The following is a 57,671-nucleotide window of genomic DNA, read 5'->3' on the forward strand; positions in this document are numbered from 1 at the left end:
TATCTATAATCAGAACCATCGAGAACGAAACACGAAAATTCAAATTAATCGAATGGGGTGCCTTGAGGATGATGGAAAAGTGGAATGTCATTCAATTTCCGGGAATGAAAGCAGGTAAAGGAGGTACGGAAGCTCGGGAGGAGCTGTCGGTACGTCTTAAACAATGGCTTGGCTCCCGCAAGGCTGTCCAGATGGTTGCTTCCCGCAAATGGGTACTGCTGCTTACGTTTATGGGGTTCCTGCTCGGAAAGGCAATGATCCTGAATGAGTTATCTCCCTTTGCCATTGCTTACTTCGCCGTAATTGCTTTCATGCGCAGGGATTACATCATTCCGGTAGGCGCCGCTTTACTCGCAGGTAGCCTCTTTGCACCATTTCCAGTACCACTCATTGTTGCATCGGAGATCGCCATCTTTTATCTGCTCTTCCGCGGTCTGGAGTCATATGATCGTGCTGAATTATCTTATGCACCAACGATGGTGTTTACGACTACATTTATGGTCAAATTATTCGCGGTTGTGATCGGACCATCCTTCAGCTGGTACGCGATGCTAATGCTCACGATGGATTCGGTATTAAGTTTCGTGCTCACCCTTGTTTTTATACAAGCCATACCGATCTTCACTTACCGCAAAAAAAAGTTCAGCCTAAAGAACGAGGAGATCCTCTGCCTGATCATATTGCTCGCTTCCGTTATGACGGGAGCGGTAGGGTGGACCATTCAGTCCTTATCCGTCGAGCATATGCTCTCCCGTTATCTCATATTAATCTTTGCGCTGGTGGGCGGAGCCCCCCTCGGAGCCTCAGTTGGGGTCATTACCGGCTTGATTCTGAGTCTGGCTGACATGTCAGCGGTGTATCAGATGAGTCTGCTTGCTTTTGCCGGGATGCTGGCGGGTATGCTTCGAGAAGGCAAACGTGCGGCGGTTGCACTGGGCATGCTGCTGGGTTCGTCCATTCTATCCATATATCTGGGGGGACCGGGCGATGTGATGAACTCATTATGGGAGACGTGTGCAGCTATCGTACTATTCATGTTAACACCTAAAAGCCTGATGACGGCGATATCCAAATATGTACCGGGTACACAGGATCATACGAAATCGCAGCATGAGTATGCCAAACGGATACGGGATATCACGGCAGAACGGGTAACCCGGTTCTCACAGGTATTCCGTCAATTGTCACGTAGCTTTGATCAGATGTCCGGGGCGGGGGAGCAGGTACAGAAAGAAGGTGGAATGGACCATTTCATGAATGCGGTTGCCGAGGGCACATGTGCAAGCTGCTTCAAGCGTACACAATGCTGGGATGCGAAGTTTATTCAAACCTACAAATATATGACGGACGTGATGAGTACAATTGAAGGAAACCCGGAGATCTCAGGCAAGCAGATTCCAGTGGACTGGAACAGGGTGTGTGCGAAACCGGAAGAGGTCCTTGAAGTCATGCGTGCCCAGTATGGACTGCATCAACATAACATGCAATGGAAGCGTCAAATTATCGATAGCCGGCAGCTGGTTGCAGAGCAATTGTCCGGTGTATCTCAGGTCATGGAGGACCTGGCCAAAGAAATTCAGCGGGAAAGTGATGAGATGGTACAGCAGGAGGAGCAGATTCGGGACGCACTGGAGTCATTGGGTTTGTCCATTCACTCCATTGAGATCATCAATCTGGAAGCGGGCAATGTAGAGATTGAGATTGTACATGCATATACACGTGGATTCGATGAGTGCCGGAAAATGATTGCTCCGCTGATCTCGGATGTACTGGACGAGCATATTGCCGTCTTGCATGAGACCATGACCGATCCTCGTCAGGGACTGGCAACCGTCACGTTTGGTTCAGCCAAAACGTTCGAGGTAACCACGGGTGTTGCTGCCGCCGCAAAAGGGGGAGATGTGATGTCAGGCGACAGCTTCAGTACGGTTGAGTTAGGTAATGGTACATTTGCAGTGGCGCTCAGTGATGGAATGGGCAATGGAGAACGGGCACGCATGGAGAGCAGCGCCGCGCTGAACATACTGGAACAGTTGTTACAGTCCGGCATGGATGAGAAACTGGCGATCAAATCCGTGAACTCCGTTCTGATGTTGCGCTCCCCTGAAGAGATGTATGCCACAGTGGATATGGCACTGATTGATGAATATACGGCAGAGACCACGTTTATGAAAATCGGATCGACGCCAAGTTTTATCAAACGAGGACAGGAGGTTATTCAGGTTTCGGCCAGTAATTTGCCGATCGGTATTATTAAGGATATTGAAGTGGATCTGGTGACGGTACAGCTACAACCAGGGGATATCCTCATTATGATGACAGATGGCATCTATGATGCACCGGGGTATGCGGTGAACAAAGAGTTATGGATGAAACGGCTTATTCAAGAGATTGATACGGATGATCCGCAAGATTTGGCCGATTGCCTGCTTGAAAGTGTCATAAGATATCAGCAGCATGAGATATTGGATGATATGACCGTCGTTGTTGGAAAAGTAGAGCATTTCCGCCCTGAATGGGCCACACTGCGTGTGCCTGGCATCAACCGGATGGAGCGTCCACGGACCGTCAGTTAATTGCATATTCTTCTGTTTGAAGTCTCTTCATTCTGGCAATGCTAGTCATAGAGTTGGAGAGTAACGAATAACGGAGGGATATCGGATGAAGCAAATCTTATTGATCACCGACGGTTGTTCCAATGTAGGACCAAGTCCGGTGCTGGCAGCGGCCGAAGCACAGGAAGAGGGGATTACGGTTAATGTGGTTGGCGTGATTGATTATGGAACCATTGGTGAGCTGGGTAGCCGGGAGATTGAGGATATTGCCAGAGCCGGAGGTGGAATCAGCCAAATTGTAGGTACACGTCAGCTTGCCCATACGATGCAGATGATGACAAGGAAAACGGTGGTTCAGACCATTCAGCAGGCGGTTAATAGAGAGTTAACACAAATTTTGGGAGAGAAGGAGCCCAAAACGGTAACCGATCTGGAGCCTGCACAACGCGCCCGGGTCGTGGAAGTGATGGATGATATGGCTGAAACTACAGCCTTACAGGTTATATTGCTAATCGACGTCAGTGCCAGCATGAAGCCCAAATTGGCTGCGGTAGAAGAAGGCATTCGCGATTTAATGTTGAGTTTGCAGGCGCGTATAGGTCAGAGCAAGCTTTCCGTATTTCATTTTCCGGGACGACACAGTGGAGAAGATGCGGTAATGGATATTGACTGGACAACGGATCTGGGCCGTGTCCGGTCCCTGTTTGGAAGGTTGCAGATGAAGGGTGCAACGCCGACAGGTCCTGCAATTCAGAAGGTGATTGATTTTTACCGTTATGGTACACTGGAGAAACAGCAGGAAATAGAAGGGAACTATCGCATTGAAAGAGAAGGGATGCTCGGTGACAACGTTGTCTGACGCCTCTTTCCCGCCAGGAACAGTGGTTACAGGGAAATGGAATCGCAGTCGTTACACGATTCGGAAGCTACTGGGCAAAGGAGCTAATGGCATCGTTTTTCTTGTCCAACGGGGTGAAAATGGCAAACACTACGCGTTAAAAATGGGATTTGATCCGGTTGATCTGCAATCGGAAGTTAATGTGCTCAAATCTTTTCAACTACAGCGTAATCATGAGGCCCTTCGGCAGAGCGGCATTCCTTCCTATCTTAAAGATGTGGATGATTATGCCGTTCGTGGCCGGGATATTCCCTTTTATGTGATGCGTTACGTTAGAGGTGAGGCACTTCATCACTTTATTCGGCGTCAGGGGACAGACTGGACACTTCTGGTAGGACTTAGACTCTTGCAGAAGCTGGCACAATTGCATCAGGCGGGATGGGTGTTTGGTGATCTCAAACCTCAGAATGTGTTGGTATCCGACTATGGGCAGGTGGAATTGATCGACTACGGCGGAGTTACGTCGATTGGTCGAAGCGTCAAACAGTTCACCGAATGGTATGATCGGGGCTTCTGGAATGCAGGCAGCCGTACGGCAGATGGTACCTATGATGTATTTGCATTTGCATTATTGTTGATTCATGTACTTGAAGCAGACGCGCTCAAGGCACTGGCAGCCGAGGGATTACCGCAACTGCGAAGTGTGAATCAGCTCGTAGTGCTGGTGGAGCGCAGTGAACGACTGGGTCCTTTTCGCAATTGGACGATTCAGGCATTACGAGGTCAGTTTCGTGATGCAGGTCATGCTGCACAAGGGTGGAAGGAAATGATGGCACGCCCCACGCCTCTCCGCCGTCGTTCCAAAAGTACAACACCGCGCTGGCTTAAAAACGCATTTGCTGTATCTGTGATATTACTTATTGGAGTGCTCATCTATGCACTACTTTTCTGATCTGTGAGAGTGCATATACATAACGCAAGGAATGAGGAACAGGTATGGAGGCTTTACGCTGGAACATGCTGGTGAAGAACGTGCTGGATGCAGCGGAAGAGCATCAGTTATGGGTTCCCGGGGATCGGATTGTCGTCGCAGTATCGGGCGGGCCGGACTCGGTAGCTTTTTTGCATATCATGCACGAGATCAGCAAGCGGCATGTGCCACTTGAATTGATCTGTGCCCACGTGCATCATGGCTTCCGGAGTGAATCTGATGATGAAGCGGAGAAAATGATGGAACTGGCACAGCAGCTTGGTATTACATTTGAATGGACCAAGGCCGATGTACCTTCATATATGGAGCTTACTGGTCAAGGACCACAGGAAGCAGCCCGCAACAAGCGATATGCCTTTTTGCACGAAGTGGCTTCCAAATATAATGCGGCAAGCATCGCTTTGGCACATCATGCGGATGATCAGGCGGAGACGGTCATGCTTCATTTGCTTCGTGGAACCGGCTTGTCGGGACTCTCAGGAATGAAGTTTAAAAGACGAGAAAAAAATGTGGAACTTATTCGTCCATGCCTTCGTATAAACAAGACAGACCTTGTAGAAGCTTGTAATACCCAGGGTTTTATGTATTTCAATGATGAGAGCAACGCCCTGCGTAAATATCGGCGTAATGCCATTCGCTTGGATGTGCTTCCTTTTTTGGGGCAGTATAATGGACAACTCACGCCGTCATTGAATCGGCTTGCCGAAATTGTGGGTGATGAAGACGATTTCATGGAGCAGAGTGCATATGACACATACAGGTGTCTAGTGCAGGTGAACGGCGGAAGGCAAACCTTTGAGGTGCCTTCCTTCTTGAAGTTACATGTCGCTTTACAACGAAGGTTGATTAAACTAATATTGAATTATCTGCCTTTGGACAGTGATTTTGTCGACTTTACCCGTATAGAAACCATTCGACGCAAGGTCATGGAGACCCATGTGACGACCTGGAGCCTGGATATAGGACAGACACTCGCCTGCACTCGGGAGTATAATCTGATTTCTTTTGGCATACGGACGGACGTACAGGATCAATCTTACGAGTATCGTCTTGCGCAATGGAGTGGAACTTATGAGCTTTCACTCACCCCAATTAACCGGTATATTCGGTTGATGACGGTGAGTCCCGAGGACTATCATGTACCGGAATCGGCGGATCAAGCCGCGTTTGATGCGGATCAACTGCTTATGCCGCTGGTTGTGCGTTCACGGTTACCTGGAGATACCATGAAAGTGATGGGATTAAACGGAAGCAAAAAGGTGAAAAATATTTTCATCGATGAGAAAATCCCCCCATCTGTCCGTCCACGTATTCCTGTGGTATGTGATGGAGCAGGTCATATCATCTGGTTACCGGGTGTTCGACGGTCCAATGTGGCTCCTGTCAGGGAGGGCACTTCCGCAATCCTGTACATGACTGTAGGCGATTCAGCGATTCAGGGGTAGTGGTTATGGTTCAGGTAAGGCTTTCATAGTATAACTTAGGAGGTTCGCACAGTTGCAGAACGACATTCAGGAAGTATTGATCAGTGAAGAAGAAATTCAGAGTAAAGTCAAGGAATTAGGCGCAACACTAAGTGCCGAATATGCAAATCGCAATCCTTTGGTCATTTGTGTGCTCAAGGGTGCGTTTATATTTATGGCTGATTTGGTTAAAAACATAACGGTACCTGTTGAAATGGATTTTATGGCGGTATCCAGTTATGGCGCTTCCACCAAGTCATCAGGTGTTGTCAAAATCATTAAGGATCTGGATGTATCCGTTGAAGGACGGGAAGTTCTGATTGTCGAAGATATTATCGACAGCGGACTTACACTCAGCTATCTGATTGAACTGCTAGAAAACCGCGGTGCCGAGTCGGTGCGAGTGGTTACGCTGTTCGACAAGCCTTCAGGCCGTAAAGTTGAGTTGGAAGCTCATTACACAGGCTTTGACATTCCTGACGCGTTCATCGTTGGTTACGGTTTGGATTTTGCGGAGAAGTACCGGAACCTGCCCTATATCGGGATTTTGAAGCCGGAAGTCTATAGTAGCTAATATCCTGCCCGACCCAAGCCTTGAGCTGTTCTTGGCTTCTGTTGAGAAGCCATGTCGGGCTATGTTAAAATAATTAAAGTGTCTCGAGAGGAGGTAGGGGATGAATCGGTTCATCCGGAATTCTGGTTTTTATTTGATTCTTTTTTTAGTTGTGGTGGGGATAGTCCAGTTCGTCAGCAATGGCGGCGAAGCCACCGATAATCCTAGATATGATCAGTTGCGTGCAGCGATCAAAGCCAACAATGTCTCTGAATTGACGGTTCAATTCAACGGTCAAACGTATCTCGTGACCGGTCAATACAAGAAGGCACCTGATGGCGCCAAATCAGAAAATTTCTCAACGTATATTCCTCCTACGGATGAGGCAATTAGTGAACTTGTAGCTGCAAGTGAAACTAACAATTTCCAATATCATCAGGAGCCAATGAAAGGTGACAGCATCTGGTTGACGTTGCTGACTTCCTTTATTCCTTTGATCATTATGTTCCTGCTGTTCTTCTTCCTGTTTAATCAGGCTCAAGGCGGCGGCGGTAAAGTAATGAACTTTGGTAAAAGCCGTGCTCGTCTCTACAACGAAGAGAAGAAGCGGGTTACATTTGAAGATGTTGCGGGTGCTGACGAAGAGAAACAGGAACTTGTTGAGGTTGTAGACTTCCTCAAGGACCCTCGTAAATTCGCAGCAGTAGGTGCACGGATTCCTAAGGGCGTATTGCTCGTAGGGCCTCCAGGTACCGGTAAAACATTGCTCGCTCGTGCCGTAGCCGGTGAAGCGGGTGTACCATTCTTCACTATTTCAGGTTCCGACTTCGTGGAAATGTTTGTCGGTGTCGGTGCATCACGTGTTCGTGATTTGTTTGAAAATGCGAAGAAAAATGCCCCATGTATCATCTTTATCGATGAGATTGATGCTGTAGGACGTCAGCGTGGTGCTGGTCTCGGTGGTGGTCACGATGAACGTGAACAGACACTCAACCAGTTGCTCGTTGAGATGGACGGATTCGGAGTTAATGAAGGTATTATCATCATAGCTGCAACGAACCGTGCAGATATTTTGGACCCTGCCTTGCTGCGTCCTGGACGTTTTGACCGTCAAATTACGGTTGACCGCCCTGATGTAAGAGGTCGTGAAGCTGTCCTGAAAGTACATTCCCGTAATAAACCACTGACCAAAGATGTGAAGATGGATATTATCGCGAAGCGTACAACAGGTTTCTCTGGTGCAGATCTGGAAAATCTCTTGAACGAAGCGGCATTGCTTGCAGCGCGTCGTAACCGTAAAGATATTTCCATGAAGGAAGTTGACGAAGCGATTGACCGTGTCATCGTTGGTACGGAGAAGAAAAGCCGTGTCATCAGTGATCGCGAGAAACGAATCGTTGCTTATCACGAAGCAGGTCATACCATTGTAGGATACTTCCTCGAACATGCTGATATGGTACATAAAGTGACCATTATTCCGCGCGGACGTGCGGGTGGATATGTAATCATGTTGCCAAAAGAAGACCGTATGCTGGTTACCAAGCAGGAATTGCTGGATAAAGTAACCGGACTTCTCGGGGGTCGTGTAGCTGAAGAATTGTTCATCGGAGAAATTGGTACTGGCGCATACAGTGACTTCCAGCAAGCGACAGGTATTGTTCGCAGCATGGTTATGGAATACGGTATGAGTGAGAAATTGGGACCTATGCAATTCGGAAGTTCACAAGGACAGGTATTCCTTGGTCGGGATATCGGTCATGAACAGAATTACTCGGATTCCATTGCTTACGAGATTGATCAGGAAATGCAACGCTTTATCAATGACTGTTATGAGAAGTGTAAGGACTTGCTTGTTAAACATTCAAAAGAGATGCACCTGATCGCTCAAACTTTGCTTGAGGTTGAGACTTTGGAAATGGATCAGATCAAGCAATTGATCGAAACAGGTTCTTTGACTCCAAAAGCAGAGAATGACAATGATGGTGAAGGCACACCAACTGAAGGCGGAGAGCCAATCATCGACACCATCGGTGATGTGCGTGTTCGTATTCAAGGTAAAGATGAAACGCCTGAGCCACCAGCCGGAGATATTCCAAACGAAGCTCCGAATCTGGAAAAGGGTAATAACAATAACCCGGATGATGGCGGAACGAAGCCAACGTCTTAATGCACAATACATCTGGCTATGATAGCAGGTGAAATCAAGAGAGCCCTCGGGGCTCTCTTTTTTTTATCCATTATTTTAAAAGAGGATAGATAAAGATAAACGGGAGTTAGATGGCGAACCAGTTAGCAAACAGGTGGTTACAGCGCTGTTCCGGGCCTTTTTCATTTATTGACAGAGTCGTGAACGTTGTGTAAATTAGTTGTTAAACCGCTTGTGATTCGTTTCTCAAGCGAAGATAACGACTTAGGTTAGCCCACGAAACAGCGCATGACGCTGTCCCGATAAAGGAGAGGATCACAGGTGGAAGCTCTGGCTTTAGAGCGCAAGGCTGAGATGAACCGCGAGCTGCGTGAGCGGCTTATGGTGTTGAAGAAGGAACGTAATGCCATTATTCTTGCCCATTATTATCAACGTGACGAAGTACAGGAGGTTGCCGACTTCCGTGGAGATTCGTTTCTGTTAGCCCAGAAGGCAGCACAGACAGATGCGGATGTGATCGTTTTCTGTGGTGTTCATTTTATGGGTGAAAGCGCTAAAATTCTTGCGCCAAATAAAACAGTTATTATCCCGGACGAACGTGCGGGCTGCCCAATGGCAGATATGGTGAATGTGGATGGACTACGTAAATTGAAAGCACAACATCCTAATGCCAAGGTGGTTACGTATATCAATTCCTCGGCTGAGATCAAAGCAGAGACTGACATCTGTTGTACATCAGCGAACGCAGTCCGGGTTATTCAATCGGTGGATTCCGACGAAATTATCTGGGTACCGGATAAAAACCTGGGACATTATGTGCAGCAGCATACAGACAAGAAAATGATTATCTGGGAAGGTTACTGCAACACTCACGATATGCTTACAGTCAAAGATGTGGTGGAGATGAGAGCTAAGCATCCAAATGCAGAGTTTGTTGTCCATCCAGAGTGTCGCCCTGAGGTTGTAGAAATGGGTGATTTTGTAGGCAGCACAACAGCTATCCTGGAGTATTGCAAAAATTCATCAGCGAAGGAATTTATCGTAGGTACCGAAGATGGTACAGGATATCAGCTTCGTCTGGATAGTCCGGATAAACAGTTCCATTTTGCTACCAAGTTCCTCGTATGTCCCAACATGAAGGTGAACAACTTGAAGAAACTGGTGAAATGCCTGGAAACGATGAAGCCGCAAATCTACGTGCCACCGGCCGTTGCCGACAAAGCCAGAGAATCACTAGAGCGTATGTTGTTGGTAAAATAGGATGCGCTACTCTTGCTCCAAGACAGGTGAATAACATGATACCGCAATATTTAGTTGATTTTGATCTGTCTGCGCTACCCATGGTAGAGACGGATGTACTGGTTATAGGCTCAGGGATTGCTGGTTTGTTTACTGCCATTAAGGCAAGTGAACAACAACGTGTATTAATGATCACGAAGAAGTCATTACTTGAAAGTAACACCAGATATGCGCAGGGAGGCATCGCTGCGGTTATTGCTGAGGATGATTCACCTGCTTACCACTTGCAGGACACACTTGTAGCAGGAGCGGGCTTATGCCGCTCCGAAGCGGTAGAGGTATTGGTGAATGAGGGTCCGGACGGAGTGAAGGAACTGATTCGTTTGGGTACTTTATTTGATCTGGAGAACGGCGAGTTGGCGTTGACGCAGGAAGGTGCGCATAGCCACCGCCGTATTTTGCATGCCAACGGAGATGCAACAGGATATGAGATTGTACGTGCGCTTGCGGTCGAAGTGAATGAACATCCCGGGATTGAAGTATGGGATGAGCATTTTGTTGTTGACCTGATTACAGATCGAGATCGAGGGGAATGCATTGGCGCTCTGGTTCAGAAGGATGACGGATCGCAAGTGTTCGTGAAGGCACAGGCCACTGTGCTCTGCTCTGGTGGGGCAGGACAACTGTACCGATACACGACGAATCCGGATGTAGCTACTGCCGATGGTGTAGCCATGGCCTACCGGGCTGGTGCTATCGTGCGTGATATGGAGTTTATCCAATTCCACCCCACCTCTCTATGTTACCCGGGAGCCCCGCGTTTCCTTGTGTCAGAAGCCGTACGCGGCGAAGGAGCATATTTGCGCAATGTGAAGGGCGAACGATTCATGGATCGTTATCATGCCCAGCTTGAACTGGCCCCACGCGATATCGTGGCACGAGCGATTGTTAGTGAGATGGAGTCCACCAACAGTACCTTTGTGTATTTGGACATTACGCATGAACAGCCAGAGATGATCAAGCATCGGTTCCCTACCATATATGAGACTTGTATGCGTTATGGATTAGACATGACAACGGATTGGATTCCCGTTGCACCTGCTGCCCATTACATGATGGGTGGAGTGAAAACGGATTTAAGTGGAGAGAGCAGTATCTCCCGATTATTTGCTTGTGGCGAGGTGTCTTCTACAGGAGTGCATGGAGCTAACCGCCTGGCAAGCAACTCATTATCAGAAGCTATTGTATTTGGGCGGAGAATTGTTGATCGTATTCAATCTCTCCCTCCGCTTGGTTTATTACAAGCAAGAGGGGCTACGCCTTCATCTGTGGACATGAATAAAAAGATCAACAAGATCACGGAAGAGCAAAAGCCGGTATCCGAAAGACGTTTACGACTACAGAAAATGATGGTTCGTCAGGTAGGCTTGCGCCGGAATGGTGAGGACCTGCAGAAGGCCATGGACAAGCTGCAACAGGAATTGCAATTTTTTGATCAGACACTCACTCATAAGGAAGAGCTGGAGTATGCCAACCTTCTGACCTGTGCCTGGTTAGTTACCAGCGGGGCATTACATCGCGAGGAGAGTCGGGGGGCTCACTATCGTGAGGATTTCCCGGCGCGTGATGATATCGTGTGGCAGAAGCATAGTCTGCAGCAGCGAGAACAAGCCATTGTGGAGGAATTGATGTCATGATACTGAATGGATATAATGAAGGGCTTATCGAATCAATCAAAAACTGGCTTCGTGAAGATGTTGGTGCAGGTGACGTTACAACAAGTGTGACGATTCCAGCAGGCAACCAATCCAAGGCCATTATACACGCCAAAGACAATGGTGTTATTGCAGGCATGACCGTAGCTGAACTTGTATTTCAGGTCGTTGATCCTGATCTTGTATTTACACCGAAGGTAACAGACGGAGACAAGGTTACCCATGGCACGATTTTGGCCGAGGTAGAGGGAAGTACACATTCACTGCTTACAGGGGAACGACTGGCACTTAACTTGCTGCAACGTATGTCCGGAATAGCTACGCGTACGCGTGCCTACGTGGATGTGCTGGATGGTCTTGAGACCAGGCTTGTGGATACACGTAAGACAACGCCGGGCCATCGATTACTTGAGAAATATGCAGTGCGCGTGGGTGGCGGAGCGAATCATCGATTTGGACTGTACGATGCCGTTATGATTAAGGATAACCACATCAAGGGTGCAGGCGGAATCACCGAGGCGGTACAGCGTGCGCGAACCGTTATCCCACATACGATGACGATTGAAGTGGAGACTGAAAATCTGGAGCAGGTGAGAGAAGCCTTGCAAGCCGGGGCAGATATCATTATGCTGGATAACATGCATCCAGAGCGGATGCGTGAAGCAGTTGAACTTATTCGTGAACAGGCTCCTCATGTGAAGGTTGAAGCATCCGGTAACGTATCTCTTCAGACCATTCGTAGTATTGCAGAGAGTGGTGTGGATGTAATTTCGGTTGGCAGGTTAACCTATTCCTTTGAGAGCCTGGATATTAGTCTGGATTTAAATGAAAAGAAAGAGGGGTGAACCTCTTTGATTCTAGTTGTAGACGTGGGGAACAGCAATATGGTGCTCGGCGTATATCAAGGCCGGGAATTGCTGCACCACTTTCGTCTGAGTACATCACGTCAGTCAACAGTGGATGAATACGGCGTATTGATTTATAATTTATTTCATATGTCCGGCATCAGGGCAAGTGACATCGAAGGTGTCATCATCTCATCTGTGGTACCGCCACTGGTGAATGTAATCGAAGCGATGTGTGAGAAGTATGTAGGCAAAAAAGCTTTGCTCGTTGGGCCTGGTATCAAAACTGGCTTGAACCTGCGATACGAGAACCCTCGTGAAGTGGGTGCAGATCGTATTGTTAATGCAGTGGCAGCCGTTGAGAAGTATGGCGGCCCTCTCGTCGTGGTCGATTTCGGTACTGCAACGACCTTTGACTGTATTGACGAGAAAGGTCACTACCTGGGGGGAGCTATTGTACCTGGCATTCAGATTGCCACTGAAGCGCTCTATGAGCGGGCATCCAAGTTGCCTCGTATAGAGCTGGAGAAACCTAAAAAGGTCATTGGCCGTAATACTATTCATGCTATGCAAGCGGGTATTATATTTGGCTATGCAGGGCAGGTAGATGGTATTGTAGAACGTATTCGCGAGGAGATGGGAGCGAAGCCCCGAGTTATCGCGACGGGTGGTCTCGCTACACTTATCGCAGAAGAAACCCGTAGTATAGAGGAAGTTGATCCGCTGCTTACGCTTGAAGGGCTGCGTATTATATATGAGCGGAACCGGGAAAGGTGAGCATAGTGACGGCATACAGCGGGCTGAGATTACAGCTTAAGTGTTGTGCCGTTTTTTCTGTGTTACGACTATTATGGCGATACGCCAAAGGAGGCTGAATGACTTGGAAAACAACAACAAGCATGACCGGTTAATTCGTGGTACAGCAATGAATGGAAAGGTAAGAGCCTTTGCTATCCAGACTACGGAACTGGTTGAGGAACTACGGAGAAGACACGATACGTTTCCCACGGCTACAGCTGCCATGGGGCGTACGGTTACAACAGCAGCCATTATGGGTGCAATGCTCAAAGGTGAAGAGAAGTTAACGGTACAAGTCAACGGTGATGGGCCCATTGGACAGATTGTAGCTGATGCCAATGCGAAAGGCGAAGTACGAGGATATGTTTCTAATCCGCATGTACATTTGCCAAGCAATAGTGTGGGAAAACTGGACGTTGCAGGCGCGGTTGGAACGGAAGGTTTCATCAACATAACGAAGGATTTGGGACTGAAAGAACCATATCGTGGCAGTGTGCCTATTATTTCAGGAGAACTGGGCGAAGACTTCACGTACTACTTTGCGCAATCGGAGCAAACACCTTCTGCAGTAGGCGTTGGTGTGCTCGTTGATACGGATAATTCCGTTATTGTCTCAGGTGGATTCATTATGCAGCTGTTGCCGGGATTGACAGATCCAGAGATCACGGCGATCGAAAACGCCATTAGTACGTTGCCGCCAGTGACGACGCTGCTGGAGCAGGGACTTGAATTGGAAGAGTTGCTTCGCCGATTGTTGCCAGATGTACAAGTGATGGAAGGATTGGATATTCATTTTAGCTGTGAGTGTTCACGTGAGCGAGTAGAGAAGACGCTGATCAGCCTGGGCCAAACGGAGATGGAGCAATTAATTGAAGAAGAGGGCCAGGCTGAAGTAGTCTGCCAATTCTGTAATGAAGCCTATGACTTTAACAAAGAACAACTTGAGACCATCCTAGAGCAAGCCAAGAACTGATCTATGCGGGGACGGGATGCGGAATGACAAGACAGGAAAAAGGGTTGTGGACGGCTGTAATTGTCTTGACGCTGGGCATGCTGGTTATGGGAACGGTGATGGCTATGCATGGTCTTAGACAGGGCAAAGACGGGGCAGATGCGTCTCATGATGCCAATACGGAAGAAGGAAGCACCGTAGCGACGATCAACGGAGAAGTCATCACGGACAAAGAGTGGACCGATGCGCTGAAAAGACGCTATGGCAGCGAGTTATTACTCCAGATGTTAAACCGTAAAGCAGTATTTGCCGAAGCAATTGAACGCAAGCTGATCGTCACTCCCCAAGAGATTGCAAGAGAACTTGCCGCCGCGATGGATGGGTACGATTCAGAGAAATCATATTTTGACGAAATGAAGTCTCAATTGGGCCTGTCGAAACAGGAACTTGAATTGGAAGCCGGCTACAGGCTGCTGCTTGAGAAAATCGCAACGATTAGCATACAGATCAAGGATGCAGATATTGAGCATTACTGGACTGAACACCGTGAGGATTACGTTTCTCCCGAGAAATATGACTTGTCCATTATCGTAGTGAAGGAAAAAGATGAAGCTGATTCCTTACTGGATGCGTTGGAGAAGGGGGAAGACTTTGAAGAAGCTGCTCGCAAGCAATCGACGGACAGCTTCTCTCGTGATGCTGGTGGCAGGCTGGGATGGATTGAGCGGAATGATCCATTCCAGTCAGAAGAAATCCTTCAACTTGCTGCCGGGCTGGATGTAGGCGATATTGCCGGACCGGTTCGAGTGGAAGAAGGCTATGTTATTATCAGACTTAATGATAAAGAAGAACGCCAGGTGCAATCTGCCGAAGAAGTTCGTGAGGAGATTCGAATGGAACTGGCTCTGAGTCAGGCTGATCCGTTGCCGCAGGTAGAGCAAATGCTGCGTAACAAGTATGAAGCCGTAATCCTGTCCGAGATTCCTGCCTCCTGAATGCAATGAAAAAGATTGTCTCGTACTGCTGCATCTTGATAAAAATACTCTGTCTGCGGTCTTAGGGCCAAAGGCAGAGTATTTTTTTTGAGTACTCATATTGACAATAAGGGTTAACGTTGATAAGATGAAAATAATAAATACCTACTCGTTTACTCGGATATAAAAGATTTACTTATGAACAAAGAAACTTTCGGAAACCTCCGCCCTGCTAGAAATCTTAGCAGTAAGGGATAGGATCAACAGGATTTCCGCAGTTCTTCTATAACAGCTAGAGGCTACCGGCCGCACAGTATAGGTTACAGGACTCAAGTTTTATTCATCCACTAAGGAGGGCATTCATATGGCTAAAGTAGTTAATAACGTAACAGAACTCATCGGAGGTACTCCGCTTGTTCGTCTGAACCGTATCGTACCTGAAGGCAGTGCTGAAGTATTCGTGAAGCTGGAGTACCAGAATCCAGGTTCAAGCGTGAAAGACCGTATCGCAATTAGCATTGTGGAAGAAGCGGAAAAAGAAGGCAAGCTAAAACCAGGTGATACCATTATTGAAGCAACAAGTGGTAACACGGGAATTGGACTCGCGATGGTGGCTGCAGCCAAAGGCTACAAGTCCGTTATTGTAATGCCTGAGACGATGAGCTTGGAGCGTCGCAACTTGCTTCGTGCGTATGGTGCTGAGCTTGTGCTTACACCTGGAGCTGAAGGTATGAATGGTGCTGTTAAAAAAGCCGAAGAACTGCTGAAAGAAAACCCTTCCTATTTCATGGCTGAGCAATTTAAAAATAAAGCCAACGTGAAGATTCACCGTGAAACGACTGGCCCTGAGATTGTTGAAGCAATTCAATCTGTAGGCGGTACGTTGGATGCTTTCGTTGCGGGAATCGGTACAGGTGGAACAATTACAGGTACAGGCGAAGTGCTGAAAGAAGCTTTCGCTGGTATTAAAATTGTTGCAGTTGAGCCAGCAGCTTCGCCAATTCTGGCGGGCGGCAAACCAGGACCACATAAGATCCAGGGGATTGGTGCCAACTTTATCCCTGAGATTCTGGATCAGGAAATCTATGATGAGATCATTCACATTGAGAATGATGATGCATTCGAGACGGCTCGTCAGGTAGCGAAGGAAGAGGGCATTCTGTCTGGGATTTCTTCCGGTGCGGCGATCCGTGCAGGTCTTCAGGTAGCGAAACAGTTGGGTGAAGGCAAGCGCGTTGTCGTAATCGTGCCAAGTAACGGCGAACGTTACCTCAGCACACCTCTTTACAACTTCGAAGGCTAAGTCTACAAATGACAAAACCAATCCTCCTTGCCCGTATGACGGGTATGGAGGATTTTTGGCGTAATGCTTTTAAAAGGGGCGGCGCTTTAGTATACTATCAGACAATAGAACTAGCGACAGATGGAGGGCGGTACACCGCAATGACACACCTGATGACAACATACGCCGACTGGATGGAGTGGGCTGAACAAGGCTGGACCATGATGCCCTATATCACGAAGTCGGATGAGGGACCGTATCATGGCGGTTTACCGTTATCGTGGGAGGCAGCCTGGGAGCAGGCGTCACCATACGCAATTGTGCTGGAGAATGGCAAAGGCGGGAGATATACATTTCTGGGGTTAGACCCCGTATCCGTTATTTCCGGCAAGGGTCAAGAAGCGGTTATTCATGATGTGACGCAAGGAACCGCCATGACGGACAGCGGCAAGCCGCTTGATGTATTGAAGAGATGGACTGCCCCGTATCGTGCACCCAAGGTTAATGGGGCTCCAGACTTTGGGGGTGGATACGCGGGTTATCTCAGCTACGATGTAGCAAGATCATTGGAGAAGCTCCCAGACTTGGCTGAGGATAACCCGGCTCTGCCGGATTATTGGTGGATGCGCTTTGAAGAAATATGGGCGTATGACCATGAGCAGCAGGCACTTTTTTGCATGGTTCATCTGGCTATAGAGCCTAACCGGAACGAAACTGATATCCGTAGCCTATATTCAGCGGCAGAAGCACGAGCGACAGCGATGCAGCAAAGATGGCTTCATATTATGGGGGCTGCACAGGCTGAGGAACAACAACAGCAGGCACTGGAAAGCCGCAACAAGCAGGTCAATCGTACACCGCAGCCTGAAGATGCGGAAAGGGAATCGGAAGGATGGGAGACCTCCTTTCCCCAGGAGGACTTTGAACAAGCTGTGCGTACGGTACAGGAATATATCAGGCAGGGTGATGTGTTCCAGGTGAATCTGTCCTTGAGACAGGAGAAGCGGCTTCATTCGAGCGCTGAGCATATTTATGAATGGCTGCGCCTTGTGAATCCATCACCATATATGGGTATGCTGCGTAGTCCAGACTTTCAACTGGTAAGCGGATCTCCCGAGCTTCTGGTCAAAGTGGAGAATGGCAAAGTCAGTGCACGTCCCATCGCAGGAACCCGAAGAAGGGGCCGGGATGAAGCAGAGGATAAAGCTATGGCGGATGAACTGCTCAGCAGTGAGAAGGAACGAGCGGAGCATATTATGCTCGTTGATCTGGAACGTAATGATATCGGACGGATTGCGGCCTACGGTTCGGTTCATGTGCCTGAATTGATGACCATCGAGAAGTATTCCCATGTCATGCATCTCGTTTCCCAGGTGGAAGGCAGGCTGGCAGAAGGGTTATCCGTATTTGATGTGATCGCTGCGACATTCCCGGGTGGAACGATTACCGGGGCGCCGAAAGTCCGCACCATGGAGATTATCGAGGAACTTGAGCCTGTACGGCGTGGGCCTTATACGGGTTCCATCGGGTGGATGGATTACAGTGGGAATATGGAATTGAACATCGTCATTCGTACGCTTGCCATTAAGGACGGTATTGGTTATGTACAGGCCGGGGCAGGGATTGTTATTGATTCCGATCCATATCGGGAATACAAGGAATGCCGCAACAAGGCAAGAGCTATGATGAGAGCTGTGAATTACAGCGAAGAGGCGGAAGCAAGCAGAGCTATTGAACAAGAACAAGCGGAGCGAACAGAAGCTGTGAAACTAAAATAAAACGAAGCAACCGTCACTTGCATTGACGGAAGATGAGGAGGAGCAGGCATATGATACTGGTTATCGATAATTACGATTCCTTCACGTACAACCTGGTTCAATATCTGGGTGAACTGGGCGAGACGGTGGAAGTTCGCCGCAACGACGAGATTGATCTGGCAGGCATAGAGGCACTGGCACCTGATCATATTCTGATCTCTCCGGGCCCGTGTACACCGAATGAAGCGGGTATTAGTCTGGCAGTCATCGATCATTTCAAGGGAAGCATTCCGATCTTTGGTGTTTGTCTGGGACATCAGTCCATTGGACAAGCGTTTGGTGGCAATGTCATTCGTGCGGAGCGCATGATGCACGGTAAAACATCCGAGATGCACCATAACGGGACATCGGTCTTTGCCGGATTGCCATCTCCATTCACAGCTACCCGTTATCACTCCCTCATTGTCGAGCGCAGCAGCTTGCCTGACTGCCTGGAGATTACAGCGGAGACAGCTGAAGGTGAGATTATGGGTCTGCGCCACAAAGAATATGCGATTGAAGGTGTTCAGTTCCACCCGGAATCCATTATTACAGACCATGGTCATCAGATGCTTCGTAACTTTTTGTCCCAACAAGTGAAGGTATAACATGCAATATGCCGCGATAAATGGAGAGTTGGTCAATATGGCGGCGGCCGTGGTTCCTGTAACGGATCACGGCTTTTTGTACGGACTGGGCCTGTTTGAGACGTTCCGGACGTATCAAGGTGTCCCATATCTTTTGGAACGGCATCTGGAGCGAATGGCTTCGGGGTGTAGGGAACTTGGTATTCCTTTTACAACGACCACAGCAGAGGTGACAGATTGGATTCAACGTTTGATGGATGCGAACGGACTTCGGGATGCGTATGTGCGTTATACGGTATCAGCCGGTGAAGCACCGCTAGGCTTACCTTCTGGTGATTATTCAAAGCCAAATCATATTTTGCTGGCAAAAGCATTACCTGAACCTTCTCCCTCTTTATATGAGAGCGGCAAAATGCTCCAACGGTTGTCTACACCTCGCAACACGCCCGAAGGAGAAGTTCGGTTCAAGTCGCTACATTACATGAATAGCATTCTGGCGAAACGGGAGCTTAATGGATACGGGCAGCATGTGCAGGGTGCGGAAGGGTTACAATTAAACCGGGATGGTCATGTAGCGGAAGGGATCGTCAGCAATGTATTTTGGGTACGGGAAAATGTGCTCTACACGCCAGCAATCTCAACCGGCATTCTGCCGGGCATCACTAGAGCTGTGGTAATGGAGATCGGCACGCAGCAAGGAATTCCCTGCATAGAAACGTTAGCTGCCTGGGAGGAACTCCTGCAAGCAGATGAAATATTTTTAACCGGCTCGGTGGCAGAACTGGTTCCGGTGACAATTCTGCGGGATCAGGAGGGAGCCGAAACAATAATCAGCAACGGACATATAGGCCCGGTTACAGCATTCCTTCTGGGTATGTACCGGGAGAAAGCGGGGTATACTTCATGACACTTACACCTGTCATCTATGAACGGAACTATGCATGGGGACCAGCTAAGTTGAAGCTGGGTGAAAGAACACAGATTATGGGCATTCTTAACGTCACGCCTGACTCGTTCTCGGATGGTGGACGTTATACCAACGTGGAGCGGGCGGTTGCCCATGCCAAGCAGATGATGGAGGACGGGGCGGACCTGATTGATATTGGCGGGGAGTCCACCCGGCCAGGTTCAGATGTCGTGGGCGCCGATGAAGAGCTTAGCCGGATTATTCCGGTTATTGAGGCATTGCATCAGCAAGCCCCACACATTCCGATATCGGTAGACACGTATAAGGCCGATGTTGCACGTCAGGCTATTCTAGCCGGTGCCCATATTATTAATGATGTGTGGGGTGCCAAGGCAGATGCAGATATGGCCCGCACGGCAGCAGAGCTGGGGTGTCCCATCATTCTGATGCATAATCGGCAGGAGAGAAACTATACCGATTATCTGAGTGATGTCGTGAGCGATTTGCAGGAGAGCATACAGATTGCGTTAACAGCCGGCGTGAAAGCAGAGCAAATTATCCTGGACCCGGGTATTGGTTTTGTGAAGGATCTCGAAGAAAATCTGAAGCTCATGTCATCGCTCGGTTTGCTCAATGAAATGGGATATCCGGTTCTGCTAGCCACCTCACGCAAAAGATTCATCCAGAACACCCTGGATGTCGGGGCGGATGATGCGCTGGAAGGAACGGCTGCGACCGTTGCATTTGGCATTGCCCAAGGGTGCCAGATGGTTCGCGTTCATGATGTGAAGCCGATTCGGCGGACGGCAGACATGTGTGATGCCATGTTGTATGCTTCTCCGGGTATACGGAGGAAATAATGCTGGCGGGTCCGAGTGACCCGTCCAGTGGAAGCGCAGCGTTTTTCAAAGGCGAAGCTAAGGGATAACTTTAAATAGATTAAAATTTCAATATATATAGAGGGCAGGCGGATCGTATGGATAGAATGGTATTGCATCGTATGGAGTATTACGGATATCATGGTGTTTTTGCAGAAGAACGGAAGCTTGGGCAGCGGTATTATATTGATCTGGAGATTGATATGGACCTGAGTGAGGCTGGACGTAACGATGATCTGACCAAAACGATCAACTATGCGGAGATTCATGAGCTGGTAAAACAGATTGTAGAGAATAAATCATTCCAGTTAATTGAAGCTTTGGGCGAACATATTGCATCTTCTTTACTAGACACTTATACTATTATCAATGCATTGACAGTCAAGGTGACGAAGCCACATCCGCCATTCGATATTCATTTTGAGGGCGTAACGGTAGAGCTTCGCCGCACAAGAAAGTGAGAACCGATCATGATTGCACATTCGACCTCTGAATCTTCAGAGGCTTATATTGCTTTAGGGGCCAATTTGGGTGACCGGGAACAGACGCTGTTTGAAGCATTGTCTTTGCTGGATGATCACCCTCATATATCCGTTCTGCGTTGTTCTGCACTATATGAGACGGAGCCTGTAGGATATGTAGATCAGCCTGCATTTCTGAATATGGCAGTCGCCGTACAGGCGATGCTGACACCAGAGCAGTTGCTCACGGAATTATTGGATATCGAGAACCGGCTCGGTCGTGTTCGTGATATTCGCTGGGGACCGCGCACTGTTGATCTGGATCTGCTCTGGATGCACGGTGAGACGCGAGATACCGAATTGCTTCAATTGCCTCATCCCCGCATGGGAGAACGGGCTTTTGTGCTGGTCCCACTGTCGGATATCGTACCGGAGGGCGAGATTTCAGGTTTGTTTACCTTTGTACACTCATCGTTGTCTGTACTGGATGGAAAGGATGGAATACAGCTTTGGAAAACATGCAATTGGCCAACCGAATCCGGGCATTCCGGAAGCTGAAAGGTTTAACACAACATGAACTTGCGGCCGAGACCGGCATCTCGCTGGCCATTCTGGGAACCATTGAACGAGGAAACCGTAAGGTATCACAGCAAGAGCTCGATCGAATTGCTTGTGTGCTGGCAATCAGTATCGAGGAGTTGCGGGGCAACTAGGACCGTTTCGGTTTCGTCATGTTACAACAACCAAGACACCGATCAAACTTTATATCGTGATATATACAGAATTAAAAAAGGAGTGGAACGACTACCGTGCTTAACATTGGTGGCATTGAAATGAAAAACCAGGTCGTACTTGCGCCGATGGCTGGCGTATGTAATCCGGCTTTTCGTTTGATCGCAAAAGAATTCGGAACAGGCCTCGTATGCGCGGAGATGGTGAGTGGCAAAGCCATTGTCCATGGCAACCAGCGTACACGTGAGATGTTGTTTGTAGATGAGCGTGAGAAACCGCTGAGCCTTCAGATTTTTGGGGGAGATCGTGATTCCCTTGTAGAAGCAGCCAAAATCGTGGACCAAGAAACCAATGCAGACATCATCGACATTAACATGGGATGCCCTGTGCCAAAGGTAACGAAATGTGATGCCGGTGCACGTTGGTTGCTTGATCCGAACAAAATCTATGAGATGGTATCCGCTGTCGTGGACGCGGTGGAGAAGCCGGTGACGGTCAAGATGCGTATCGGCTGGGATAACGAGCATATCTTCGCGGTGGAGAATGCGCTCGCGGTTGAACGTGCTGGTGGACAGGCGGTAAGTGTACACGGCCGTACGCGTGAGCAACTCTATACAGGCACAGCTGACTGGTCACACATCAAAGATGTAAAAGAAGCTGTCTCTATCCCAGTGATCGGCAATGGTGATGTCCATACACCAGAGGATGCACGCCGTATGCTGGATGAAACGGGTTGTGACGGAGTTATGATCGGTCGTGCTGCCCTGGGTAATCCATGGATGCTGTATCGTACCATTCAATACTTAAGCACGGGGGAATTGCTTCCTGACCCGAATGGCGAAGAGAAGATTCGTGTTGCCATCCTGCATATGGATCGCCTGATCGCATTGAAGAATGAGACAGTTGCCGTACGCGAGATGCGCAAACATCTGGCTTGGTATTTGAAAGGTTTGAAAGGATCTGCCCGCATCAAGGACGTTATTATGGAAGGAACCAAGCGGGACGAGATGGTACAGATTCTGGAGAACTTTGTGAGTCAGCTGAAAAGCGAAGGTAATTTGGAGTCAGAACCGGTAATCGCCGGAAATGCATCTTAATTATAAACGCATCTGTAAAACGTTTACACCTATAGGGGACTAACATTGACTTTTCGAGATCGTTCCCCTATAATTTCTCAGTATAAATTCGCCATGTGCGTTAATAAGGCTATAGCATCAGGAGGAATATTCTATTTCTCTGGAGAACTTCATATAGTTTTGAAGATGTATGCGAGCGGAGCTCTGTAACAAGCACTGATTCCGTTGCCGTACAATCAAATTTATTCCCATGACAGGAGAATCGGTTGAGATGAGCGACAAGGAAGTTATCCTTACACCAGAAGGACTCAAGAAGCTGGAAGAAGAATTGGAAACATTGAAATCAGTGAAGCGCCGCGAAGTGGCTGAACGGATTAAGGTAGCCATCGGGTATGGAGATATCAGTGAAAACTCTGAATACGAAGACGCGAAGAATGAGCAAGCTTTCATTGAAGGACGTGTAATCACGTTGGAGAAATTGCTTCGTAACGCGCGGATTATTAACAGCGACGAGATCGATACCGATGCCGTAAGCGTGGGTGCAACCGTCACTGTAGAAGATCTGGAGTTTGGCGACATCACGGAATATACGATTGTAGGTACTGCGGAGGCAGACCCGCTTCAGAACAAGATATCGAATGAGAGCCCTGTAGGTAAAGCGATTCTCGGCAAGAAAAAAGGTACAGTTGTTGATGTAAGTGTGCCTGCTGGCGTAATTCAATATAAAATTATGGACATTAAAAAGCTATAGCAACGAAGCAGTTGGGCGCGGTAAACAAAAGCTTCCTTAGGGAAGCTTTTTCAACATTAGAGGAAAAACGTCCTCTCGCGATGCCTGCAATGTAAATAAGGAGATGAATACAGATCATGACGGATGAAGTCTTGAATCAGGAAACCGAACTTAGCGAGCTTTTACAAATTCGCCGTGACAAATTGGACGAGCTCCGCAAATTGGGAATCGACCCTTTTGGCCAAAAATACGTACGTACCGAAGAAGCCGGCTCCATTCTGAAGAAGTATGAAGAACTGACCAAGGAAGAGCTGGAAGAGAAGCACATCGAAGTCAGTATTGCCGGACGGATTATGGCGAAGCGGGGAATGGGTAAAGCAAGCTTCGCACATATTCAGGACCTGAGCGGCAGAATCCAGATCTATGTTCGTCAGGATAGCGTGCCTGAAGACAAGTATGCGGCATTTAGCCTGCTGGACCTTGGCGATATCGTTGGGGTAACGGGTGTGATCTTTAAGACCAAAACAGGTGAAACTTCTGTCAAAGTGAAAGATCTTGAAGTGCTGTCCAAATCGCTCTATCCGCTTCCGGATAAATTCCATGGTCTCACCGATGTAGAGCTGCGTTACCGCCAGCGTTATGTTGACCTGATTATGAGTCCGGACGTACAACAGACCTTTATTGCACGTTCCAAAATCATTCAATCGATGCGTCGTTACCTGGATTCCCTTGGATATCTGGAAGTGGAAACACCTACGTTGCATACGATCGCAGGAGGAGCGGCAGCACGTCCGTTCATCACACATCACAATGCGCTGGATATGGAACTGTACATGCGGATTGCGATTGAACTTCACCTGAAACGTCTGATTGTTGGCGGACTGGAGAAGGTATATGAGATCGGCCGTGTATATCGGAACGAAGGTATGTCCACACGTCACAATCCAGAGTTCACAATGATTGAATTGTATGAGGCATATGCCGACTACAAGGATATTATGCAATTGACGGAGAACCTGGTTGCTCATATTGCACAGGAAGTACTGGGTACGCAAGTGATCCAGTATGGAGATTATGAAGTAGATCTTACGCCACAGTGGCGCCGTGTTACGATGGTGGATGCAGTTAAGGAAGTCGTGGGCGTAGACTTCTCCGTACACATGACGGATGAGGAAGCACATAACTTGGCGAAAGAACATAAGGTTCCGGTTGAAAAACATATGACATTTGGTCATATTCTGAACGCGTTCTTTGAAGAATTTGTAGAAGAGACGTTGATTCAACCGACATTCATTATGGGACATCCTCTTGAAATCTCACCACTAGCGAAGAAAAATGATGTAGATCCGCGCTTTACGGATCGCTTCGAATTGTTCATCGTTGGACGCGAGCATGCCAATGCCTTCACAGAGCTGAATGATCCAATCGATCAGCGTCAGCGCTTTGAAGCACAGATGCTGGAGAAAGAACATGGGAACGACGAAGCTCATGAGATGGATGACGACTTCATCCGTGCGCTCGAATATGGTATGCCACCAACAGGCGGATTGGGAATTGGGGTGGATCGTCTGATCATGTTGCTTACCAACTCCCCGTCGATTCGTGACGTACTGCTCTTCCCGCACATGCGTCCTCGTACACAAGATTAAATAAGGAACGTAGGATACGTTCATAATAGAAGAGGAACCTGCCGATCAGTATCATGCTGGGGCAAGTTCCTCTTTAGGTTTACATAGACGCTAAAAATAAAGTTTGTCAGAAGGCCCTTGCTCACAGCACACCATTAGGGTAGCACCGCGTCTTGAAATTGTTAGATTAATCTGTTCGTATTTTTGTTAAAAGAGGTGCCCTTCATGAAGTTCAGGCTTCACTTTGCCAAATTCTTATCTCCTCCGTTAATTCTGGTCGGTGGTTTTCTGCTTATCATTGCGATTGGAACGGTGCTTCTCATGTTGCCAATCTCCAACCAAAGCGGTATGCATTTGGCGTTTATTGACGCGCTCTTTACATCAACTTCTGCCGCATGTGTAACTGGACTTGTCGTTGTGGATGTAGGGACGACCTTTAATTTGTTTGGTCAGATCGTCATTATGGTATTGATGCAGCTTGGTGGACTCGGCTTCATGACCATGGCTACCCTCTTTGCGCTTGTATTGGGCAAGCGAATCTCCCTCAAGGACAGACTATTACTCAAAGAAGCCATTAATGCAGACAGTATGGAAGGGATAGTACGCATTATCCGCAAGGTATTGATTTTTTCCTTTACCATTGAAGGGGTGGCGGCTGTCATACTAGCGCTGCGCTGGGCAACGGAGATGCCATTGGGTCAGGCGGTATACTATGGAATATTTCATTCCGTTTCATTGTTTAATAACGGCGGATTTGATCTGTTTGGCAACAGCTTTCAATACTACACCGGAGATTGGATATTCAATGTGACCGCTTCTGTGCTCGTTGTCTCTGGTGGGTTGGGTTTTGTTGTATTAAATGATCTGTTTGAGTATCGCAAACGCCGCCGTTTATCTCTTCAGTCCAAGCTGGTGCTGTCTGTATCCGGAGCACTGATCGGTATAGGAGCGATTGTGTTGTTTGTTTTCGAATTCACCAATGGACATACACTGGCTTCACTCACTTGGAGCGAGAAGATCTATGCGTCCTTCTTCCAGTCTGTCTCTACACGTTCGTCGGGAACGAGCACAATCGATATCACGGAGATGAGGCAGGCTACCCAGTTTTTCTTCATCCTGCTGATGTTTATCGGAGCTTCCCCAGGATCGACCGGGGGCGGGATCAAGACGACTACATTCCTGATTATGATTGGTGCAGTGTATGCCATGATTCGGGGAAATAAGGATATTGTGTTTTTCCGCCAGCGTGTTCCGAAAGAACTGCTGATGAGGGCGCTGACCATTATTATGGTTTCTCTGATCATATTCATGATCGTGGTGATGCTTCTGCTTACGACAGAGGATGCGCCATTCCTTTCACTGATGTTTGAAGCTGCATCCGCAATCGGTACCGTGGGTCTTTCTGTGGGAGTGACTGATGAGTTGACCAATTGGGGAAAAATAATTATTACCTTTACCATGTTTGTAGGTCGGATTGGGCCATTAACCATCGCGTATGCCCTTCGTCCGCGCAAAGAGAAGAAACTGTATCGTCATCCGGAGGGCCGGATCATTATCGGATAAAAATAAAAACCGTCAGACATTCAGAACTAACTCCTGTTATCGTAACGGGCCTTAGTACAACGAATGTGCTGCGGTTTTTTTGGTTTAACGGCACAAGGAAGCAAGATGCAAAGTGAGAACATCGTCCATAAGTTTGGCATTCATCTGATCCGGTCTAAGCACGGTATGTATGCCTAAGCCATCCACGAGTGCATACAATCTTTCAATCTCCAGTTCTTTGTCCAGATCGGCTCTGGAGAGGTCGAGCTTTATCAGGTAGGTGATAACAGAGCCTACAGCTTGTCTGAGTTCATCATATACGGTATTAGCAAGTTCTTTGAGTGTAGGATCGGTTTTCGATCTGGCTGTAAAAGCGTACCACACCTCCATTTCGGCCAGTTTTTCTTCTGTGTTTGGTAAGAATTCGAGCAATAGGCATTTCATATTGTCCATGGGAGAGCCGGTGAAGGACATTTTTTGGACTCGATGAGACACCCGTTCAGATACCAAATTCATGGCATATCGTAGTAGTTCCGATTGAGTAGAAAAGTAGTGACGCATCGAACCGACCGAAACTCCAGCTTCTTCAGCGATATTCCGAACAGAGGCCTGTTCCATGCCATCTCTTCGTATAATACGCCAAGCTGCCTCGGCCACGAGCATGCGCTGTTTATCGTGATCAACAATTTTAGGCATAGGCATAGTATATCACTATTGATTATTATAATACATACGTGCTAAATTATATTTAATACAATTGTATCAAAAAAGGAGAGGCTGAAATGATCGGTTATTTCATTATAGGTTGTGAGATTGCCTTTTGGGTGTTTGTGTTCGCGGGTCTGAGTGTCAGGTATCTCTTTGGCATGAAGCGAATAGGCATCGGTTTGTTAATGGCGACGCCGGTTATCGATCTGTTATTGCTGGTAGCTACAGTTATGGATCTACAGCGAGGAGCTACAGCAAGTATGATTCATGGTATAGCTGCGGTGTATATAGGAGCAAGCATTGCCTATGGTCACCAGATGATCGCTTGGGCGGATCGATATTTCCTATATTGGTTCAAGGGTGGAGAAAACCCTCGTAGCAACAAGTTATATGGTAGAGAACATGCGAGTCGTGAGCGTAGTGGATGGTTTAGACATCTATTGGCTTGGGCTATAGGAAGTGCTTTTCTGTTCGCCATGATATGGTGGATTGGAGATGCTGAACGTACAGCTGTCTTCAATAATCTGATCAGAGTGTGGGGAATGATACTCGGAATCGATTTCCTGATAAGCTTTAGTTACAGTTTATGGCCAAGAAAGGTTCCTGCTAGGAATGTTAAACATTAAAAAGTTAGGTGGACGTGCGTATGAAGTTGCTAAGTTGGGAGAATAACATATGTACGTCCGTATTAGATCAAACCGATTGTTAAATATACTTTCAAAAAAAGACTTGCATTCAATATCTGTACATGGTATATTCTAATTCCGGCCAAGAAAACACGGTTTACACGGTGCGGCAAGCAAATGAAATAAGCTTCGAAAGAAACTTAAAAAAGAGCTTGCAAAGTTGGTTCGGATGTGATAAGATATAAAAGTTGCTGAAGAGAACGACATTCGGTAACGAAACAAGTTTGATCTTTGAAAACTGAACAACGAGTGAGTAAACATTCTGCTTGCAGAATGAACGCGAAAGTTTGAAACAAGCCTTGGCTTGAATCGACTGGAGCACAAATGAGATTTTTAATCTCGTCAGATTCAAAATGAGCTTATCGCTCTTTTCAATACTTTATTGGAGAGTTTGATCCTGGCTCAGGACGAACGCTGGCGGCATGCCTAATACATGCAAGTCGAGCGGACTTGAAGAGAAGCTTGCTTCTCTGATGGTTAGCGGCGGACGGGTGAGTAACACGTAGGCAACCTGCCCTCAAGTTTGGGACAACTACCGGAAACGGTAGCTAATACCGAATAGTTGTTTTCTTCGCCTGAAGGAAACTGGAAAGACGGAGCAATCTGTCACTTGGGGATGGGCCTGCGGCGCATTAGCTAGTTGGTGAGGTAACGGCTCACCAAGGCGACGATGCGTAGCCGACCTGAGAGGGTGATCGGCCACACTGGGACTGAGACACGGCCCAGACTCCTACGGGAGGCAGCAGTAGGGAATCTTCCGCAATGGGCGAAAGCCTGACGGAGCAATGCCGCGTGAGTGATGAAGGTTTTCGGATCGTAAAGCTCTGTTGCCAGGGAAGAACGCTTGGGAGAGTAACTGCTCTCAAGGTGACGGTACCTGAGAAGAAAGCCCCGGCTAACTACGTGCCAGCAGCCGCGGTAATACGTAGGGGGCAAGCGTTGTCCGGAATTATTGGGCGTAAAGCGCGCGCAGGCGGTCATTTAAGTCTGGTGTTTAATCCCGGGGCTCAACCCCGGATCGCACTGGAAACTGGGTGACTTGAGTGCAGAAGAGGAGAGTGGAATTCCACGTGTAGCGGTGAAATGCGTAGATATGTGGAGGAACACCAGTGGCGAAGGCGACTCTCTGGGCTGTAACTGACGCTGAGGCGCGAAAGCGTGGGGAGCAAACAGGATTAGATACCCTGGTAGTCCACGCCGTAAACGATGAGTGCTAGGTGTTAGGGGTTTCGATACCCTTGGTGCCGAAGTTAACACATTAAGCACTCCGCCTGGGGAGTACGGTCGCAAGACTGAAACTCAAAGGAATTGACGGGGACCCGCACAAGCAGTGGAGTATGTGGTTTAATTCGAAGCAACGCGAAGAACCTTACCAGGTCTTGACATCCCTCTGATCGATGCAGAGATGTATCTTTCCTTCGGGACAGAGGAGACAGGTGGTGCATGGTTGTCGTCAGCTCGTGTCGTGAGATGTTGGGTTAAGTCCCGCAACGAGCGCAACCCTTATATTTAGTTGCCAGCACTTCGGGTGGGCACTCTAGATAGACTGCCGGTGACAAACCGGAGGAAGGTGGGGATGACGTCAAATCATCATGCCCCTTATGACCTGGGCTACACACGTACTACAATGGCCGGTACAACGGGCTGCGAAATCGCGAGATGGAGCCAATCCCAACAAAGCCGGTCTCAGTTCGGATTGCAGGCTGCAACTCGCCTGCATGAAGTCGGAATTGCTAGTAATCGCGGATCAGCATGCCGCGGTGAATACGTTCCCGGGTCTTGTACACACCGCCCGTCACACCACGAGAGTTTATAACACCCGAAGTCGGTGGGGTAACCGCAAGGAGCCAGCCGCCGAAGGTGGGATAGATGATTGGGGTGAAGTCGTAACAAGGTAGCCGTATCGGAAGGTGCGGCTGGATCACCTCCTTTCTATGGAGAATCGTTTCCTGCAACGGAAACATTCAAATATGCAGCTTAGCTGCAAAACACTCACTCGTTGTTCGGTTTTGAGAGCTCAAACTCTCAAAACAGCTTGCTTTTGCATGGAGCTTGTTCTTTGAAAACTAGATATCGAAACGAAACAAACGCGAATTAGAACATTCCTTTTTAGCTGAACTTGTGTTAAACAAGTTTCAATAAAAACGGTAGTCAAATTGCTTTTGTGATGGTATCGGGTGAGAGTGACTTTTGGCTTTGCGCAAGCAAAACAAGGGAAGCGAGCGACCGAAACCGGAACAAAATGGTTAAGCTACTAAGAGCACACGGAGGATGCCTAGGCGCTAGGAGCCGATGAAGGACGTGGCGAACAACGAAACTGCCTCGGGGAGCTGTAAGCAAGCTTTGATCCGGGGGTGTCCGAATGGGGAAACCCAGCTGGGGTAATTTCCAGTTACTCACAACTGAATACATAGGTTGTGTAGAGGCATACCAGGGGAACTGAAACATCTAAGTACCCTGAGGAAGAGAAAACAATAGTGATTCCGTCAGTAGCGGCGAGCGAACGCGGAGAAGCCCAAACCAGAGAGCTTGCTCTTTGGGGTTGTGGGACGTCTCACATGGAGTTACAAAGGAACCGGTTAAGCGAAGAGGTCTGGAAAGGCCCGCCAAAGAAGGTAAAAGCCCTGTAGTTGAAAGTCTGTTCCCTCCGAGACGGATCCCGAGTAGTGCGGGGCACGTGAAACCCCGTATGAATCCGGCAGGACCATCTGCCAAGGCTAAATACTTCCTAGCGACCGATAGTGAAGCAGTACCGTGAGGGAAAGGTGAAAAGCACCCCGGAAGGGGAGTGAAATAGAACCTGAAACCGTGTGCTTACAAAAAGTCAGAGCCCGTTTTAGGGGTGATGGCGTGCCTTTTGTAGAATGAACCGGCGAGTTACGTTCCCGTGCAAGGTTAAGGTGAAGAGCCGGAGCCGCAGCGAAAGCGAGTCTGAATAGGGCGACTTAGTACGTGGACGTAGACCCGAAACCGGGTGATCTACCCCTGTCCAGGGTGAAGGTGCGGTAACACGCACTGGAGGCCCGAACCCACGCATGTTGAAAAATGCGGGGATGAGGTGGGGGTAGCGGAGAAATTCCAATCGAACTCGGAGATAGCTGGTTCTCCCCGAAATAGCTTTAGGGCTAGCCTCGGAAAACAGAGTCGTGGAGGTAGAGCACTGATTGGGTGCGGGGCCCGCAAGGGTTACCAAGCTCAGTCAAACTCCGAATGCCATAGACTTACTTCCGGGAGTCAGACAGTGAGTGCTAAGATCCATTGTCAAAAGGGAAACAGCCCAGACCATCAGCTAAGGTCCCCAAGTGTGTGTTAAGTGGGAAAGGATGTGGAGTTGCACAGACAACCAGGATGTTGGCTTAGAAGCAGCCACCATTGAAAGAGTGCGTAATAGCTCACTGGTCGAGTGACTCTGCGCCGAAAATGTAACGGGGCTAAACACACCACCGAAGCTATGGCTTGATGCTTTGCATCAGGGGTAGGGGAGCGTTGTATAAGGGTTGAAGGTGTACCGTAAGGAGCGCTGGACATTATACAAGTGAGAATGCCGGTATGAGTAACGAAAAGATCAGTGAGAATCTGATCCGCCGAAAGCCTAAGGGTTCCTGAGGAAGGCTCGTCCGCTCAGGGTAAGTCGGGACCTAAGGCGAGGCCGAAAGGCGTAGTCGAAGGACAACAGGTCGAAATTCCTGTACCACCGTAAGCCGTTATGAGCAATGGGGGGACGCAGTAGGGTAGTGACGCGGACTGATGGATGTCCGTCTAAGCAGTAAGGCTGATGTGTAGGCAAATCCGCACATTGTAAGGCTGAGCTGTGATGGGGAGCGAAAATTGTAGTAGCGAAGGTCATGATCTCACACTGCCAAGAAAAGCCTCTAGCCAGGTGATGGTGCCCGTACCGCAAACCGACACAGGTAGGCGAGAAGAGTATTCTAAGGCGCGCGGAAGAACTCTCGTTAAGGAACTCGGCAAAATGACCCCGTAACTTCGGGAGAAGGGGTGCCCCGGTAGTGTGAATAGCACGAGGGGGCCGCAGTGAAAAGGCCCAAGCGACTGTTTAGCAAAAACACAGGTCTGTGCGAAGCCGTAAGGCGAAGTATACGGGCTGACGCCTGCCCGGTGCTGGAAGGTTAAGGGGAGTGGTTAGGAGCAATCCGAAGCTGTGAACCGAAGCCCCAGTAAACGGCGGCCGTAACTATAACGGTCCTAAGGTAGCGAAATTCCTTGTCAGGTAAATTCTGACCCGCACGAATGGCGTAACGACTTGGGCGCTGTCTCAACGAGAGATCCGGTGAAATTTTAATACCTGTGAAGATGCAGGTTACCCGCGACAAGACGGAAAGACCCCATGGAGCTTTACTGCAGCTTGATATTGAATTTGGGTACGATCTGTACAGGATAGGTGGGAGCCTTTGAAACGTGAGCGCCAGCTTGCGTGGAGGCAACGTTGGGATACCACCCTGATCGTATCTAGGTTCTAACCTGGTACCGTAATCCGGTGCGGGGACAGTGTCAGGTGGGCAGTTTGACTGGGGCGGTCGCCTCCTAAAGAGTAACGGAGGCGCCCAAAGGTTCCCTCAGAATGGTTGGAAATCATTCGAAGAGTGCAAAGGCATAAGGGAGCTTGACTGCGAGACCTACAAGTCGAGCAGGGACGAAAGTCGGGCTTAGTGATCCGGTGGTACCGCATGGAAGGGCCATCGCTCAACGGATAAAAGCTACCCTGGGGATAACAGGCTTATCTCCCCCAAGAGTCCACATCGACGGGGAGGTTTGGCACCTCGATGTCGGCTCATCGCATCCTGGGGCTGAAGTAGGTCCCAAGGGTTGGGCTGTTCGCCCATTAAAGCGGTACGCGAGCTGGGTTCAGAACGTCGTGAGACAGTTCGGTCCCTATCTGTCGTGGGCGTAGGAAATTTGAGAGGAGCTGTCCTTAGTACGAGAGGACCGGGATGGACGTACCGCTGGTGTACCAGTTGTTCCGCCAGGAGCACCGCTGGGTAGCTATGTACGGACGGGATAAACGCTGAAAGCATCTAAGCGTGAAGCCCCCCTCAAGATGAGATTTCCCAGTATGTAAGACCCCTTGAAGACGACGAGGTAGATAGGCTGGGGGTGGAAGTGCAGCAATGCATGGAGCTGACCAGTACTAATCGGTCGAGGGCTTATCCAATAGCAAGTGATAATTCGCGTGTTTCGTTTCGAATCTAGTTTTCAGAGAACAACACTCTGAAATGTAAGCTACGCGTTTGGTGGCGATGGCGGAGGGGTTCCACACGTACCCATCCCGAACACGACCGTTAAGCCCTCTAGCGCCGATGGTACTTGGACCGCAGGGTCCTGGGAGAGTAGGACGCCGCCAAGCAAAGAACCACTGCCGATGTTATTCGGTGGTGGTTTTTATTATATAGTTTTATTATGCAGTATGGGATTAAAATACAGATTGAATTTATTGATTTATCAGCACAATAGGATGTATACAGGGTAACGTTATTCGATACGAATTGACGTTTTTTTGCGTAATACCTAGACTTGTCCGCTCTGGAAAAACAGTTGTGTTCATCAGGCAGTACACCTGATATAACCAAGTACTTTTCCTTGACAGTCTAAATATCGCTTTGCTAAGATGGCAATAATAAATTTTTCAGAAAACGTATTTTCGGCGTAAAATACAGCCTGGAATCTTCGGGTTTTGGACCGTAAAGCTGAGCAAACATAAGGAGGAACACTTGCGTGTGGGAAGATAAATTTGGTAAGGAAGGCCTCACCTTTGATGATGTATTGCTAGTGCCACGGAAATCCGAGACACTGCCTAAAGAAGTAGATGTATCTATTCGTTTGAGTGATACTGTAAAGCTAAATATTCCTTTGATCAGTGCGGGTATGGATACAGTAACTGAAGCGACATTGGCTATTGCCATTGCACGTGAAGGCGGTATCGGTATTATCCATAAAAATATGTCGGTTGAACAACAGGCAGAAGAAGTAGATCGTGTTAAGCGTTCGGAGAGTGGTGTTATTACAAACCCGTTCTCACTGACGGCAGATCATCTGGTATCTGATGCAGAAGCAGTAATGGCGAAATATCGGATTTCCGGTGTACCTATTATTGAAGGAGATCAGAAGCTGGTTGGTATTTTGACCAATCGCGATTTACGTTTTATTCATGATTACGGCATCAAAATTAGCGAAGTCATGACTCATGAGAATCTGGTTACCGCTCCTGTAGGTACTACACTACAAGAAGCTGAAGGTATCCTTCAGAAGCACAAGATTGAAAAACTTCCATTAGTTGATGAGACAAACACGTTGAAAGGTCTTATCACGATTAAAGATATTGAGAAAGCCATTCAATTCCCTCATGCAGCCAAAGATGCTCAAGGACGTTTGTTGGTTGGTGCAGCGATTGGTATTTCCAAAGATACATTTGAACGTGCAGATGCTTTGGTACAAGCTGGTGTTGACCTGATTACGGTAGACTCGGCTCACGGACACCACATCAATATCATTGAAGCTGTACGTCAGCTTCGTGAACGTTTCCCTAGCCTGACCATCGTTGCAGGTAACGTCGCTACTGGCGCTGCCACTCGTGACCTGATCGAAGCAGGGGCTTCGGTAGTCAAAGTAGGTATTGGTCCAGGTTCGATTTGTACAACACGTGTTATCGCTGGTATTGGTGTACCTCAAGTAACTGCAGTCTACGATTGTGCAACAGTGGCACGCGAATATGGAGTTCCGATTATCGCGGATGGCGGAATTAAATATTCTGGTGAAATTACGAAGGCACTGGCTGCAGGCGCACACGCGGTGATGCTGGGAAGTTTGTTTGCCGGCACAGCAGAAAGCCCGGGAGAAACTGAAATCTTCCAAGGACGTAGCTACAAAGTATACCGCGGTATGGGTTCAATGGCTGCAATGAAACAAGGTAGTAAAGATCGTTATTTCCAAGATGATGACAAGAAACTGGTTCCGGAAGGAATCGAAGGTCGTGTCGCTTACAAAGGACCATTGTCTGATACGATCCACCAACTGATTGGTGGTCTGCGTTCGGGTATGGGATACTGTGGTACAAGTAACTTGGAGCAACTTCGTAACGATACAGGCTTTATCCGAATTACAGGTGCAGGACTGCGCGAAAGTCATCCCCATGATGTACAGATTACCAAAGAAGCACCTAACTACTCGTTGTAATCTGAAGAGAGTTAATCATTTCCAGGACAGGCTCGGTGATTTTCACCGGGTCTGTCTTTTTTTGCAGATACCCCTGTGATAGAATAGAACAAGCGGTGACGATCCATGGGTGGATTAAGGCGTTGCGGCGGCTATTTGACGTGAATCTATGAATATGGTTTTGAAAAGCAAATTCAGTGCCAGTAAAGGCTGCCAGTTATACAGAAGCGCGGACGTCCTTTTACATAAGCATTTGAAAAATGCGGACTAAGTGACAATCGATAACGAACTTTAGGAGCTATAATATTGCTCGTTCGATACAGCGCATATAGCACACATCTCATACATCAAACACACAGGTTAGGGAACAAGAAAATCGCAGCATAAGCTGCACTGAAGCAATTAACAATGCTTTGGATCGAAGGGAGTATTCATCATTGAAAGCCAAACACATGAATAAAAAGAAACGCCAAATGCTCAAAAAGAGCGTAGCCTCGGTAATGCTAATTAACATGCTTTGTATGTCTGCAGTAATGCCGGTCATGGCTGCTGCGGACAACTCCGGTCAGGTTCTGACTGCTGCGGCAACAACAACAAAGACCGAGAAAGCTGTACAGGTTCCTGGGGTAGAGTCACTCGGGCTTGAAGTTAGATCTGCAGTGCTTATGGAAGCCTCAACGGGACAGATTCTACTAAATGTTGATGCGGATAAAGCGATGCCACCTGCAAGTATGACCAAGATGATGACAGAGTACATTGTCGCCGAACAGGTCAAACAAGGTAAATTCGGTTGGGACGATATTGTAACTGTTAAAAAGAATGCTGCACAAAGTATCGGGTCGCGAATTTTCCTCGCGGAAGGTGACCAGCACACAGTTAAGGATCTCTATATTGCTATGGCTGTTGGCTCTGCCAATGATGCTACGGTTGCTTTGGCTGAACATGTTGCGGGTTCGGAAGAAGCTTTCGTGAAAATGATGAATGATGAAGCAAAGCGTATGGGCATGAAGGATACCTTCTTCATCAACTCTTCCGGTCTCGATCGAGCAGATATGCCTGCCGACTTCCGTCCAGCTGAAGATAAAGAAACAGTAATGTCCGCTCTGGATGCTGCGATTCTGTGCAGATATATCATCATGGATCACCCGGACTACAAAGAATTCACAACGATTCAATCCTATAAGTTCCGTCCAAATGATAAAGCTCCAATTATCAATTACAACTGGATGCTGGAAGCGAATAAAAATATAACCAATTTCAAAAGCTATGCCTATGAAGGTCTGGATGGAATGAAAACAGGCCATACCACGAACGCAGGTAATAACTTTACAGGTACAGCAGAACGTAACGGTATGCGTCTAATTAGTGTTGTTATGGGCACAGATTCGGAATCCGCACGTTTCAGAGAAACTAAAAAGGTATTGGACTATGGATTTAACAACTTTGAAGTGAAACAGGCTGTTGCAGGCAAGACCAAAGTGACGGGCTGGGAAGCGGTACCTTTGAAAAAAGGGAAAGAAACAACCGTTCCTGTTGTAACAGATAATGCGGTAAGTTTTGTTGTACCCAAAGGTACTCAGAACCTGGATGTGACTTTCAAAGCTAACGTAACTGAGGCTGACAAGTTGGTAGCACCAATCAAGGCAGGTACCAAGGTTGGTACGGTAACGTACACGTATAAAGCAGATGGAATTGAGCCACAGGAAAAAACAGTGAACTTGATCACTGCTGAAGAGGCTGAAAAAGGTGGATGGTTCCGTTTGTTCTTCCGTGCCGTGAAGGATTTCTTCGTGGATCTTTTTGACGGAATCAAAAACCTGTTCTAACCCTTAGCAAACTTCATGGAAAGAGTATGATCATGATTTTAATGTTACATGATCATATCATTGACAAAATACAAGTTATTCCGACCGGATGGATTGTATATTTACAATTTTTCCGGTAAAATATCAAGTTAGAATTCACGTATGATGAAGTAAAAAAGTACAATGTTCGTTTACCGTATGCAAGATCGTGGCTGGTAAGAGAAGGGGAATGAGCGTATGAAGATCGGCGTTTTAGCACTTCAAGGAGCTGTCACAGAGCATATTCGAAGTATTGAACGTGCTGGAGCAGAAGGTATAGCTATCAAACAGGTTCAGCAATTGGAGGACTTGGATGGTCTTATCCTTCCTGGCGGGGAAAGCACGACGATCGGTAAACTGATGCGCAAGTATGGGTTTATGGATGCCATTCGGGCGTTTGCTGCTGAGGGCAAACCGGTATTTGGTACCTGTGCTGGCTTGATCGTTATGGCTAAACACATTGCAGGGCAAGAAGAAGCTCATTTGGAGCTAATGGATATGACTGTATCCCGAAATGCATTTGGACGGCAGAGAGAGAGTTTTGAGACGGATTTGCCAGTCAAAGGCATTGAGGAAACGGTAAGGGCTGTATTTATACGGGCGCCCTTGATCGAAAGTGTCGGAGATCAGGTGGAGGTTCTCTCCACATATAAGGATGAGATTGTTACGGCTCGTCAGGGACATTTGCTGGCTTGCTCCTACCATCCAGAATTGACGGATGACTATCGTCTGCATACTTATTTTGTAGACATGGCCAGATCCTACAAAAACACGGTAGACTCTAAATAATGCATGATGTACAACCTATGATCTCCCGGTCATCGGATGACTTCCCCAGAAGCCGTGTAAGGCCACTGGTTGGCAGTTGCATCTGAACGGATGCCTGATGTTGCCTGTATCTGCTTCATAGCGGGAATCGCAGCGGAGGGTGACAAGGGGGATATAGGTTGTTTTTTGGGTTACAGGTTCCGATAAGTATATAGTATGGTGTATACAGTAGAGTTTGGAGAATGGATTTAACATAAGGCTTCACGTTGTGAGGTTATTTAGGAGGGGTATAACGTGCTTGATGTGAAAATATTGCGGAATGAGTATGCACGTGTGGAAGAAGCATTGACTAAACGTGGCAAATCGCTGGATCTTATCGCTGGATTTACCGAGATGGATGCCAAGCGTCGGGAATTGCTTCAAGAGAGTGAAACACTGAAGAGCCGTCGGAATACAGTTTCCGCGGAAGTTGCTAGACTGAAGAAGAATCGTGAGAATGCTGATGATCTGATTGTGGAGATGCGCGAAGTCTCTGATCGAATCAAAGCCATGGACGAAGAAGTTCGGGAACTGGAAGTGAAGATCAATGATCTCACAATGGCAATTCCTAATATTCCTAACGAAAGCGTACCTATTGGAGCTTCTGAAGACGACAATGTTGAGATTCGTCGTTGGGAAGAGCCGAAGTCATTTACTTTTGCACCAAAAGCACACTGGGAAATTGCGCAGGATCTCGATATTCTTGATTTTGAGGCGGCTGCCAAAGTAACAGGTTCCCGTTTTACCTTTTATAAAGGATTAGGCGCACGTCTGGAACGTGCATTGATTAACTTCATGATGGATCTGCACAGCGATCAACATGGATATGAAGAGATTCTGCCTCCATACATCGTTAATCGGGATAGCTTGTTTGGAACAGGTCAACTGCCTAAGTTCGAAGAAGACCTGTTCAAGTTGAAAGATACCGAATATTATCTGATCCCTACTGCTGAAGTTCCGGTAACGAACTATCATCGCGAAGAGATTCTGAATGTAGATCAATTGCCTAAGCACTTTGTGGCATACAGCTCTTGTTTCCGCTCTGAAGCCGGTTCGGCTGGACGGGATACACGCGGATTGATTCGTCAGCATCAATTCAACAAAGTAGAGCTGCTCAAGCTCTCTACTCCGGAGACTTCGTATGAAGAGCTGGAGCAAATGACTCAAAATGCGGAGCGTGTGCTTCAATTGTTGGGCTTGCCGTATCGCGTCCTGACATTGTGCACGGCAGATATGGGCTTCACTTCAGCTAAAACGTATGATATTGAAGTATGGTTGCCTGAGAGCAATACCTATCGTGAGATTTCTTCGTGCTCCAACTGTGAGGATTTCCAGGCACGTCGTGCCAATATCCGTTTCCGCAGAGAACCAAAAGCGAAACCTGAATTTGTTCATACATTGAACGGGTCAGGATTGGCCGTTGGACGGACTGTAGCCGCTATCCTGGAGAACTATCAACAGGAAGATGGTACGGTTGTCATTCCTGAAGCATTGCGTCCTTATATGGGCGGTGCAAGTGTGATTGCACGTCGCTCTTAAGTAAGAGTTAGCTAACCATCCTCATCAAGGGGAATACAAATTCAATCCGTCATTTCGGAATGGCGGATTGGAGTGTTTTGTATAACTGAGGCAGTTGTCTGATACGGGATCATAATTCTAATATAAAAAGGTTGCATTATAATGTCGAGATGTGGTATGATACTTTTCGTGGCAAGTTTATAAAAGTTAATTTCCCTGGAGAGGTACCGAAGCGGTCATAACGGGGCGGTCTTGAAAACCGTTAGGGGGCAACTCCACGTGGGTTCGAATCCCACCCTCTCCGCCATACTACACTTATAACAAGGATTCGAGCGATCTCGCTCGGGTCCTTTTTTGCGTTTGAGTTTGTCCAGCATAGTGAGCATACAGGTTGGTGACCGATGTATATGTTGCTCAGTACAACGTTATATTTTGAATAAGTCTAATATGTATAAAAACATCTTCATCGCCGCACTTTATAGGAGTGGAGGTGGTAAGATGAACCGCGAGTTAAACATCGATCAGACAGAGCTTGTAGGGGCCTGGCAAGAACGTTTGCCTCAAGTCCTGAATGTTGGAGACCAGGCTCAGGTAATGGCCGATGAAGCCGATCAGCAGGCGATTCGGATACACATTGCTACAGCAGGGCACGAGATGTACTCTTTTGATTTCAAATGTGCATATGTCGATTCCCGTGAAGTCAGCGTACAGCTGATTGATGTGGAACGGGATGGACGAACGACGGATGAGCGTACAGAACCGATTCAGGAACTGGCTCACGATTATACACGGCACATTCATGAATGCGCCCAGTCGTTACAATCCCAGACGAGATAATAGCCTGAAATCTGAAGGAGTGAACTCAATTGACTAAAGCCAAAGCGGGAGTAGACAAAAACCTGCAAAATGTAGTCGATGATCTGGAGCAGCCTGCCGTAAACAGTCATCATGCCCAGCAACTTCAGCAAGATATTAATGATCGCCGTCATCAGGATGCACTGAATCATGATAAAACGGAAGATAGGGACCCATCCCATTCTTAACAATGATGAGGGGGAAATAATATGAGCAAACCAAAAACAATTCCCGTACCGGAAGCGCAAGCATCCGAACAGCATCGTCATTCATCCAAACGCTCTTCCATGCAGGAACCATTATCCGGTTCCAAAAAAGTGAAAAATCAAAATCATGTGGATCATTTGAATCCTCAAGGTTAATAGAAGAAACAGATTCACGCAAAAGTCCCTTGTTACCTAACAGGGGGCTTTTGCGTATTCATACATATATAAAGACAGGCACACGCATATTCCCAAAGCTGACATAGGTCTTTGTAGCCATTTTAAAGAGGAAAGATCACATTTTTCCCAAATTAGGTTTCGGTATCTGTTGATATGGTATATCATTGATATTGAATTACTTTTTTTGGGGTTATCACGAGAGGAGAGAAACAAATGACTAAACGTATGGGGGCGCTTCTTCTTACGTTGCTGTTGACCGTATCTATGGCATTGACAGCATGTAGCAGCAAGCAGGAACCAAAAGAGGCATTGAAGACGGCTGCGGCCAATGCTTCCAAATTGACATCGTATGAGATGAGTTCCAACTTTACAATTAATGAATTGAGCTATAAACCTGGGGATGCGTCACAAACTGATCCTACTATGACTCAGTTTATGAGCATGCTGAAGGATGCTCAGTTGAATGTAACAGGTGTATACCAAAGTGAGCCTATGCAGACAGAGATGACTCTTGGCATCGAGCTTAAAGGCGACATGGGTATGACCTTTAACATCCCAATGGTGATGACGGCAGAGAAACTCTATGTGAAAGTGCCGAATATTCCGTTCTTCCCGATTCCGGAGAACGTTGTAGGCAAATTCTTGGAACTTGACCTGAAAGAACTGGCTGAGCAAGAGGGTACAGAATGGAACCCGGATGCTATGGACGCAGCCAAAACGCAAAAGCTGAGCAACGAAGTCATGGACGCAGTGCTGAGCGAGTACGATCAAGCTAAATTCTTCAAAAATCTAGACACCAAAGATGCAAAACTTCCTGAGGGTGTAGATGCGAAGCAAGTTGTACAATTCTCGGTGAATAATGACAATGTTAAAGAAGCAGTTACTGTACTGGTAACAAAAGCTATGCCTAAAGTATTGGATATTCTGTCCAAAGAGGAATATCGTGAAATGCTGCAAATGGATCAGGCTGATATCGACAAAGCTAAAGAAGATCTGAAGATCACTGAAACAGATCAGGCTGAAATGGCTAAAGACTTGGATAAATTGAAAGATGTTCTGACAATCAACCAATTCAACATCGATTTCGCATTGGACAAAAACGACTTCCCTGTATATCAAAAGATGGTCGCTGATGTGCTGATCAAGCCAGAAGGTACAAAAGACGAAGTGAAATTGGCATTTACCGGTTCCAATACGTACACCAAGATTAACGAAAAAGCAGCATTCAAAATCAACATCCCTACTGGCGATGAGGTAATTACTATGCAAGAGTTCGAAGAATTGATGAACGCTTCATACGGATACTAATCTCGCTGAGTTCAAACCGTCTGTGATTCAAGTGAAGGATAATCTCCTTCCGCTTGGGTACAGGCGGTTTTTTTTGCTACACAGCGTAAGGGGGATATCCGCAACATAATTGATCTTTGAAGTTGAATCGTGGCTGGTGATATATACAAATAAAACCGCACTCTCTCCTACATAACTAGGGTAGTGCGGTTTGGAATATTAAATTTGTATATTGTTGAATTGGAAATACAGACAGCTTTGTGGTGAAAATTCTACATCAATTAATTCGTAAGTTCGTCCAAGTCTTCAGCAAGTACAGCATAGATCTGATGATCCTGATATTTGCCGTTGATCTTGAGGTATTTGCGCGCAGTACCTTCAAACTGGAATCCATTCTTCTCCAGTACGCGCTGTGAACCTTTGTTGGAGGGTAATACCGCAGCCTGAACCCGATTTAACTTCAGCGCACGGAAGCCATAAGCTACGGCCAGTTTAACCGCTGCTGTCATTCGTCCGCCACCCTGATAATCTGGATGGATAAAGTAACCCATATCCGCATAATTGGCAACGCCCAATACGACATTGTTGATACTTACTTGTCCAATCAACAGGCTGTCTTTAATGGTATAGATTCCAAATTGATATCCTGTACCTTCTTCTGCTGCCTTGACCCGATCCTCAATCCGCCGAGTCTGAGCATCCAGTGTATAGAATTCATCGTCTCGCACGGGTTCTACAGCCTGGTATGGGACGCGTGTGATCTGAATCAGGTCCAGATAGGACTGTGTATCCTGGGGTGTGAGCAACCGAAGGCTTATGCCATTGGCTGTATCATAGAGTGTTAGTGCCATTACAGCACACTTCCTTTCTAATTGGGATATTTGTAGTTGGTGACTACTTTAACTTTTGGCGCAGACTTCTGAAAAATTGAGTTAGCATCGTAGAGCATTCGGGCTGAAGGATATCCGGAATCACCTCGGTACGATGGTTAAAACGAGGCTCCTGTAGCAGGTTCATCAGTGTACCTGCACAGCCTGCCTTGGGATCAGCCGTACCATAGATGACGCGGGGGACCCTGGATTGTACAATTGCACCTGCACACATTGGACAAGGTTCCAATGTGACATACAGAGAACAATCCAACAAACGCCAAGCTCCGATGGTCTCGCTGGCCTGACGAATAGCCACCATCTCTGCATGGGCGGTGGAATCCAGTGTAGTTTCACGCAGATTGTATCCCCGACCAATAATTTGGTTATTTTGTACGATTACAGCTCCAATCGGCACTTCCCCAAGAGCCTCAGCTTTGTAGGCCTCAGCAATGGCCTCTCGCATCCAGTGCTCATGTTGAGCCTCTTCAGATAAATGCGCAAGATCAGTCTGAAGAAAATGGTCAGTCATTACTATATAACTCCTTCCAAAATCGTTTATTCAGCGAACAAATATTCGGGTTGTTAACATGTTGTGTATAGAATTGTGGATAACCGTGTAGTTGCTCACATAGTTATAAACAAACTATCCACAAGCCTGTGGGTATGTGGATAAATATAGTGATTAATTTCATTGTAGAGTTCGAAAATGCAAAAAACAACGAATTTCGAGCTTTTCAGTCATTCGGTAACTTTTGGACACAGGTCAATTATCCTTTTCAAAAAGACATACAAGCGTTATGATGGAGATAGGTTTTGCCATATATCGCCAGAGGGTACAAGCCGAGAGGTGAACAAAAAAACTTGTCTATTAAAACGAAATTATCCATGATTATGTCGTGCTCAGTGCTCGTTATTTTAGTGTTGAATATCGCACTGAGTTATTATACTACAGAAGAGAATCTGAGGCAGGACAGTGAAACCAAGATGGTGCTCACTGCAAAGCAGATTGCAATTGCTGTCGAACAGAATCAATACAGTTCGGATTATGTAAAACGGCAGATTGGAAACAATCTGTGGCTTGCTGCTGTCATGGCAGCGGAAGAATTGGACCCGGATATTAATAATATCACAAATGAAGAACTTGTACGCTTGAGCCAAAAGGTCGGCGTCTCACATATTTCGTTAATGGAGCAGACGGATGATGACATCGTTGTTAGCCGCTCCTCAGATCCGAGAGAAATCGGGCTGTCCACCAAATCCATGACTTATTGGTATCAGGCCTTTAAGCAATTGTTTGAAAAACAACAGGTGACGATTCCCCAAGGGCAGAAGTTGGAGCATTTCTGGTCAGATGGATTCGAATACTCGACATCCAGTCCTTCGGATATTGATATCTGGGGTTACTACCATGATGGAAAGAGAAACTACATAATCAATCCCTTCTATAATAATACGGAAGTTGATGACTATGTGAAAATCTCTAGTCCGGATGAGATTTTAAATAAAATTCGTGAGGTCAATCCCTCCATTCTGGAGATTACAGGCATCAATCCGTTAACTTTTGGCAGCCCGAACATGGGTGATGACGGAAGAGATTCGAACTTTAGCAAGTTGAATAACAGACCGATTCGTTTTGGTACATACCAGTATGGTTCTACGGATGAGGATCATCGTGCTGTGGTGCGCGCCATTCGAACAGGGCAAAATGTATCTTTTGTCAGTGAAACGCACGAACAGAAGGTACTGAAGAGTTTTATTCCCATTTTCACACCCAATCAGTCTTCCTATGTGATCAGTATTGTCATGGACTATAAGCAAATATCCTCCATGGTATCTGAGCAGTTGGTGAGCCATGCCTCCATATCGTTGGTTTTGCTGGAGATTGTGATCTTTGGCAGCTATCTGCTCGCAGGGTATATTACACGTCCGATCCAATCCATACTGGGCAAAGTGAATGATGTAGCGGATGGGCACTTTGATTTCCGTCTGAAAGTAAAGAGGAAGGATGAACTTGGCCAACTGGCCAATCGTATTAATGCCATGATTCGTAATCTGGGCCATTATACGAGTCGTCTGAAACAGATGTATGAAGAGAATCGGGCGGTGAAAGAACATCTGGAGTCCATTATCAATCAGACAGCGGATGCCATTCACATTACGGATCTTGAAGGAAAAGTGCTGCGGGTTAACCGCGCATTTGAACAATTATATGGCTTTCGAAGTCGTGAGGTGGAAGGTCGTAATCTGAAGATCATCCCGCCAGAGGCAGAAGAAGAAATGAAACGTCAGCATGCCCAACTCGTTGAGGGAATGTCCATTACGTCCAACGAAACCACCTGGATGAAGAAAGACGGGACCCGAGTAGAGGTCAGTGTCAGTACGGCTCCGGTACGAGACGAGGCTGGAGAGATTACCGCGCTCATTAGTGTCTCCAGGGACATTACAAGCCGTAATCGGATGGAAGAGCTGCTTAGACGTTCTGAGAAGCTAACAACCGTGGGCCAGCTTGCAGCAGGTGTGGCACATGAGATTCGTAATCCACTGACCACGCTGCGCGGATTTCTACAGTTACAGCAAGAGAGCAACAAGCTGAATCATCGTCATCTGGATCTGATGTTATCGGAGCTGGATCGCATCAACCTTATCGTTGGTGAATTTCTGATTCTGGCGAAACCGCAGGCGGTTCATTTTCAGAATCGGGATATTCGTTTTATTCTTGGTGATGTCATCTCGTTATTGGATAGTCAGGCGCATCTGCATGGTGTAGAATTTGTACTGCGTGCCTCATCCGATTCGGCTATGGTACACTGTGAAGAGAACCAATTGAAGCAGGTATTCATCAATTTGCTGAAAAATGGTATGGAGGCCATGCCAAATGGAGGAAACATCCATATCAAGCTCAAGCATGAAGAGCAGTCGAAACGCGTCAGAATTGAGATCAGGGATGAAGGCATCGGTATCCCGGAAGAGATGATGCCCAAGCTTGGGGAGCCTTTCTTTACGAATAAAGAGTCTGGAACAGGGCTTGGCCTGATGGTCAGTCAGCGCATTATTCAATCACATAAGGGCATGATGGATATTAAAAGCGTCATGAACAAGGGAACAACGGTTATTATTGAACTGCCTGCATCTGAGCAACAACCGGATGTTATTGAGGTAGATCAGGTAACGGATCAACCACTTACAGATGAAGAGAAATAGATGAGGTGAGATTACCTTTTGCGTATTAATAAATTTATTAGCGAAACAGGTTATTGCTCCCGGCGTGAAGCCGACAAGTTGGTGGATAGTGGTCAGGTAACCATTAATGGAGTTAAGGCTGAACTGGGCAGTCAGGCAGAAGAAGGCGACGATGTACGAATTAATGGCAAACCAATCAAGGAAAAGAGAAAACACGTATATATCGCGCTGAATAAACCGATCGGGATCACAAGTACAACTGAGCAGCATATTCAGGGCAATATTGTTGATTTTGTCGGGCACGATGAACGTATCTTTCCTATTGGACGTCTGGATAAGGACTCGGAAGGTTTGATCCTGATGACCAATGATGGTGATATCGTTAACCGGATTCTTAGATCAGAAGGGCGCCATGAGAAAGAGTATATCGTTACTGTTGATCGATCTGTAACCCCTAGTTTCCTTAGAGGTATGAGCACTGGGGTAAAGATCCTGGGTGAAATGACCCTGCCTTGTACAGTGACCCGGATGACGGATCGAGTATTCCGTATCATCCTGACTGAAGGAAAGAACCGCCAGATTCGGCGGATGTGTAGTGCCTTTGGTTACGAGGTTCGTAAGTTGAAGCGTATTCGGATCATGAACATCCATCTTGGAGAAATGGCGACAGGTTCATGGAGAGAGCTTACCCCTGCTGAAAAAGCGGAGCTGGGCGGTCTGTTGGACTATTCACTGGAATAGTTGATTCGAGTTCGAGTAATTTAACCGATTAAGCTCTGCTTTCCGTAAGGGAGTGCAGGGCTTTTTGGTATAGGGTCAATGATGACAGGTGAATCTTCCAAAATAGCGTGAAAAAATGTAGAGATAAACCAAGCATAAGCCTTATATAAACCCAAAAGACCGTTCTCCAGGTACAAGGAGAACGGTCTTTGGTTAATGAATCGCTGCAGGCCTCTAGTTTCCTCCGCCAACGGCTTTTACATTGGTATTGTTACTTTGATACTTCCGAATGATAGAAACCTCTACACGGCGATTCTGTGCCCGTCCGGTATTGGTGTCATTGCTGGCAACCGGGTGATACTCTCCATAACCACTTGGTGTGAATTTGGAAGGGTCCAATTGCGTGTTCAGCAACAGGATTTTCAGGAAGTTGAGCGCACGGTCTGCACTCAGATCCCAGTTATCCTTATATTGGTTGTTCGAAATGGGAATATTATCGGTATGCCCGGATACAACCACTTCATATTCAGGGAACTCCTGCAGCATGCTTGAGATTGCTTTGGCCAGGGATCGTGATTCTGGCTTCACATCTGCTCGGCCTGAGGAGAACAGGGCGTTATCACTGATGGTGATCTTCAATTCAGATTGATTCAGCTTGGTGTTCAGCTGGTCTGAAAGTCCGTTCTTCGAGATATACTGGTCAAGCCGTTTCTTGAGCTTCTCCAGATCTTCCTGCTCTTTTTGAGCCATCTGTGCATCCGTTATCTGAGCTGGTGTTTTCTTGGTGATTTCTGTAGGTTCCTGTTTGTTCTTACCCAGATCGGCACCTGGCGTATCCGGATTCATGGACGTATGATCCAGAACACCGGAGCCTCCATTCAATGCACTGCTTAGTGCGGAAGCCATCTGCTCGAACTTGGCTGCATCGAGTGAACTCATGGAGAACAACGTGATAAACAGGGCAAGCAATAAGGTCATCAAGTCAGAATAGGGAAGCAACCAGCTCTCGTCTATATGTTCTTCATGTGGTTCGTGCTTTTTAGCCTTTTTCACCTGATGATCCCTCCTTCTCTTCCAGTTGTTTACGTTCGGAAGGTGTCAGGAATACGGATAACTTTTGGTTGATGGCAATGGTGGATACACCAGACTGTATGGATAACAATCCTTCAACCATCATCAGCTTGATCTCCATTTCTTGCTTGGACATCCGCTTCAGCTTGTTAGACATCGGGTGCCATAACACGTAACCACTAAATATACCAAGGAGTGTTGCGATAAATGCTGCCGCAATCGCATGGGAGAGTTTCTCCATGTCACTGAGATCGGCAAGTGCTGCGATGAGACCTACAACGGCCCCGAGAACCCCGAGCGTTGGCGCGTACATCCCCGCTTGAGCGAAGATCAAGGCACCGCCACGGTGGCGCTCCTCTGTAGCATGAATATCTTCCATCAGTACATCACTTACAAATTCCTGATCGTTGCCGTCGATAATCATACGCATACCGCCACGAAGGAACTGATCGTCAATCTCTTCTACTTTTGATTCCAGTGCAAGCAAACCTTCACGACGGGTAGTGGAAGCCCAATCCATAAACGTGCCGATCAGAGACACTCGATCAATAAGTACTTGATTTTTGAAAATAATCCCGAAAAGCTTAGGGATTTTCTTAACTTCAGACATTGGAAATGCGATAAAGATAGTTCCTGCTGTACCAACAAAGATAATAACGTAGGCTGCCGGATTGTTAACCAGGTTGATTAAGGGCGCACCCTTCAGGAACATACCGAGTACAAGGGAGACCAGTCCAAAAACTAGTCCAATAATCGTTGAAATGTTCATCATACACCTCATCCATGAGATAAAATTGAATCCTTTCAAGCGGCTGTATTCGGGCTTCCGGACGAATTTTTGGCCGCAATCCGTTCAATGTTAGGCATTCCTTACGGTTGCTAAAACAGTTAAAACGGTCATATATGTATTTATCGACCAGAAGGCCTTTTTTTTTAAGGGCTATTTTCAGGTATAATAAGATCAAATCCGCTCCTTAGGGGCCGAATAGGAGTGAAAAGCCAATGGGCGTAAAGCATGGACGGGATTATGAAGGAATTTTGACAGATCTGACAACGGCAATCGGACGCATACCGGATCGGTATGTTTTCTTTGAAATGGACGCGGAAGAGTGGGAGAGACTGGCTGCATCTGACCAACTTGAAGTGGATGAGGCGTTGGCGGAGGATTTGTTCTATGCGCTGGGCGAGGAGTCCGTTATTCCGGTTGGAAGTGGCGTGGTCATCCATGATAAGGAACAGCACCGCATTCATATTTTGATCGGGGAAGAAGAGTTGACATTTGTACCTTTAATTTAGTGTGTTTACATGCATTTTTGGGGGTGTAAATGGAATTGGAATTCCCCTCAAAGCCTTATGGTTATTGGTTCTATGCCATGTAGTTGATTGGATTTTGAAGCTTGTCCGTGGTAAGATGTTAGTCGTGAAATGGGCCAACCGCATGGCGGTGAGCCTGGCCTTTGAGTTTGCTGTTGATAGCGCCGAAGGTGTCGGTGGTTATACGGACGCATGTCTGTAATGTACCATCCTATGGGGAGGAAGATAACGCATGGTTTTTTCGCAAGAGGAAGTCGAAGCTCATCTGGGAAGGCTGGAAGGCTGGGAACTGGAAGAGGGACGGTGGATTGTACGTAAATTCGTGTTCTCCAACTACATGAAAGGGATTGCATTTGTGGATGAGGTCGCTGCGATCTCGGAAGCATTCAATCATCATCCTTTTATTACGATTGATTATACAACGGTTACGCTGCGTCTCACATCATGGGATGCGGGTGGTATCACATCTGTAGATATCAAGGAAGCAGGGCAATATAACGAAGCTTATGACAAAATGAGGTCGCAATAACGAGGTCGGTTATTATCGCGCGGCCAGAAGTGAGTGAACCATACATGTCAGACTATAATCAGAAACAACCTCTTATTGCTGTCGCAGGCAGTCTCAATATGGATCTTGTGGTGAAGACAGACACGATTCCGGAAGAGGGAGAGACGGTGAGCGGTGAGGAGCTGCATTATCTCGCTGGTGGCAAAGGGGCCAACCAGGCTGTTGCCGCTGCGCGTCTGGGTGGACAGACTACGATGATTGGTGCGGTGGGATCGGACGGTTTTGGCGAACGTCTGCTGCACAGTCTGACGGAAAGTGGTGCAGATGCCTCGCAGGTTCGCATATTGGAAGACACGGTTACAGGGACGGCTTCCATCTGGCTTTCTCGGGGAGACAACCGGATTATTGTTATTCCTGGTGCGAATGGGCGAGTGGTGCCTGAGATGCTGGAAGAGGCGGATACGGTAAAAAGCCTGACTGCAGCCGCAGCGGTGCTGCTACAGCTGGAGATCCCGCTGCCAGCGGTTACCCGCGCCGCCCAACTGGCGGCTGAAGGCAGCGCACTGGTGGTGCTCAACCCGGCTCCCGCGGTGCCGGGTCTGCCCCAGGAGCTCCTGCGGTGCGTCGACGTTGTCACGCCGAACCGCAGCGAGCTTGCCGTGCTTACCGGCCGGGATCATCTCCGGCCGGAAGACCTGGATGCGGCGGTCGCAGAGCTCGCCGCATCCCTGGGGGCCGCTGTCGTCACGACGCTCGGCCCCGAGGGGGCTGTGTACGCGGCGGCGCCTGGTGGCCGCGTACAAGCAGGGCGTGCCGGCGCTTGCCGTGCGCCCGGCTACGCCGTAAGCGCCGTCGATACGACCGGCGCTGGCGATTGCTTCAACGGCGCGCTGGCGGTAGCCCTCGCGCGCGGTGAGACTTTGGACGCGGCCGTAGGCTTCGCCATGGGTGCGGCCGCGTTATCCGTGACAAAGCTCGGCGCCCAGTCCGGGATGCCGTCCGCACGTGAAGTTGAGGCCTTTCTGGCTGAGCATGCCGCAGAGGCTTAATAATTGATATAACAAAGAGGCTCTTATTCTCCCAAAAGGGGATTAAGCGCCTCTTTGTTATGCGTGTGCAGAGATTATTTCTTCTCTGACAGCCACATGGCGATATTTGCAATCTCTTCATCCTGCAGTTTGCCCTTGAAGGAAGGCATACCACCACCTTTACCTTTGACAATCGTAGAATAGATCTTCTCCAGATCATCCTGGCTGCCGATGTTGGCCAGAGCAGGTCCTACGCCACCTTGAAGCTGATCCCCGTGACAGGAGATACAATTGGCTTTGACCAGTGCTTCAGCTTGTCCGGCATCCAATGTTACTTCCGGCATGGTTGGCTTGGCTTCTTCAGCCACTTCTTCTTTCCCTGGAAGCGTAAACATTAAAACAATAGCTAAAGCGCATGCTGCAAAAAATACTCCGCTCATGATCCATTTGTGCATCCCTTATGTCCCCTCCAGAATGAAAGATCATCTAACCTGAAACTATCCATATCATTATAACGGAACCTGTACTGACATCATAGCATTTTGTGGGAATTTTTTGAACTAATCACATAACAAGGGGCAAATTTGGTTGTTTTGCAATGGATTCTAACCGCGAGGCCCTTCATAAACCATACAGTGAAAGGGCTTCAAGCCGCTTGGGGTCTGTCGTTCGTATGTATCCTGGGTGACAAATCCACTCTTCAGATAGACTTGAATGGCACGAGCATTCCAAGTGAGTACTTCCAGATCAATCTCATTCGTGGGATTTCGGCGAATAGCTTCCTGTACAATGGCAGTGACAAAAGCTGTCCCTTGACCCTGACCACATAGCTCTGGATGCATGCCAAGGCCAATCCGGGTTACCCTTTGAAGTGGGAAGTATTGAGCAAACCCACATATACGATCGTTCTGATCCAGGACGATTGCATATTGCTCCTGCCGCAGCTGTGCATCTCCGAATTCCACTTCCAGAGCTTTCATCTGCTCCCAGGGGAGCCAGCTGTAGATATTGTAAGGCGGATCATACTGCCAACTGCAGATAAGCTCCGCATGTTCTTCTCGCATGGGTACAACGTGAAACGTCACAGGGGTTTCCTTCATACACCTGCATGCTCCTTTCCTTGAAACAGAACTCTCTGTCCACTCTACAAAAGTGATGTTCATTTAGCAAGTCTTCCTTCTCAAGAAAAAAAATGAAACAAAAGTTCCGGTAATTTCGTTTATATTATAACGGGATGGGTAAAAACATCATAAGGGCACGGACGAACGAACGCAAAATGAACCTGTTGATGTCGCAGGATATACCCCGAGTATAACTTGCAACATGAATAAGGATTGAAGCACAAAAAAACCGCCGGATACATTCCTGCGGAGAATGTACCGGGCGGTTCTGTTATGCTTCTTGCTTCGTTCCAGTATGGTTAATGGTTACAGCATCATGTTGCTCAGCTTGTCCCTAGTCAAGGGCCAGTGATTCATATGCGTCCGTGCTCATAATCCGTTTTGCGCCAACATAACGATTGGCCCAATAGTTTTCACTCAATGCACTGATCGTAACGCCTTTGGAAGAAGAGGAGTGTGCGAACTTTCCATCCCCTACAAAGATACCTACATGAGATACGCCTTTACCTGTTGTATTAAAGAACACCAGATCGCCAGCTCTCATCTCCATGCGGGATACGGAATCGCCCATGTCGAATTGGGAACTGGATTGGCGTGCCAAATCAATACCCAACTTGTCGAATACATACCGTGTAAATCCGGAGCAGTCAAAGCCGTTAAGCGTTGTTCCCCCACTTTTGTATGTAGTTCCCATTGCTGAATCAATTACTGTGTCCATCTTTGAATCTGCGAATGCGCTACCTGCACCAAGTGATAAAGCAAATGTGATGCTAAGTACAGCTGCGGTTAATTTCTTCTTGAACAAGAGATATTCCCCTTCCAACGCCTGCGAGGTTAGCTTAAGGATTCGGTTGAAGGTCCCCTATGATCCCTCTGTAGCAAGATCAATTCACCCATAACTGGTTCCCCCGCTTCCCAGGTGCCAGGAATTTGGCTATGCTAGTTATGCACCTGCGAAATCAAGAAATGACGATTTAATTTTAAGTAGTTACAAATATGAATGTAAAGATTACAAAGTTGTTACTAAAAACTCACTGCGATTATTGTAACAGAGGAGTACGGCTTTGGCAACGTTTAGCAACAAATTTAGCAAAAAAAACCTCGACCTTTGACGGGGAAAGGTTGAGGTTTGCCTATTTATAAGTACATATTAGGCCATGAGTTTAACATGTGATGGTAACAATTTTTAAACTATCTGCTCTCACCTTTGGATATTTTGGACTGCCATAATCGGAAATGGCTGCATATTTTCCACAGACTCAATAGACATCTGGCAAGTGGATACGTCTGTTGTAGTATAAGTCCGGTCAGTCCCGTTAATAACCATGAGGCTGTAGTGAATGCCCCAAAGACGAGCAAGTGTACTCCACCCAGTAGGAGTGAAATGCCGATTACAGCGATGAGATGACGCAGTGCAATCCAGAGTGCTTTGAGGGTACCGTGAGCCCCGCCTTCTCCTTCTGGTGCCGAAACACCGAACTGCATGTAGAGTATGACATGGTGGATGATCCAACCATATACAATCCAGGCAGCAACATAAGGTATACCAGGCAAAAGTAATTGAAGGGAATGAAATCCGTCCATGAGAATCGAGTAGAGCTTCGGTATGAGCCAGTAGGCGGGCAGAAGTATCAATAATGTACGTATGGTGTGGAGCAGCAGCATCGGTTTCCACAGATTTTTGATTCCGCGGACAAAGGGGATGCGCTCTTCTGTAGAATTAAAGTGCTGAAGTGAGTAGAGCAGTCCTGCCTGAATGAGGGGGCTGATCAACATGCGAACCAGCAGCATGCCCCCGAGAATCCAAAGATAACGATGAACCTCTGGATGGGTAGACAGGTTAAGTTGACTTTCCATTTTGAACAAAAGTGTACTCAGCTCCCCGGCATCAGCATCTGGATAGCGCAGGAGTAGTGGGATGACCGCCGATTGTACCATTCGATAGAAGAAATATCCCCAAATGAGTTGATAAAGAAATAAGAGTGCGGCAATGAACATATGCTGACGGACGAGAAACCAGCCTTCACGTATTTTCGCTTTCACCGTTTCCACCTCACCATGACAGACCTCCGAATATGGCTTCTATTAGTTTGGTTACACTCATGCTCCAGCGGGATTTCGCCCGCTCATCCAGTCCGGATTTCAGGAAATTGTTCATATGGCGGTTCTCCAGCACGATCGAGTACAGGGGATCGGTCATGGCCCAGGATACGGGGGATGTGTGAGTTAATTTATACGTGATGCGATCTTCTTTGCCATTCCATTGCTTGGTGAGGATATGCCCGTCTTCAAAAGCAATGCGAACAGGAACGGCGCTGTAGTCACTGCCTTTTTTCGCTATCGTCACGGATGACTCGTACAATGTTTGCCCGTCTTTCTGTACGGGCGTAACACGAATCTTCTCTACAGCAAAGTCAGCCATCCCGTTACCATAGACATATTGGTCAAAATAATCAGACCAGGAAGTGCGGGTCACTTGTTCCACAATTTTCTGAAAATCAGCCGAAGTGGGATGTTTGAAACGGTACTTCTTCACATAGGTAGAGAGAATGCGTTCCATCTTTTTTGTGCCGACTTGATGTTCGATACCAAGCAATACAAGTTTGCCACGTGTATAGACATTGGCTGCATACTCATTCTGTGAATCGAACTTCCAGGATTCTTGTGTTAAAGATGAAGGAGACGTAATCAGTCCCGATTGTACCGGCAGATTCGGAATCAATCCGTATTCCTGCTCCATCAGTTTGTCTTCTGCATAAGAGGTGAACCCCTCATCCAGCCAGGCTTCCTCGAATTCGTTGCTGGCAACCATGCCGTAGAAGTACTGGTGTCCGATCTCGTGGACTACGGTTCGTTCCAGGTCATAACCTGGCGTGGTGTCATCGGCTCCAAAGGCTGTAACTAGCGTAGGGTATTCCATACCTCCAGCGCCGTTCCCCGCTTTGGGTGGAACTACGATGGATAAGGTAGCATAAGGATATGGGCCAAACCATTTGCTATAATTGGCTAGAGCGGCCTTCGCGGCGTAGAAATAACGTTCTTTCAGATCCTGATGAGCTGGGTCCAGATATAACTTGATTCGTACACCAGGCACATTGGGTGCAGAGAAGGGTTCCTCGGCGTACACAAAATCGGGTGAGGCTGCCCAGGCGAAATCATGCACATCATCGGCATAGAATTGATAGACCTTTTCTCCATTCTTCACCACGGCTTGCTGCGTCGGAAATCCGGTAGCAGCAACTTTGTATGTTTCGGGCACCCGAATACGTACACTATATATACCGAAGTCAGCGTAAAACTCTGAATTGCCATGGTACTGGTGCAGATTCCAGCCTTCCGTTGTTCGTCCACGTCTGCCCACAGGTTCATAGGCACTTAATTTGGGAAACCATTGACCTGCCATGACAAAATGATCAGCAGTTCCCATCCGGGCAAAAATCTTTGGCAGATTCACTTCAAATCGGGTGTGGAGTGTGATACTTTCCCCGCCTTTGACGGGTTTGGGCAGGCGTACTTTAATGAGGGTGGTGTCCTTGATATTTCCGTCATCTGGTTGCACATACTGCATCCGGTGCAGCAGAGAGAGCCCGTCCTCCGTTTTCATTTCGGTAATGTTCATGGAGCCATAACCATTGGTAGGCATGACATCACCCCGAAGCTTTCCACCGGATTCCTTCATAAAGGTGGTGTCAGCAGAAGAGAAGGCGTTGGGATACATATGAAAGTAAAGCTCGCTGACGGTTTTTTTACCTGGATGTGTCCAGGTAATCGTCTGAGTCCCTTCCAGTACATTCCCTTCGACCAGTTTTACATCCATGTGATATTCCACAACACGGTTGCTGTACACTTCGGCAGTAGGGGTCTGTACACTTTCTGGAGGTGCTGGCGTTGGGGCTATTGCCTTGGGCTTGCCCGATTCGGGGGCGAGTGCTGGCAATTCGGAATGAGTTGAGCGATTATAACCCAGAGTGATCCATATCCCTCCGGCAAGTACACACAGGGCCAGGGATGCAGTGAGCCAGCTCTTGGCGCGTCGTGGAATCATCGTTAAATACCTCCCGTTGACAAGCATCTACAGCATGTATATGTTTGCAATGGGGCAATTATTAGTTAAAATATTTGTATCAACCCTTGGAGGTTATAAACATGGACCAAAACGAGCAAAACGGCAAAAAACAGATTGCCTTGAATATCGTTAGTGCAAAAAGCAAGCATAAAGGCTTCGGTGCAGGCTCCATTGAGCTGAATAACCTTTCCCCGGTCATTATTGATAATGGCGAAGCCAAAATCGATATCGGTGCGATGCATGCGAAGAGCAAAGTGGAACGCAATATCAAGTTCTCTACCAATCGTGAAGATGTGCCCAACGGACGCCAGGTATGGCTGGTGTGGGTAGCTGTCGATCGCACGGAGGAAGGCCAACTCTATGGTGGAGCAACGGCATGTGAGATGTGGATTGATACGGAAGCAAGACGTGGATGGAAACTGCTGGCGGAACATGTGAATCGCATGGATTATGCCTTGAAGCGTCGGTTCATGCTGGATGAGCTTGGACCTGAAGCTCGAGCTGCACTTAAGACACTGCTGATCTCACACAACGAGGAATGGTGGAATGCTTCTCCAGATGAATTGAAAGAAGCACTCGCCTAAGGCAGATCTTTCAACAAAGTATAAAAGCAAAAAAGCAAAAGGCCCCTTGACCGGAAATTTCGGTTGGGGGTCTTTTGCTTGTGCATTAATTGTATTCATCGATCTGAATAATTATGAGTTTTCATCCGAAGTGAATTTCCAATTGTTCAATACAATTAGGGGTTATAGGTGACGCAACTAAGTCATCGCGCATTTGCGTCATTCTACCCACCAACGTTTGAAATCTCCCCACCAGGAATGTTTCTCTTCCTGTATGCCTTGTTGATTCTGTACCTGACGGGTCTTCTCATCTTCTCCAGAATCCGAATCATCCGTCGTGCCATGGCATACCTCTGTCGGTTCAGTACCATCAATAAAAACTTCCAGCCGTTTCTCTTCACAACCGTTGCCTGCCAGCTTGCCGGATTCCGGGTCAATATAGACACTTACGACATGATCAGGCACGGTGAAAATTTTGGGTGGTACGCTCGCAAGTGCCTGCTCTGTGAACTGGGCAAAGATTGGCGCTGCCCGGCGGCCATCCGAAGTTGAGATGGCTTTGCCTTGGTCGTACCCAACCCATACCGCGGTGGAGAGCTCCGGTGTGAATCCAACGAGCCAGGCATCCGTGTTGGTTGTTCCCGTTTTTCCGGCTACCGGACGTTTGATCGCCTTAGACACCCGGTTACCCGTTCCTCCATTTTCGAAGACACTTTCCATTAAACGAGTCAGGACATAAGCTGCTGCAGGTTCCACGACGGTCTCAGCCTTGGTTTGAGGCGATTCATAGAGTACACGTCCTGCGGCATCTGTTACTTGCAGAATGGCGACAGGTGGCGTCCGTTGTCCACCAGCAGCAATGACGGAAAAGGCCGACGCCATCTCCAGCGGGCTGACAGGTGACGTTCCCAGTGCAAGAGAAGGTACGGCGCTCAGGTTGCTTGTAATGCCGAGGTTTTTTGCCATACTCACAACCTGATCAGGACCGATCTGCATAATGGTGTTCACCGCATAGATATTGTCTGAAGCAGCGATCGCCTGTCTTAGATCAATCTCACCCAGATACTTGTCTCCAAAGTTGCCGGGTTTATAGGTTTTGCGGTCATTGTCATAGTGAAAAAGGGTAGGTTCACTGTTAAATATGGATGCACTGGTGAGCTGCTTGGATTCCAGGGCTGCCAGATACATAATCGGTTTAAACGCCGAACCTGGCTGGCGCGTTGTCGCCAGTACATGGTTAATCTGATTGGTGCGGTAATTCTTGCCGCCCACCATGGCTTTGATG

At 47.5% G+C, this 57,671-nt stretch carries 50 protein-coding genes, 1 tRNA gene, 3 rRNA genes and 1 riboswitch (1 of these 55 only partly in view); of the genes, 43 read left to right on the forward strand and 11 right to left on the reverse strand.

Annotated elements, in window-relative coordinates; all coding sequences use genetic code 11:
* Window positions 1–68: 68 nt before the first annotated feature.
* The 24 genes from spoIIE to MHI12_RS00395 all read left to right on the forward strand — a co-directional run bounded on the left by spoIIE (window position 69) and on the right by MHI12_RS00395 (window position 26,709).
* Entirely contained in the window at window positions 69–2,576 is a 2,508-nt protein-coding gene (spoIIE, locus tag MHI12_RS00280) for a stage II sporulation protein E (RefSeq protein ID WP_179088724.1), read from the forward strand.
* A gap of 85 nt (window positions 2,577–2,661) precedes the next feature.
* Window positions 2,662–3,414, forward strand: a complete 753-nt coding sequence (locus tag MHI12_RS00285; protein ID WP_091039116.1) for a VWA domain-containing protein — start codon at window positions 2,662–2,664, stop codon at window positions 3,412–3,414.
* Entirely contained in the window at window positions 3,398–4,345 is a 948-nt protein-coding gene (locus MHI12_RS00290; RefSeq protein ID WP_405171203.1) for a serine/threonine protein kinase, read from the forward strand. The genes MHI12_RS00285 and MHI12_RS00290 overlap by 17 nt, the downstream gene beginning before the upstream one ends.
* A gap of 44 nt (window positions 4,346–4,389) precedes the next feature.
* Window positions 4,390–5,829, forward strand: a complete 1,440-nt coding sequence (gene tilS / locus MHI12_RS00295; protein ID WP_076216754.1) for a tRNA lysidine(34) synthetase TilS — start codon at window positions 4,390–4,392, stop codon at window positions 5,827–5,829.
* Window positions 5,830–5,881: 52 nt separating this feature from the next.
* Window positions 5,882–6,421, forward strand: a complete 540-nt coding sequence (gene hpt, locus MHI12_RS00300) for a hypoxanthine phosphoribosyltransferase (RefSeq protein WP_017691352.1) — start codon at window positions 5,882–5,884, stop codon at window positions 6,419–6,421.
* 100 nt (window positions 6,422–6,521) lie between these two features.
* Window positions 6,522–8,567, forward strand: coding sequence for an ATP-dependent zinc metalloprotease FtsH (gene ftsH, locus MHI12_RS00305; protein ID WP_036606115.1), 2,046 nt, complete (start codon window positions 6,522–6,524; stop codon window positions 8,565–8,567).
* A gap of 300 nt (window positions 8,568–8,867) precedes the next feature.
* Entirely contained in the window at window positions 8,868–9,806 is a 939-nt protein-coding gene (nadA, locus tag MHI12_RS00310; RefSeq protein WP_036606114.1) for a quinolinate synthase NadA, read from the forward strand.
* Between the two features lie 35 nt (window positions 9,807–9,841).
* A complete protein-coding gene (gene nadB / locus MHI12_RS00315) occupies window positions 9,842–11,482 on the forward strand; it encodes an L-aspartate oxidase (protein ID WP_339199878.1) in 1,641 nt (546 codons plus the stop codon).
* Window positions 11,479–12,345, forward strand: a complete 867-nt coding sequence (gene nadC / locus MHI12_RS00320; protein WP_405171204.1) for a carboxylating nicotinate-nucleotide diphosphorylase — start codon at window positions 11,479–11,481, stop codon at window positions 12,343–12,345. The genes nadB and nadC overlap by 4 nt, the downstream gene beginning before the upstream one ends.
* Window positions 12,346–12,351: 6 nt before the next feature.
* On the forward strand, window positions 12,352–13,122 hold the full coding sequence (locus tag MHI12_RS00325; RefSeq protein WP_026081372.1) for a type III pantothenate kinase: 771 nt from the start codon (window positions 12,352–12,354) through the stop codon (window positions 13,120–13,122).
* Window positions 13,123–13,195: 73 nt separating this feature from the next.
* Window positions 13,196–14,116 (forward strand): Hsp33 family molecular chaperone HslO, encoded by a 921-nt coding sequence (gene hslO, locus MHI12_RS00330; RefSeq protein WP_047844508.1) that lies wholly within the window; start codon window positions 13,196–13,198, stop codon window positions 14,114–14,116.
* Window positions 14,117–14,139: 23 nt separating this feature from the next.
* Complete coding sequence (locus MHI12_RS00335; protein ID WP_405171205.1) at window positions 14,140–15,090, forward strand: peptidyl-prolyl cis-trans isomerase; 951 nt, start codon at window positions 14,140–14,142, stop codon at window positions 15,088–15,090.
* Window positions 15,091–15,433: 343 nt separating this feature from the next.
* Window positions 15,434–16,372 (forward strand): cysteine synthase A, encoded by a 939-nt coding sequence (gene cysK / locus MHI12_RS00340; protein WP_036668448.1) that lies wholly within the window; start codon window positions 15,434–15,436, stop codon window positions 16,370–16,372.
* A gap of 140 nt (window positions 16,373–16,512) precedes the next feature.
* Window positions 16,513–18,129, forward strand: coding sequence for an anthranilate synthase component I family protein (locus MHI12_RS00345; RefSeq protein WP_405171206.1), 1,617 nt, complete (start codon window positions 16,513–16,515; stop codon window positions 18,127–18,129).
* 50 nt (window positions 18,130–18,179) lie between these two features.
* Complete coding sequence (gene pabA / locus MHI12_RS00350) at window positions 18,180–18,755, forward strand: aminodeoxychorismate/anthranilate synthase component II (protein WP_036606106.1); 576 nt, start codon at window positions 18,180–18,182, stop codon at window positions 18,753–18,755.
* Window position 18,756: 1 nt separating this feature from the next.
* On the forward strand, window positions 18,757–19,641 hold the full coding sequence (locus MHI12_RS00355; protein WP_405171207.1) for an aminotransferase class IV: 885 nt from the start codon (window positions 18,757–18,759) through the stop codon (window positions 19,639–19,641).
* Entirely contained in the window at window positions 19,638–20,501 is an 864-nt protein-coding gene (gene folP / locus MHI12_RS00360; protein ID WP_341005683.1) for a dihydropteroate synthase, read from the forward strand. Before MHI12_RS00355 ends, folP begins: the two co-directional genes overlap by 4 nt.
* Window positions 20,502–20,617: 116 nt before the next feature.
* Complete coding sequence (gene folB / locus MHI12_RS00365; protein ID WP_062838071.1) at window positions 20,618–20,980, forward strand: dihydroneopterin aldolase; 363 nt, start codon at window positions 20,618–20,620, stop codon at window positions 20,978–20,980.
* Window positions 20,981–20,989: 9 nt separating this feature from the next.
* Entirely contained in the window at window positions 20,990–21,538 is a 549-nt protein-coding gene (gene folK / locus MHI12_RS00370) for a 2-amino-4-hydroxy-6-hydroxymethyldihydropteridine diphosphokinase (RefSeq protein ID WP_405171208.1), read from the forward strand.
* Window positions 21,499–21,693, forward strand: a complete 195-nt coding sequence (locus MHI12_RS00375; protein WP_405172908.1) for a helix-turn-helix domain-containing protein — start codon at window positions 21,499–21,501, stop codon at window positions 21,691–21,693. The genes folK and MHI12_RS00375 overlap by 40 nt, the downstream gene beginning before the upstream one ends.
* A 96-nt stretch (window positions 21,694–21,789) precedes the next feature.
* Window positions 21,790–22,809, forward strand: coding sequence for a tRNA dihydrouridine synthase DusB (gene dusB / locus MHI12_RS00380; RefSeq protein WP_091018303.1), 1,020 nt, complete (start codon window positions 21,790–21,792; stop codon window positions 22,807–22,809).
* Between the two features lie 250 nt (window positions 22,810–23,059).
* Window positions 23,060–23,539: a transcription elongation factor GreA gene (greA, locus tag MHI12_RS00385; RefSeq protein ID WP_036606099.1), complete on the forward strand. Its 480-nt coding sequence runs from the start codon at window positions 23,060–23,062 to the stop codon at window positions 23,537–23,539.
* A 116-nt stretch (window positions 23,540–23,655) separates the two neighbouring features.
* Window positions 23,656–25,167, forward strand: coding sequence for a lysine--tRNA ligase (gene lysS, locus MHI12_RS00390; RefSeq protein WP_047844500.1), 1,512 nt, complete (start codon window positions 23,656–23,658; stop codon window positions 25,165–25,167).
* A gap of 204 nt (window positions 25,168–25,371) precedes the next feature.
* The gene (locus MHI12_RS00395; protein ID WP_036606097.1) at window positions 25,372–26,709 is read left to right on the forward strand and encodes a TrkH family potassium uptake protein; all 1,338 of its coding nucleotides are present in this window, start codon (window positions 25,372–25,374) and stop codon (window positions 26,707–26,709) included.
* 84 nt (window positions 26,710–26,793) lie between these two features.
* On the opposite strand, the gene MHI12_RS00400 is transcribed toward MHI12_RS00395, so the two are convergent.
* Complete coding sequence (locus tag MHI12_RS00400; RefSeq protein WP_405171209.1) at window positions 26,794–27,384, reverse strand: TetR/AcrR family transcriptional regulator; 591 nt, start codon at window positions 27,382–27,384, stop codon at window positions 26,794–26,796.
* 86 nt (window positions 27,385–27,470) lie between these two features.
* On the opposite strand from MHI12_RS00400, the gene MHI12_RS00405 reads away from it, so the two are divergent.
* From MHI12_RS00405 to MHI12_RS00465, 13 genes are all read left to right on the forward strand, one after another.
* Window positions 27,471–28,022: a hypothetical protein gene (locus tag MHI12_RS00405; protein WP_341005687.1), complete on the forward strand. Its 552-nt coding sequence runs from the start codon at window positions 27,471–27,473 to the stop codon at window positions 28,020–28,022.
* Between the two features lie 439 nt (window positions 28,023–28,461).
* Window positions 28,462–30,014 (forward strand): 16S ribosomal RNA (locus MHI12_RS00410).
* 312 nt (window positions 30,015–30,326) lie between these two features.
* Window positions 30,327–33,252 (forward strand): 23S ribosomal RNA (locus tag MHI12_RS00415).
* 75 nt (window positions 33,253–33,327) lie between these two features.
* Window positions 33,328–33,444 (forward strand): 5S ribosomal RNA (gene rrf / locus MHI12_RS00420).
* Together the 16S, 23S and 5S rRNA genes form the textbook arrangement of a ribosomal RNA operon.
* A 368-nt stretch (window positions 33,445–33,812) precedes the next feature.
* Window positions 33,813–35,270: an IMP dehydrogenase gene (gene guaB, locus MHI12_RS00425; protein ID WP_036607306.1), complete on the forward strand. Its 1,458-nt coding sequence runs from the start codon at window positions 33,813–33,815 to the stop codon at window positions 35,268–35,270.
* Between the two features lie 416 nt (window positions 35,271–35,686).
* Window positions 35,687–37,075 (forward strand): D-alanyl-D-alanine carboxypeptidase family protein, encoded by a 1,389-nt coding sequence (locus MHI12_RS00430; RefSeq protein WP_405171210.1) that lies wholly within the window; start codon window positions 35,687–35,689, stop codon window positions 37,073–37,075.
* 216 nt (window positions 37,076–37,291) lie between these two features.
* Window positions 37,292–37,882 (forward strand): pyridoxal 5'-phosphate synthase glutaminase subunit PdxT, encoded by a 591-nt coding sequence (pdxT, locus tag MHI12_RS00435; protein ID WP_341005690.1) that lies wholly within the window; start codon window positions 37,292–37,294, stop codon window positions 37,880–37,882.
* A gap of 273 nt (window positions 37,883–38,155) precedes the next feature.
* Entirely contained in the window at window positions 38,156–39,439 is a 1,284-nt protein-coding gene (gene serS / locus MHI12_RS00440) for a serine--tRNA ligase (RefSeq protein ID WP_017691327.1), read from the forward strand.
* Between the two features lie 197 nt (window positions 39,440–39,636).
* Window positions 39,637–39,725 (forward strand) — tRNA-Ser (locus tag MHI12_RS00445).
* A 191-nt stretch (window positions 39,726–39,916) separates the two neighbouring features.
* Window positions 39,917–40,255: a hypothetical protein gene (locus MHI12_RS00450; RefSeq protein ID WP_036607297.1), complete on the forward strand. Its 339-nt coding sequence runs from the start codon at window positions 39,917–39,919 to the stop codon at window positions 40,253–40,255.
* Window positions 40,256–40,284: 29 nt separating this feature from the next.
* Window positions 40,285–40,461, forward strand: coding sequence for a hypothetical protein (locus MHI12_RS00455; protein WP_405171211.1), 177 nt, complete (start codon window positions 40,285–40,287; stop codon window positions 40,459–40,461).
* Window positions 40,462–40,482: 21 nt separating this feature from the next.
* Entirely contained in the window at window positions 40,483–40,635 is a 153-nt protein-coding gene (locus MHI12_RS00460) for a small acid-soluble spore protein P (RefSeq protein ID WP_036607296.1), read from the forward strand.
* Window positions 40,636–40,869: 234 nt separating this feature from the next.
* Window positions 40,870–41,964, forward strand: coding sequence for a hypothetical protein (locus MHI12_RS00465; RefSeq protein ID WP_405171212.1), 1,095 nt, complete (start codon window positions 40,870–40,872; stop codon window positions 41,962–41,964).
* Window positions 41,965–42,224: 260 nt separating this feature from the next.
* Here the strand turns inward: MHI12_RS00465 and MHI12_RS00470 are convergent, their stop codons facing one another.
* Together MHI12_RS00470 and tadA are read right to left on the reverse strand one after the other, a co-directional pair.
* A complete protein-coding gene (locus MHI12_RS00470) occupies window positions 42,225–42,794 on the reverse strand; it encodes a GNAT family N-acetyltransferase (RefSeq protein WP_405171213.1) in 570 nt (189 codons plus the stop codon).
* A 43-nt stretch (window positions 42,795–42,837) separates the two neighbouring features.
* The gene (gene tadA / locus MHI12_RS00475) at window positions 42,838–43,344 is read right to left on the reverse strand and encodes a tRNA adenosine(34) deaminase TadA (protein ID WP_017691321.1); all 507 of its coding nucleotides are present in this window, start codon (window positions 43,342–43,344) and stop codon (window positions 42,838–42,840) included.
* A gap of 332 nt (window positions 43,345–43,676) precedes the next feature.
* Between tadA and MHI12_RS00480 the strand changes: the two genes are divergently transcribed.
* Together MHI12_RS00480 and rluF are read left to right on the forward strand one after the other, a co-directional pair.
* Complete coding sequence (locus tag MHI12_RS00480) at window positions 43,677–46,016, forward strand: ATP-binding protein (RefSeq protein WP_405171214.1); 2,340 nt, start codon at window positions 43,677–43,679, stop codon at window positions 46,014–46,016.
* An 18-nt stretch (window positions 46,017–46,034) separates the two neighbouring features.
* Window positions 46,035–46,736, forward strand: a complete 702-nt coding sequence (gene rluF, locus MHI12_RS00485; protein WP_036607293.1) for a 23S rRNA pseudouridine(2604) synthase RluF — start codon at window positions 46,035–46,037, stop codon at window positions 46,734–46,736.
* 213 nt (window positions 46,737–46,949) lie between these two features.
* Here the strand turns inward: rluF and motB are convergent, their stop codons facing one another.
* Together motB and motA are read right to left on the reverse strand one after the other, a co-directional pair.
* Window positions 46,950–47,768: a flagellar motor protein MotB gene (gene motB, locus MHI12_RS00490; RefSeq protein ID WP_341005695.1), complete on the reverse strand. Its 819-nt coding sequence runs from the start codon at window positions 47,766–47,768 to the stop codon at window positions 46,950–46,952.
* Complete coding sequence (gene motA / locus MHI12_RS00495; protein WP_017691317.1) at window positions 47,755–48,555, reverse strand: flagellar motor stator protein MotA; 801 nt, start codon at window positions 48,553–48,555, stop codon at window positions 47,755–47,757. Before motA ends, motB begins: the two co-directional genes overlap by 14 nt.
* A 233-nt stretch (window positions 48,556–48,788) precedes the next feature.
* Between motA and MHI12_RS00500 the strand changes: the two genes are divergently transcribed.
* The 3 genes from MHI12_RS00500 to rbsK all read left to right on the forward strand — a co-directional run bounded on the left by MHI12_RS00500 (window position 48,789) and on the right by rbsK (window position 50,657).
* Entirely contained in the window at window positions 48,789–49,082 is a 294-nt protein-coding gene (locus MHI12_RS00500; protein ID WP_074092938.1) for a hypothetical protein, read from the forward strand.
* A gap of 250 nt (window positions 49,083–49,332) precedes the next feature.
* Complete coding sequence (locus MHI12_RS00505; protein ID WP_017691315.1) at window positions 49,333–49,629, forward strand: 4a-hydroxytetrahydrobiopterin dehydratase; 297 nt, start codon at window positions 49,333–49,335, stop codon at window positions 49,627–49,629.
* Between the two features lie 44 nt (window positions 49,630–49,673).
* On the forward strand, window positions 49,674–50,657 hold the full coding sequence (gene rbsK / locus MHI12_RS00510; RefSeq protein WP_405171215.1) for a ribokinase: 984 nt from the start codon (window positions 49,674–49,676) through the stop codon (window positions 50,655–50,657).
* A gap of 74 nt (window positions 50,658–50,731) precedes the next feature.
* On the opposite strand, the gene MHI12_RS00515 is transcribed toward rbsK, so the two are convergent.
* The 5 genes from MHI12_RS00515 to MHI12_RS00535 form a co-directional block, all read right to left on the reverse strand.
* Window positions 50,732–51,091 carry a c-type cytochrome gene (locus MHI12_RS00515; protein WP_405171216.1) on the reverse strand — a complete coding sequence of 120 codons (360 nt, stop codon included), beginning with the start codon at window positions 51,089–51,091 and terminating at the stop codon, window positions 50,732–50,734.
* Window positions 51,092–51,241: 150 nt separating this feature from the next.
* Window positions 51,242–51,736, reverse strand: a complete 495-nt coding sequence (locus MHI12_RS00520) for a GNAT family N-acetyltransferase (protein WP_405171217.1) — start codon at window positions 51,734–51,736, stop codon at window positions 51,242–51,244.
* A gap of 355 nt (window positions 51,737–52,091) precedes the next feature.
* On the reverse strand, window positions 52,092–52,562 hold the full coding sequence (locus tag MHI12_RS00525) for a C40 family peptidase (protein WP_036607285.1): 471 nt from the start codon (window positions 52,560–52,562) through the stop codon (window positions 52,092–52,094).
* Window positions 52,563–52,565: 3 nt separating this feature from the next.
* Window positions 52,566–52,703, reverse strand: a riboswitch (cyclic di-AMP (ydaO/yuaA leader).
* 245 nt (window positions 52,704–52,948) lie between these two features.
* Window positions 52,949–53,800, reverse strand: a complete 852-nt coding sequence (locus MHI12_RS00530; RefSeq protein ID WP_405171218.1) for a hypothetical protein — start codon at window positions 53,798–53,800, stop codon at window positions 52,949–52,951.
* Window positions 53,801–53,810: 10 nt separating this feature from the next.
* Complete coding sequence (locus MHI12_RS00535) at window positions 53,811–55,802, reverse strand: M1 family metallopeptidase (RefSeq protein ID WP_405171219.1); 1,992 nt, start codon at window positions 55,800–55,802, stop codon at window positions 53,811–53,813.
* Window positions 55,803–55,903: 101 nt separating this feature from the next.
* On the opposite strand from MHI12_RS00535, the gene MHI12_RS00540 reads away from it, so the two are divergent.
* A complete protein-coding gene (locus MHI12_RS00540) occupies window positions 55,904–56,407 on the forward strand; it encodes a YwhD family protein (RefSeq protein ID WP_341005701.1) in 504 nt (167 codons plus the stop codon).
* 198 nt (window positions 56,408–56,605) lie between these two features.
* Here MHI12_RS00540 and MHI12_RS00545 read toward each other — a convergent pair whose 3' ends face one another.
* Window positions 56,606–57,671 carry the 3' portion of a transglycosylase domain-containing protein gene (locus tag MHI12_RS00545; RefSeq protein ID WP_405171220.1) on the reverse strand. The gene runs 1,013 nt beyond the window's last position, so the window shows 1,066 of its 2,079 coding nt (coding positions 1,014–2,079); its start codon lies off the right edge, out of view; its stop codon occupies window positions 56,606–56,608.

Origin of the sequence: Paenibacillus sp. FSL H8-0280 (genome assembly GCF_045040665.1) — a bacterium.
GTDB classification, from domain to species: domain Bacteria; phylum Bacillota; class Bacilli; order Paenibacillales; family Paenibacillaceae; genus Paenibacillus; species Paenibacillus xylanexedens_A.

Coding starts and splice junctions, on each gene's coding strand:
- nadC (WP_405171204.1), top strand. CDS start 11,479: ATGATACTGAATGGATATAATGAAGGGCTTATCGAATCAATCAAAAAC.
- pabA (WP_036606106.1), top strand. CDS start 18,180: ATGATACTGGTTATCGATAATTACGATTCCTTCACGTACAACCTGGTT.
- MHI12_RS00460 (WP_036607296.1), top strand. CDS start 40,483: ATGAGCAAACCAAAAACAATTCCCGTACCGGAAGCGCAAGCATCCGAA.
- MHI12_RS00540 (WP_341005701.1), top strand. CDS start 55,904: ATGGACCAAAACGAGCAAAACGGCAAAAAACAGATTGCCTTGAATATC.
- MHI12_RS00470 (WP_405171213.1), bottom strand. CDS start 42,794: ATGGCACTAACACTCTATGATACAGCCAATGGCATAAGCCTTCGGTTG.
- lysS (WP_047844500.1), top strand. CDS start 23,656: ATGACGGATGAAGTCTTGAATCAGGAAACCGAACTTAGCGAGCTTTTA.
- MHI12_RS00505 (WP_017691315.1), top strand. CDS start 49,333: ATGGTTTTTTCGCAAGAGGAAGTCGAAGCTCATCTGGGAAGGCTGGAA.
- MHI12_RS00450 (WP_036607297.1), top strand. CDS start 39,917: ATGAACCGCGAGTTAAACATCGATCAGACAGAGCTTGTAGGGGCCTGG.
- ftsH (WP_036606115.1), top strand. CDS start 6,522: ATGAATCGGTTCATCCGGAATTCTGGTTTTTATTTGATTCTTTTTTTA.
- greA (WP_036606099.1), top strand. CDS start 23,060: ATGAGCGACAAGGAAGTTATCCTTACACCAGAAGGACTCAAGAAGCTG.
- rbsK (WP_405171215.1), top strand. CDS start 49,674: ATGTCAGACTATAATCAGAAACAACCTCTTATTGCTGTCGCAGGCAGT.
- MHI12_RS00375 (WP_405172908.1), top strand. CDS start 21,499: ATGCAATTGGCCAACCGAATCCGGGCATTCCGGAAGCTGAAAGGTTTA.
- MHI12_RS00355 (WP_405171207.1), top strand. CDS start 18,757: ATGCAATATGCCGCGATAAATGGAGAGTTGGTCAATATGGCGGCGGCC.
- MHI12_RS00465 (WP_405171212.1), top strand. CDS start 40,870: ATGACTAAACGTATGGGGGCGCTTCTTCTTACGTTGCTGTTGACCGTA.
- motA (WP_017691317.1), bottom strand. CDS start 48,555: ATGAACATTTCAACGATTATTGGACTAGTTTTTGGACTGGTCTCCCTT.
- MHI12_RS00515 (WP_405171216.1), bottom strand. CDS start 51,091: ATGCACAAATGGATCATGAGCGGAGTATTTTTTGCAGCATGCGCTTTA.
- MHI12_RS00405 (WP_341005687.1), top strand. CDS start 27,471: ATGATCGGTTATTTCATTATAGGTTGTGAGATTGCCTTTTGGGTGTTT.
- nadB (WP_339199878.1), top strand. CDS start 9,842: ATGATACCGCAATATTTAGTTGATTTTGATCTGTCTGCGCTACCCATG.
- folB (WP_062838071.1), top strand. CDS start 20,618: ATGGATAGAATGGTATTGCATCGTATGGAGTATTACGGATATCATGGT.
- MHI12_RS00500 (WP_074092938.1), top strand. CDS start 48,789: ATGGGCGTAAAGCATGGACGGGATTATGAAGGAATTTTGACAGATCTG.
- MHI12_RS00400 (WP_405171209.1), bottom strand. CDS start 27,384: ATGCCTAAAATTGTTGATCACGATAAACAGCGCATGCTCGTGGCCGAG.
- spoIIE (WP_179088724.1), top strand. CDS start 69: ATGATGGAAAAGTGGAATGTCATTCAATTTCCGGGAATGAAAGCAGGT.
- tilS (WP_076216754.1), top strand. CDS start 4,390: ATGGAGGCTTTACGCTGGAACATGCTGGTGAAGAACGTGCTGGATGCA.
- hslO (WP_047844508.1), top strand. CDS start 13,196: ATGGCGATACGCCAAAGGAGGCTGAATGACTTGGAAAACAACAACAAG.
- tadA (WP_017691321.1), bottom strand. CDS start 43,344: ATGACTGACCATTTTCTTCAGACTGATCTTGCGCATTTATCTGAAGAG.
- folK (WP_405171208.1), top strand. CDS start 20,990: ATGATTGCACATTCGACCTCTGAATCTTCAGAGGCTTATATTGCTTTA.
- MHI12_RS00335 (WP_405171205.1), top strand. CDS start 14,140: ATGACAAGACAGGAAAAAGGGTTGTGGACGGCTGTAATTGTCTTGACG.
- cysK (WP_036668448.1), top strand. CDS start 15,434: ATGGCTAAAGTAGTTAATAACGTAACAGAACTCATCGGAGGTACTCCG.
- MHI12_RS00535 (WP_405171219.1), bottom strand. CDS start 55,802: ATGATTCCACGACGCGCCAAGAGCTGGCTCACTGCATCCCTGGCCCTG.
- MHI12_RS00395 (WP_036606097.1), top strand. CDS start 25,372: ATGAAGTTCAGGCTTCACTTTGCCAAATTCTTATCTCCTCCGTTAATT.
- folP (WP_341005683.1), top strand. CDS start 19,638: ATGACACTTACACCTGTCATCTATGAACGGAACTATGCATGGGGACCA.
- MHI12_RS00285 (WP_091039116.1), top strand. CDS start 2,662: ATGAAGCAAATCTTATTGATCACCGACGGTTGTTCCAATGTAGGACCA.
- pdxT (WP_341005690.1), top strand. CDS start 37,292: ATGAAGATCGGCGTTTTAGCACTTCAAGGAGCTGTCACAGAGCATATT.
- MHI12_RS00520 (WP_405171217.1), bottom strand. CDS start 51,736: ATGAAGGAAACCCCTGTGACGTTTCACGTTGTACCCATGCGAGAAGAA.
- MHI12_RS00345 (WP_405171206.1), top strand. CDS start 16,513: ATGACACACCTGATGACAACATACGCCGACTGGATGGAGTGGGCTGAA.